We start from the raw sequence: 55,844 nt of genomic DNA, 5'->3' as shown, positions 1-55,844 counted from the left end.
GGCCCCCGGCCACCGCCGCATCAGAGGCCGAAGGGCCGACGCGGCACAGAACCTCTGACTCCAGGGTCGTACCGGCGCCTGAAGTCCGCATCCGCATGTGGCGTCGTCGCGAGCGCGCCGGGCAGGCGGGGGGCACGGATCCCCGGGTGTCCGACTCTCGTCCGGGCTTGCAGACTGGGAAGAGCGGAGCCCGCGGTGACGGGGGCCGGTGAGAGGGGCGGTGGCGATGGATGCGAGGGACGTCCCTCGGGCTTCCGGCGGTCATCCGTTCGATATGGATATCGCTCTTGAACGTATCGCGGACCGGGCCAGGGCTCTCGCCGAGACCGAGGAAAGGCTTCGGGGGCTGCTCGACGCGGTGCTCGCCGTCAGCGGGGAGAAAGAGCTGCCGGGTGTGCTGCGCAGGATCGTCTCCAGTGCGATGGCCCTCGTCGACGCCCGCTACGGAGCCATCGGCATCCTCGACGACCGGCACGAGGGACTTCAGGACTTCATCACGCTGGGACTGACCAAGCAGGAGAAGCGCCGCCTTGCGGGCATCGGGAAGCCGCAGGGCAGGGGCCTGCTGGGCCATGTGATCCGCCACCCCGAACCCCTGCGGGTCGATGACATCGGGGCTCACCCGGCCTCCTCCGGCTTCCCGCCCGGACACCCGCCGATGCGCACACTGCTGGGAACGGCGATCAGGGTCCAGGGCGAGGTGTACGGGGATCTGTACCTCGCCGACCGCCGCGACGGCAGGCCCTTCGACGCCGATGACCAGGCAGTGGTCCTCGCCCTGGCGGGCGCAGCGGGGGTGGCCATCGAAAAGGCACGTCTGCTCACCCAGATCCGGGCCGGCGCCGAACGGTTTCAGCGCCTCCTGCTGCCCACGCTGCCGGACCTGGCTCCCTTCACCGCCGCAGCGCACTACCGCCCGGCCGAGGGAGCCAAACTGGGCGGCGACTGGTACGACGCGGTGCTCGTGCCCGGGGGAGCCTGCGCGGTGGTCATCGGGGACGTCGTCGGGCACGACATGAAGGCGGCGGCGTCGATGGCTCAGATCCGCAACATGCTGCGTGCCCTGCTCTACGAATGCCACACCCCGCCCAGCGCGGTGCTCACCCAGCTGGACCGCACGCTGGAGGCGATCACCGACAACCCGGTCACCACGGTGTGCCTGGCCCTGGTCGAGCCGGCGGGCCGCGCCTGGGAGGCGTACTGGAGCACCGCGGGGCACCTGCCTCCAGCGCTCGTCATCCCGGGAGAGGACGCCCGGTACCTCCACGGCGACCCGGATCTGCCCCTCGGCGTGGAAACGGGCCATCCCCGCCGGGACCACCGCTGTTCCCTGCCTCCGAACGCGTCCTTGGTCTTCTACACAGACGGTCTCGTCGAGCACCGCGACCGGCCGCTCGATGAAGGACTGGCCGCTCTCGCCCGTGTCCTGACGGAGCACGCGGACCTTCCCCCGAAGAGGCTCTGCCAGACCTTGGCCGGCAATCAGCTGGGCGACGGGCACGACGACATCGCCCTGCTCGTCCTCCGTACCCCGCCGGGCCACGATCTTTGATCCGGCCCTCCTTCGCTCACGCCCCTCCCCGTGCGGGTCCGGCGGCCACGCCGCGCACGAGCGGGTTCATCGCCGTCACCGCTCGCGGCGCTTCCACCGGGGTTCGACCAGCTCCCATTCCCGTTCCCACTGCTGGAATCGGCGCCGGTCGAATGTCCAATGCATCCCCTTGCGGGTGCCGCCCACGATGACGCTCGCACCGAACGCGGCCGCCATGCCCGTGGCGATACCCGTGACCGTCACGGACTGTGCGGTGGCCGGCGGAGAGGTGGGCTTTCCATCGGCGTCCAGCCAGACCCGTGCCCGTGTTCCCTGCTGCTGCCCGGCTGCCACCGGGACCACGGCGGTGTGGACCCCAGCCCGGTCGTTCCAGCGGACCGGTGCATGTGCCCCGGCACGTGTTCCGGGGTTCCCGCCGTCCTTGCGGGCATCGGCCAGGAGCTCCGTCGTGACGAGGTGCCGCTCGGCCACCTGCGTCCGGCGCTGGTGCTCGAAGTGGGCGTGAGCCGTGCTTCCGCCCGCCCACGCCACCAGCGGCAGCGAGGCAGCCAGCACGGCCATCAGTACCCGGTCGAGCCGGCGCTCCAGGCGGTCGGAGGGCCTTTCCAGCGGGTTCGCGGCGCCGCCCGGCAGGCTCTCGTAGCGCTGGTGCCGACGCGCAGGCCTGGGCCCGTTTCCTTCGGATTCCGGTGTGTGCATGGCCCGGCCCCCCGGGAACAGGGTGCGACTGCCTCCTCCACCTTCGTGCGTCGGCAGCCGGAGGGCCATGGGCCTCCCGGTCCCCTTGAGGGGCCCGACCGGCACCTGCCCGAGGCTCCGGTCAGGGCCATGCTGGATGTCCGGGACAAGACCTCACGACGCGCCGAGGGGAGTCTGGCATGGGATCGGCGACACAACCACAGGCGCAGCCCCCACCGACCGGGCCGGACACGCCCGTGACGACCTGGACCGTCGGGGAGGTCATGCGAACGGACGTGGTGGCCATCGCCGCCGGCGAGACCGTGCTCATGGCCTGGGAGCTGCTGGAGAGGACCGGTGCCGCGCACCTTCCCGTCCTGCTGCCGGACGGCCGGTGCTCCGGACTCCTCGACCGCTGCGACATCGCGGTCGCGTGCTCCGCGCCCGCCGTCGTGCTCTCGGCACTGGACGTCGGCACATTGGTGTCGGGGCGTCGGCGGGTGGCGGTCCGGGCGCAGGAAAGCGTACGCAAGGCAGCGTTCGCCATGACGGAGAACGGTTGCGACGCCCTGCCGGTGCTCGGCAGCGGCGGCAGGCTGGTCGGTTTGCTGACAGCCTCCGACATCGTCGCCGCCCTCGTACGGAACCCAGCCCCTGGGCCCCGGGCCGCGGAGGGGGGACCGATCGGACCGTTCTCGATGACCCCGGGACTCGGGCCCCGCCGTGACGACCGGGTGAACCCCGTTCCATGAGCGGCATCACAGGATGAGGATGAGATGGCCAGGACGAACGACCGCGCGGCCGCACACAGGACAGGCCCGGAGCGGTGGCGGGAGCCGGGTGCCGACGATGGACCGAGCGGCCCGCTGCCTGCACGTGAGAGGTCCGTCGGTCTGCCGCCGACGCGCCGCAGAGCCACACCACAGGGGCGGTGCGTGGACACCATCCGGGTCCGCGAACTGTTCGGTTGATCACCCGTCGCCGGCACCCGCGGACGGGAGCCCGCTCGCCGGAGAGGCCGCGTCCGGTACCGCCGGGGGTGATGACCCGGGTGCGGAAACCCGGGTGCGGAAACCCGGGCGGGGGATCTCACCTCGCAGGTCCCGTGGGGTGACGTACGTGCCCGCTGAGGGGATACGACGCTGGAGGAGCTGTGAAGCCGACATTCGTGCTGGGCCGGATCGCGGGGGTTCGGATTGGTGTGCACTGGAGCATCCTGCTCATCTTCACGCTCATCGCACTCGGCCTGGCCGAAGGACGGTTGCCGGATGCCTACCCGGGGCGCTCCTTGTGGATCTACTGGCTGGTGGGGTTGGTCACCGCCGCGGTGTTCTTCGCGTCCCTGCTCGCTCACGAACTGGCCCATGCCGTGGTGGCCCGGCGGAACAAGGTGGACGTCGACGACATCGTGCTGTGGCTTCTGGGCGGTGTGGCCAGGCTCAGATCGGAAGCGTCGACGCCCGCCGCCGAGCTACGCATCGCCGGCGTCGGCCCGCTGGTGAGCCTGGGTCTGGGCGGGGGCTTCGCGCTGGTTGCGTGGCTGGTCGACGCTGCCGCGGGGCCTGGGCTGGTGAGTGAGGCGCTGGTATGGCTCGCGGTGATCAATCTTTTGCTGGCCCTGTTCAACTCGGTGCCGGCCGCTCCGCTGGACGGAGGCCGACTGCTGCGCGCCTTCCTGTGGTGGCGGACGGGTGACCGGGTGAGGGCTGCGGCAGGTGCGGCAGCGGCGGGGCGCGGGTTCGGCTGGTTCCTCCTCCTGGTCGGTCTGTTGTTGTTCGCGCGCGGTGACGTGGTCGGCGGGCTGTGGCTCGTCATGATCGCCTGGTTCCTGATCGCCGCCGCGACCGCGGAGGGGCAGCAGGCGCAGTTGCGTGCGGTCCTGGCCGGAGTGCCGGTGCGGCATGCCATGACGCCCTCCCCGGTCACCGTTCCCGCCGGGTTGACCATCGCGGCGCTCCTGGGAGATCCCCGCTACCGCTACCGCCACTCTGTCTTCCCCGTCATCGGTGATGACGGGCACTCCCCGGTGGGGCTGCTGACGCTCGCCGCGGCAGGGCGGGTTGCCGAGCGGCAACGCGGGTCGGTGACGGTCCAGGAGGTAATGGTCCCGCTCTCGGACGTCACCGTCGTCGGCCCGGACGCCCAGCTGGCCGAGTCGCTGCCTCAGATGCAGGCGGGAGGTGGGCAGCGGGCCCTCGTCGTGGACGAGAGCGGCAGCCTCGCCGGCATCGTCGCGTACTCGGACATCAGCCGTACCGTGTCCTGGCTGATGACCGCCAAAGGGCCCCCGCACTTCGGCGGTGTGCCCTGAGAAGCGCAGCCCCCTCCTTGCGGAGCGGCAGGAATCCGGGATCCGGCTCGCTGGGCCGGCCTCCCGGCCGGCCCGGCCGGGAGGCCGGATGTCCTCGCACCGGCTGGGGTGGACCGGGCGGGGGGAACGCGCAGGCCTGCCAACGGCGCTCGCGGTGACGCACAGCAGCAAGGAGAATGGTGCCCGGTATGAGGTGGAAGGGTGGCCGGAGCCTGCCCCCCGACCTCCGAGAGCCCAAGCTGTGCCCTCACAGACGAGGAGGCGGCCATGACGACCGCACGAGAGATCATGCACAAGGGCGCGTCATGCGTGCAGGAAGACGAGACGCTCATGGACGCGGCACGCCGCATGAGTGAGCTGGGGGTGGGAGCACTCCCGATCTGCGGTCCGGACGACCGGCTGCACGGGATCATCACCGACCGCGACATCGTCGTGAAGTGCCTCGCAAGGGGCAAGGACCCCCACCACATGACGGCAGGAATGCTCGCTGAGGGCAAGCCGTTCACGGTCTTGGCGGACGCAGACACCGGACAGGTCCTGCAGATCATGCAAGAACACCGCGTCCGACGACTGCCCGTCATCGAAGACCATCGGCTGGTCGGCATGATCAGCGAAGCCGACCTGGCCCGGCATCTCTCCGAGGAAGAAGTCGGCCACTTCGTCGAAGCCATCTGTGCCACCTCTTGATGCCGACCACGCCGACACCCGTTGTCCAGGGACAGCCATCCGGCTGCACGCCGGACGCGTCGGCAGGCAGCGGAAGTGTCGACGCACCAGGATGAGCGAGGACCTACCGGACGCAGGAAGGAACCCTCCATGCTCCAACGAAAGCAGCGCCAGAACCGCACCGAAGTCACGTTCGTGCTGCCCGTCGACGATCCGCCCGGGCCGGTCAGCGTGGTCGGTGATTTCAACGACTGGCGGCCCGGTGCGCACCCCCTCACCACGCGTGAGGACGGGACCCGGACTGTCACGCTGGCGCTGCCCGGCAACCAGAGCCATTCGTTCCGGTACCTGGCCGCCGGTGACTACTGGTTCGACGAGGAACAGGCCGACGGCCATGACGGCCGGAACAGCCGCCTGCACACCTGAGCGGCTCGTGATGCAGCCGGGGAACCACGCCTGAGCCCGCGCTGCGGGCGCACGGGTGGCGGCAGTGACCTCGCAAACGAGGTGTTCGGCCGGTGGGCCTGCCGGGAGGCGGACTTCGTCCTTGACGAGACAGGCCGTCTCACGCTGAGGCCCGGCGGCATCACCACGGCTCAGGTGGATTCCAGGCGGCACCGCACGTCGACCACGCCTTCGACGGCCTGGGTGAGCCGGGTGGCCACGGGGATGAGGTGGGCGTCGCGGACGTGTCCCGTCAGGGTGACCACGCCGTGAGTGACATCGATCTTGATGTCTGGTCGCGAGAGGGGAAAGAGCCGCTCGACGACCTCCCTGAGGACTTCGGCGGCGAGGTCGTCGTCGGTGCGTAGGAAGATCTTGAGGAGGTCGGCGCGGCTGACGATGCCCTTGAGCGTGCCGTCGGCGTCGACGACAGGCAGGCGCTTGATACGCCGGTCGGCCATGAGACGGGCTGTCTGGGGGAGGGTGGCGTCAGCGCGGATGGTCACGGCGGGGCTGGTCATGAGTCCCTCGGCACGCAGGGACCTGGCCTTCGTGGTGTCGCTGGGGAGACGCATCTGCTCGATCATGCCGGGGCGGTGTCCGTGGAACTCCTCCTTGGGTAGCAGATCGGCCTCGGAGACGACGCCGACGACGTGGCCTTCGCCTTCGATGACGGGGATGGTGGTGACCTTCCACAGCTCCAAGGCGGTGACGATCTCTTTGAAGTCTGCGGCGGGGGTGACGGTGACCACGGTCTTCGTCATGACATCGCTGACGGTGCGCGGGGTGGAGGTCATGGCACCCTCCTCTGTGTGCGTGGGCGGGGTATCCCTGCGGTCCGGGCGAACCGGGCGAGGACCGCTGCGCGGTCCTCACGGCTCTGGTCCCCGAGGCCCCGGTCAGCGGACCAGAACGGTCGCCGGGCTTGGGGACGACGGCCATCCGGCCCAGCTCGCGGTCGATGCGGTCCCGCAGGGTCTCGGAGGCGGCTTCCTCGCCGTGCACGAGGAACGTGGCGTGGGGAGCCGGGGCTCCGCGCAGCCAGTCGATGATCTGGCCTGCGTCGGCGTGCGCCGAGAAGTGGGGTACATCGGCCCACTTCGGCGCGTACGGGGGTGTAATTGCCGAACATCTTGAGGGTACGGGCGCCGTCGACCCCTCCTTTCGAGGCGGGTACCGGTTTTCACCATCCCAGTCGTGGCGCGGGGCCGGGAGGGGCCCGACAGGACCCGGTCGGGGACCGACCGGCCCATGTGCCGAGCCGCCGCGAGGGGGCGGCCCGGCCCTGCCGATGTCGGGCGTGCCGTTCGCCGACGGTCCGTGCACTTGCTGTCGGCCTTCCCCGGACGGCTACGACGCGCTGCTCCGCCGGCGCCGAGGAGGGCGGCGCGGCGCGCGCCGGACGGTCCCGGGCCTGAGAATGGAGGGAGCCCCAGCTGGTTCCGGAGGTGCATGGCGTGGATGCCGTACAGGGACAGCGACAGCACACCTCGGCCGTGGGCCCTGATCTCTCGGGCAAGCCTGCTCGGCTCTTCGACCGGGAGGATGAATGGTCGGCGCTGCTCGCCTTTTCGAAGGATCCGCATGCGAGGACGGGTCTGGGTGCGGTCCTGGGCCGGCCCCGCCAAGGGAAGACGCTGTTGCTGGAATCGGTGGCGCGGGCCACTGGCGGGTTCTATTTCGGTGGACAGGAGGCTACCGAAGCCGAGTCACTGCGCAGACTGGGCGCGGAGTACGCGCGATACCGGCAGGTCTCGGAGCCCAGCCACTGGAGTGACTGGAAGGAGGCAGTGGACGCCTTGCTCGCGCTGGGTGATTCAAGGCCGCTGCCCGTCATCATCGACTCGTTTCCCGACCTCGTCGCGGCGAGCCCGGCTCTGGCATCCGCTGTTCACGGAGCGATCCGCCGCCTGGAGCGCTCGCCCCAGGAGAACCGTGCCCGCCTGATCCTCGCAGGCGATACGGGGCCGGTCATGAACCGGTTGTTCGCGCCCGCCGCCGCGCTGGCGGCCGCAGCCGCTCTCAAGGTCGACCTCCAGCCGTTCGACTTCCGCAAGGCTGCACGGCTGTGGGGCATCGACGACCCGGAGCTGGCCTTCCTCGTGTACGCCGTCGTCGGCGGAACCCCGGCCTACCGGCACGACTACGTGGGCGGCGACGCTCCCGCAGACCGGAACGACTTCGACGCCTGGGTCTGCCGGACCGTCCTGAATCCGTGCACGCCGCTGTTCCGTGAAGCCCGCCACCTCGTGGACGAGGAGACCGGGCATCTGAGTTCCGGGGCTTGCCATTCCGTTCTGTCCGCCCTGGCCGCGGGATGCACGCGGCAGGGGGAGATCGCCTCTTTCCTCGGGCAGCAGCTCACCGATGCCTCTCAGACCCTCACCGTCCTGCGGGAGCACGGACTGCTCCGGTCGGAACCGGACGGACTGCGGCCGGCTGTTGTGCGTCACCGACCCACTGACCAGCTCCTGGCGTTCGAACACGCGGTCGCCCGGCCGCGCCGGACTCTGCTGGAGCAGGGCGCCGCCGAAGCCGTGTGGGAAGACGCGCGCACCGATTTCCACTCCCGCGTAGCCGGACCCCAGTTCGCCCAGACGTGCCGGGACTGGGCGGTCCGCTTTGCCGCCCCGGACACCTTCGGCGCCGACCACGTGGCCGCCGCCTACGGCTCACTCGGCGCCGCTGCCCCGGCGACCGCGTTGCAGGCCGAGGTCGTGGTCCGCGAGCAGGACGGTCACAGGACCGGCGCCCTCCTGTCGGTGGGGCTCGCGCGATGGCAGACCGGCATGGACATCCACCACATGCAACGGTTGCGCAGCATCGTCGACACACTCGCATCCCGGGAAGAGGAGGATGTGAGCCGGGTGCGCCTGGCTCTCTACGGGGCATCGGGGTTCAGCCCCGAACTGCATGCGGCGCAGGCGCGCGACGAGGTCATGCTCATCGATCTTGAACGCCTTTACCGGGGTGCCTAGCGAACGCCGCTCCCAGTCGATGCAGGACGCCGCAATGCCGTGCGGTCGTCGTGCGGCTCGTCTTCGCCACGGGCGTCGTTACGGCCACACGTCGTCACAGGCCGGGGGCGCCCCAGAGCGGGAACCAACGGCCCAGGTCCTCCTCGATGCGCAGGTCGTCCTTCACCGCGGCCTTGACCTGGAGTTCCAGCGGGTTGTCACGTTTCTGGCCGGGCAGCGGGGCGAAGGGGTAGAAGGCGCCCCGCTTGTAGAGGTAGACGAGGGCGAGCGGGCGCAGTTCTGCGTCGTGGAAGGTGACCAGGGAGCACAAGAGCTGCGGGCCGAAGCCGCTCTCCTCCAAGGCGGTGTTGACCGCGTGCAGGTCGTTGACCAGGGCGGGCAGTTCGGCAGGGTCGCGGCGGGACAGCAGCCACGCGTACCCGTACTCATCCGTGCTGAACTCCACCGGCGGGCCCGCTCGTTCGGCGTCCGCGTCGAGGAGTGCGTGTACTTCCTGTCGGATTCGGGCGAAGGCGCCGCCCTCGATGGCGGCGAAGCACACGGAGCCCAGGCCGGTCGGAGTGAAGCCGATGGCGGCCTGGAGGGTGATGGCTGCCGACGGCAGGCCGAAGAGCTGGTCCAGGTCGGGCTTGACCGGCCTGGTGCGGCCGAACAGGGCATCCCAGAAGCCCACGGCGGATCAGCTCCTTCTCAGGGTGTCTGCTCGCCGGGTCCGCTCAGCTCGGCGGCGATCTCTTCCAGCGCGGCCAGGCGGCGTTCCAGGCTGGGGTGGGTGGAGAACAGGTTCGCCACCGCCGTGCCGGGCCCGAGGGCGGGGGTGAAGAAGAACGCGTTGAACGCCTGGGCGGTACGCAGGTCCCGGGTCGGGATCCGGGCGATGTCTCCGCTGACCTTGGTCAGTGCCGAGGCCAGGGCGGAAGGTTTCCCGGTGAGCATGGCGGCGGCCCGGTCGGCGGCCAGCTCGCGGTAGCGGGACAGGGCCCGGATGAGCAGGTAGCTGACCGCGTAGACGAGGGCGGAGACCGCCATCACGGACATGAAGACGACGGCGGTGTTCTGGTCGCGCTGGTCGCGTCCGCCGAACAGCTGGGAGTAGAACGCGAAACGGACGACGAGCCCGGCGATCACGCCCAGGAACGAGGCGATGGTGATCACCGCGACATCGCGGTGCGCGACGTGCGAGAGCTCGTGTGCGAGGACGCCTTCGAGCTCCTCCGTTTCCAGGCGGCGCAGCAGTCCGGTGGTCACGCAGACCACGGCGTTCTCCGCGTTGCGGCCGGTGGCGAAGGCGTTGGGCAGGTCCATGTCGGAGACGGCCACCCGAGGCTTGGGCATGTCCGCGGTGGCGCACAGCCGGTCGATGACACCGTGCAGCAGGGGCTGCTCCTCGGGCGTGACGAGGCGGCCGTGCATGGCGTACAGGGCGATCCGGTCGGAGTACCAGTACTGCGCGGCGAGCAGCCCCGCGGCGATGACGACCACCAGGACGACCGACTTGAGCAGGACGATCAGCGCGGCGATGAACGCCACGTACACCAGCCCGAGCAGGAACATCGTGACCACCATGCGGGCGGTCAGTTGCCGGTCGGGCTCGAAACGGCTGCGCATCGTCATCACCCCGGGATCAGGCCCTCGTCGGACAGAAGCTCCCGTACTTGCCCGAGGCTGGTGCCCTCGTCGGGCAGCACCAGGTCGGACGGTGTGATCGTCTCGTCCGGCAGCGGAGTGCCGAGGGTGCGTACCGCGTCCAGCAGGGCTGACAGGGTGGTGGTGAAGGCCGCGTCGTCGCCCGTGTCGGCCGCCGCCTGGAGAGCGGAGTCCAGTTCGTTCAGCCGGTCCAGGTGCTCTTCGGCGATCTCGTACTGGCCCTCGCCCAGAATCCGCATGATCATGATTTCGCCTCCTGGTCCGACGGGCCCTTCGGGGAATCCGGGCCCTCGACTGCTGCCGGAGCGGGGGACGTCGGGAGCTGGGCCTTCATCCGGGCCAGCTCGATCTCCACGTCCTGGCCCGCGGTCACACGCTCGAGCTCGCTCTGGATGTCGTCCCGCCCGGTCGGCAAGGTGGCGTCCTCCAGGACGCCGGAGGCGAGTAGCTCGTCCAGCGCACCCGCGCGCGCCTGGAGTTGTTCGGTCTTGTCCTGGGCGCGCTGCATGGCCAGGCCCACATCGCCCATTTCCTCGCCGATGCCGGTGACGGCCTCGGTGATGCTGGTCTGGGCCTCGGCGGCGGTGTAGGTGGCCTTGATCGTCTCTTTGCGGGTACGGAACGCGTCAACCTTCGCCGCCAGGCGCTGAGCCGCCAGGGTCAGCTTCTCCTCCTGGTCCTTCAGCGACGCCTGCTGGCCCTCCAGGTCGGTGATCTGCGCAGCCACGGCCGTGCGCCGGGTGAGCGCCTCACGGGCGAGGTCCTCACGTCCTGCGGCGAGCGCCTGCTCTGCCTGGCCCTGCAGCTTCTCCGCGGACTGACGCAACTGGCTGACCTGCAGCTCGACCCGCTTGCGGCTGGTCGCCACATCGGCCACGCCGCGCCGGACCCGCTGCAGCATCTCCCGCTGCTGCTCGTAGGAGTAGTCCAGCACCTCGCGCGGGTCCTCGGCTTTGTCCAGTGCCTTGTTCGCCTTGACCCGGAACAAGCCGGCGATGCGTTGAGTGATGCTGGTCATGGTGACCGCCTTCCTCTCGGCGCCGACGCTGTCCGGGTACGACCCGGCCTGGGTGTGCGGCGCGCCGGGCACGTGGGTCACACGCCCTCGCCTCGGGTTGCAGCGCGGAGCGTGCCCCTTCCATTGTCCCGGTCCTTTCCAGGCACGGCAGCCTGGGTGGCTGTCGTACGAGGCGGCGACGGACTTCGTCTTCCAGCAGGCCGAGCACGCCCGCAAGGGTTCCGGCGCTGTGGATCACGGTGCCTCCTCTCCGGACTTCGCCCCGCCGGCCGGCCGCGCGGACACCGCTTCACGCCGCGCGCGCAGGCCGGCCGCCCAGTGCCGTCGCACCGAGTCCTCGTGCTCCGCTTGTTCCAGGGCCAGATCTGCCGCAGCCAGCTCCCGATGCATCCGGGGGATCCAATGCCGACGCAGCACGCGCACCCGCAGTCGTGTCCGGTGAGTTTCCTCGGCGAGCAGGCGGGCGGCGGTGCGGGCCGCCGCGAACTCCGCGGCGGCCCGCACCGCCTCGCGGTAGGCGCCCTCGGCCACGACGAGGGCGGTGTTGCCCGGGGTGGGCTCGGCCGGGGAGCGCGCGGCGGGTGTCCAGGAGACACCGGACGGGTGGCGTACCCCCATCGATGCGGTCCACTCCACTGTGGCCTCCGCCCGGTCCGCCACCACTGCCGATGCCAGCGCCTGTTCCCCGCCGAGCAGCAGTCCGCGCAGCAGCCACGTCTCCGCTTCCCCCAGGTGCTGCCGCCACGCATGGTCTGCCTCCTCCTCCGCCCGCCGCAGCTCCTCTTCACGGGCCAGCAGGATCTGCAGCTTGCGCTCCAGCAGGTCGGCTCCCCGCAGCGCGGTGTCCAGGCTGCGCCGCAACCGAAGGCGGCCCGCACGCCCTGGCGGTACCCGGTGCCGCCCGGTCATGGGCGCGGCCCCCCGTCGTCGTGATGGGCGTCGTACAGGGCCGCGGGGATCATGGTGAGCTGGCTGCGCGGCAGGGTGTGCAGCACCTCCCAGGCGCGGTCGAGGGCCTGGTCGAGCGGCCTGTGCTCGTCGGGCCGCTGGGCGAGGAACCTCCTCAGCCAGGCCTGTTCGAGGTCCAGGTACCGCAGGTCCGCCGGGCTCAGTGCGGGCCGCCCGATCAGATCGGCCAGTTCCCGCACCTGCCGGGCCCGCGCGAGGGCGGCGACGAGCTGCGCGGCCACGTCCAGATGGTCCTCCCGGGTCCGGCCCGGCCCGGCCCCCTTCCGCATGAGCCGCGACAGCGAGCCGAGGGCGTCCAGGGGCGGATAGACACCGAGGGCGTGGGCCTCGCCGGACAGCACGATCTGGCCCTCCGTGATGTACCCCGTGAGATCCGGCACGGGATGGGTGATGTCCCCGGCCGGCATGGTGAGCAGCGGCAGTACGGTGACCGACCCCGGCCGGCCCCGGATCCTTCCGCAGCGTTCGTACAGCGAGGCGAGATCGCTGTAGAGGTAGCCGGGATACGCGCGCCGCGCCGGGATCTCGCCGCGGGCGGCGGACACCTCGCGCAGCGCCTCCGCGTACGCCGTCATGTCGGTCATCACCACCAGGACGTGCCGGGCTTCGTCGAAGGCGAGGTGTTCCGCGATCGTGAGTGCCAGCCGCGGCGTGAGGAGCCGTTCGATCACCGGGTCGTCGGCGGTGTTGAGCAGCAGGACCAGTTCCCCGGAGGCGGAGCGCTCCGCCAGACCCTCACGGACGAACGAGGCGTCCGGGTGGGTGAGCCCCATCCCGGCGAACACGACACTGAACGCCTCGCCCGCGCAACTGGACTGGGCGGCGATCTGGACCGCCAGTTCGAGGTGCGGCAGCCCCGCGGCCGAGAAGACCGGCAGCTTCTGGCCCCGTACCAGCGTGGTGAGCACATCGATGGCGCCCACCCCGGTCAGCACCGGCTCGGAAGGCGGTTCCCTGCGCACCGGGTTGATCGGCGTCCCGCCGACCGCCGCGTGGGTGGCGCCCAGGACCGGAGGACCACCGTCGGCCGGCTCACCACGGCCGTTGCAGATCCTGCCCAGCCAGCCGGTGCCGACCGGAATGCGCAGCGGTGTTCCCGCGAAGGCGATCCGGGTCCCGGAGGGATCCATGCCGGCCGTGTTCTCCAGGACCTGCACCACGGCGAGGTCACGGTCCACTTCCAGCACCAGCCCGTGCCGCCGCTCGCCGGAGTCGAGGGTGATCCGGACGAACTCGTCCCATCCGACACCGCTGACGCCGCCGACGACCAGGAGCGGGCCGCGCAGCTCGCGGACGTCCGTGTACTCCACCTCGTACCCGTCCGTCACAGCGCCTCCCGAAGCCGTGCCAGAACCGTGTCCCGGGCGGCTTCCACAGCCGTCGTGTCCTCGGGGCCGGCTTCCTCACGGGCGCGCACCAGCGGCGTGAAATCGACGGCTTCGACGGCGTCCGCCCGCGCACCCGAGTCGGCCAGTTCGCCGCAGCGTGCGACCACCGTCAGGACGGCTTCGGCCAGGGCGGCCGTCTTCCCGGGCGAGCAGTAGGAGTCCAGCGGCGACAGCGCACTCTGCTGCAGGACGCCCTCGCGCAGCAGGCGGCCGCCGAGCACACTGACGCGCTCCTGCGGGGGCAGCGCGGCGACCCCGACCAGCTCGACCAGGTCGGCCAGGCGGTCCGCCTCCGCCAGGAGGGCGGCAACCCGGGTACGCCGTTGCGGCCAGTCCCGGTCGCCGGCCCGCTCGCGGGCGGCGGCCAGTGCGGGGACGTCCCGGGAGAATGAGGCCGACGACGAGAGCGCCGGATAGTGGCGGGCGTAGGCGAGGTCCCGGTCGAGGGACCACAGACACCGGACGAAGCGCTCCGTGTGCGCGGTGACCGGTTCGGTGACATCACCGCCGGGCGGGGACACGGCACCGATCACCGTGACCGAGCCCGTGCGGCCGCCGAGGGTGCGTACAGCGGCTGCCCGCTCGTAGAAGGCGGCCAGCTCGGAGGCGAGACGGGCGGGGTAGCCCTCCTCGGCCGGCAACTCGCCCATCCGGGAGGCGAACTCCCGCAGGGCCTCCGCCCACCGGGACGTCGAGTCGGCGATCAGCACCACGTCGAGGCCCATGTCCCGGAAGTACTCGGCGACCGTGGCGGCGGTGTGGATGCTCGCCTCGCGGGCCATCATCGGCATGTTGGAGGTGTTGGCGATGACCACCGTACGGTCGTGCAGCCGCCCGCCGGTGCGCGGATCCTCCAGCTCGGACAGCTCCGCGATCACATCCGCCATCTCGTTGCCGCGCTCCCCGCAGCCGACGTAGACGATCACATCGGCGTCGCACCATTTGGCGATCTGCTGAAGGAGCACGGTCTTTCCCGTACCGAAGCCGCCGGGCACGGCGACGGTGCTGCCCAGCGCCATGGGGAACAGCAGGTCGATCGCCCGCTGCCCGGTGGTCAGCGGTTCCACCGCGCCGAGCCGCTCGCGCACCGGCCGAGGCTTGCGCACCGGCCACTGGGCGGACATCCGGATCTCCGTGCCCGCAACGACTGCCAGGACCGTGTCCTCGTTGTACGAGCCCGCCGGGGCGATCCGCGTCACCGGACCGGAGCAGCCGGGTGGTACCAGCACGCCCAACGGCACCGGCAGGCCGATCTCGCCGAGTGCTTCGCCCTCACCGGCCTGCCCGCCTTCAGGCACGGACGGCGTGAACGACCAGGTGCGCTCCTCCGGCGTGCCCGTCTGCGGCCCCGCCGTCAGCCGGTCGCCGGCGTGCGACAACGGCCTGAGCAGACCGTCGAAGACCCCGCCGAGAAGCCCGGGCCCCAGCCGCACCGAGAGCGGCCCGCCCTGCGGACGTGCCGGGCCGCCCGGGGCCAGACCACCCGTGTACTCGTAGGCCTGGGCGGTGACCACGTCCCCTCTGATGGACACGACCTCCGCGGGGACGGCGGCCTCCCCGAGCAGTACGACGTCGTGCATGGCCGTGCCGCCGGTATAGGTCAGTTCGACGAGCGGCCCGGCGACGCGCAGGATCCTCGGCGCTTCCACGGCGCCGCGCGGCGCCTTCACGGCGCCCACAGGGTCTCCGCCTCCGGGCCCGCGCGCTCCAGCGCACGCTCGGCCAGGGAGGTCAGGGTGAGATCGACCCGGCGGCCGGGGGTCTCGGCCAGGACACCGCCGTCCGCGACGGCCGTGACCGAGGCTCCGGGTCCGAGCACGTCTCGTGCCCGCGCCTCCAGCCGGGCCCGCAGGGCCGCGCGGTCGGTGGGGGCGTGCAGGACGCCGTCGACGACGCGCCGGCGCAATTCCTCGTACACCTCTTTCCGGGCCTGGAGACCGAGTGTGTACGCGCGCCGGCGGGCCCGTACGACTTCGCCTGCCGCGAAGGCCGCACCGTCCGCCCTGCCCTGGCGGCGTGCCCCCTCCAGGATCGCCGCGGCCTTGGCGCTGCCGGACGCCAGGATACGACGGGCGTCCTCGGCCGCCTCGGCCAGCAGGGCGTCGGCCGCCTCGTGTGCCGCACGCAGGAGCTCGGTCCGTGCCGGCTCCAGCGTGTCGGCCCACTCCGTGCCCGTGGCGGTCATGACGGCATCACCGCCACCACCGGATCGGTGCTGTCGATCCCGGGCCCCAGCGCTGCCGCGGCGGCGGGAGTGACGATGACCAGCGCGACGTCCCCGGAGAGCTCCCTCCAGGCCCTGCGGATGTCCTCGGGCCGTTCAGCCGGGTGTACGTCCACCCCGGCGAGGGCGAGGCCGGCCACTCTGACCTGTTCGCCGATGGCGGCCACCGTGCCCATGGTCAGGCCTGTCCGATCAGGAGGATCGCGACCACCAGGCCGTACACCGCGATGCCCTCGGCCAGCCCGACGATGACGATGGCCCGGCCGAAGAGTTCGGGCCGCTCGCCCAGCGCGGCGAGCGCGGCCGCCCCGGTGTAGGCGACGGCGAGGGCCGACCCGATCGACGCACCGGCCACCGCTATGGCGGCCGAGTACAGCGCGGCCGAGTTCGGCCCGGCCGGCTCGCCGCTCTGCTGTACGGGAGCACCCTGCGCGGCGCTGTCGAGCCCGGTCACCAGCAGCGCGACGGCACCTCCCAGGAGCAGCAGGTTCGAGGCGAGCAGCCATCGCACGGCTGATTTCGGCCGCCGCCGGGCCAGCAGACGAACGGCCCAGAGAGCGAAGGCCAGCAGGGGAAGGACGATCAGCCATGTGATCACGAGGTCACCTCCGCGTCGGCGGCCGTGGGAACGTGCCAGGGACGGAACGGCCGCCCCTGGGTCTCGAAAACCCGCGAGAAGATCTCATAGAACTCCAGCCGCAGTGCCTGTACCGCGGCGACCAGGGCCTCCAGCGCGACGGCAGCGGCGGTTCCTGCCACGAACACCACGACCGCGGCGAGCAGGTACCCCGGACCGCGGTCCGCGAGCCCCGTGGTGCCCCGCCACACCAGGTCGGCCAGCGCGGCATGGGTGAGACCGAACGCGGCGAGCCGGGCGAACGACACGGTGTTCGTCCCGGTCCGCACCACGACGTCGAAGAGCCGGACGCCGGTCTCGGCCGCCCCGCCCGCACCGCCGGCCGTGCCCCGGAACAGCCCCACGCCCGCCAATGCCAGCCCGGCAGCCGCGAGCACGGCCCCGGCGACGGCAACCGGGCGGTGGTGCAGATACAGCCCCCAGCAGCCCAGGCCGAGGCCCAGCAGCAGCGTGAGCCCTGCGGAGCCCGAGGCCGCGTACAGGGCGCGGCCCGGTCCGCCCTCCCGCCAGCGGTTGACCGTTCCCGCGGCCAGGGCGAGCGTCAGCAGCACCGCGCCGATGCCGATGGAGGCGGCGAGCAGCCGCTCCGGCTCGTCCAGCGGGTTCAGCCACAGGACGGGCAGCAGCCCGGTGGGTCCGAAGAATTCGCCGTAGGCGAAGCCCGCCAGCATCCCGGCTGCCCCCGCCCCGGCGAGGAAGGGCCACAGCAGCCGCCACCGTGCGAGTTTCCGCGGGAGGCCGAGCCGCAGCGTCAGCGCGGCGAGCAACAGCAGCCCGCCGTGCCCGACATCGCCGAACATCAGGCCGAACATCGCGACGTAGACGATCCCGGCCGGCCAGGAAGGGTCGAAGTCCTTGTACGGCACCGTGCCGAACGTCGTCACGAGCGGAGTGAACCCGACGCCCGGCCGCTGCGCGCCACGCAGGAGGGTGGGTGGATCGACGCCCCTCGGCGCACTCAGGGGCACCAGCGCGCCACCGATGGGAGCCAGCCGCCGTCCGAGCCGCGACACCTGCGCCGCCGGACACCATCCGGCCAGCGCGGCGACCTCCCCGCGTCGCACCGCGCTGTACAGCCGCTCCTCCAGCTGTGCCTCGCCCGCGAGCAGCTCCACCCGGCCTTCGCGTTCCAGCGCATCGAGGTCGGGCGCCGTGGCCGCCAGCACAGGCCCCCTCCCGGGCGTCCGTATCCGCTGAAGCCGTCTGGCCGCCGGGCCGGGCCCCACTTCTTCGAGGCGTTCCAGCTCGACGCAGCCCGCGTCGGCGACCCGTACCAGGGTCTCCCGCAGAGTGGCGTACGGCGCGACGACCGCCACCCGTCGCATACGCACCGGTGTGAGGGCCTCAGACGTTGGCATCGAGCACCTCCAGCGACCCTCCGCCGCGTGCTGCCAGCTCCAGCCCGGCCCGTACGCGCCAGGCATCCGCGGACAGTACGGCCACTGCCCCCACCACGGGGGCGGGCCCGTGACGCGGGCTGCGCAGCAGGCCGGCACCGTCGTCCGCCAGCGCCTGCCACCAGCGTGCTTCCGCCCGCCACAGCTCGTGCGGGTCGGCGACGCCGTCCGCGGCCCAGTGTGCGGTCGCCGGCAGATGACGCCGGAAGTCACCGAAGTCAGTCGCGTCCACGGCCCGGGAGCCCAGCAGCCGTACCGCATGCTTGCGCGCGGGGCCGGGGAGCGGGCGCCCGCACACGAAATGCTCGCGCGCCGTCAGCAGGGCCGCCCGGCCGACGGCCCAGTGCCGCGCGGGCCCCACCGTCACGCAGACCCGGTCGGCGGCCGCCATCCGCAGGGTGGTGAGCACTGCCCAGGGGGTGTCCGCGCCAGGGTCGCCCCAGAGTGAGGAGGCGAGGGCAGAGCGCAGTTCCGCCGGGGTCCCGGCGTGTTGGAGACGGCGCCATGCCGTGCCCAGCGTGCCGAGCCGGTAGGGCGCCGGCTCAGGCGCCCCGGAGAACGAGCGCAGGCGGGCCTCGACGTTCGCGATCTCGAACCCGGCTGACAGCGGCCGGAGCATATCCGCTCCCGCGCGCGGCAGCCAGCCGGCCAGCACTCTCAGCTGCCACAGCAGGGTCGCGGACACCGCCCGCTGAACATCGGCGAGCTCCGACTCGGCATGGAGGCCCCTGCCGTACGGCGTGGTGGCCAGGGATCGCAGCGCCTCGCCCAGCGTGGCGCACGCCGCCAGCTCCCGGCCGGCGGAGGCGCCGGCGCACCGGGAGACCAGAGCCCTCGCCCTGATCACTCCCGCGACCCACCCGGCGCCCACCGGGCCCTCCCCACATCGGACGGCTCACTGAAGGCGTCGTCGACCACGCGGTCGGCCAGAACGGGCAGCCGGGCATCCGCCCTGCGGCGCAACGATTCGGCGGCGCGTACCCCGGAGGCCACGATCTGCGCCGCTTCCGCCCGCGCTGCCCGGCGAGCGGGCGCCGCGGCCAGCTCCCGAGCCTGCCGTGCGCCGGTCTCGGCCGCAGCCACGATCTCCGCCGCCCGGACCGCGGCCCGGTGACGGATGCCCTCGGCCTCACGGGCCGCCTCGGCACGGATCTCCGCCGCCTCCGCCTGAACTCCTGCGAGCCCGGCCAGCAGCGGATCCAGCTCGGCGGCGAGTTCCGCCTCACGGTCGGCGGGAACGCCCGTAACGGCCGGTCCCGGGGTGCCCCTGGGGCGGAATCGTGCCAGGAAGTCCCGGAACCTCACCACGAGAGCCCTCCTGCCGTCGGGTGCCCTCCTCCAGTTTCGCCACCCGTCGGCGACCTGTCTCTTCGGGACGGGCCGCCCGCTCAGTCCCTTCGCATTGCCGGGGAGGCGTGCGCGGCGCGTGCGGGGCCTCGATCGGCATGGCGAGGACGGGCCGGGCATGGGAGTCGGGGCTCCACGCCTCCCATGAAGACGGTGCGCTGCTCGCCGTGCCTCCGGCCTGGATCCTGCGCGGGCCCCGAGCCCGGCGTCCTCCGTAACGCCCGGGGCTGCTGGGGCAGGGAGGAGAGCCGGATGCGGGCCGTCTTGGACGGACGTCCCGCTGGTGTGCCGGGTCGACGCCCGGCGGCGAGGGCCCGGCGGCCATCGGATCATGTCGCTCGGTGTTCGGCGGACCTGTTGGGAAGGGTGCCGAGGTGGGGTAGGTGACGGGTGGACCCCCCTCCCGCGCCGACCTGGTCTTCGCAGCGCAGTCGAGCGGCGGCTCGGCGGTTGAGATCCAGTACCTGATCGTCGGCTCCGCGGACGATCCAGCAGGGTCGGAGCGCGTACGGCTGCGAGGCGGGAGACCGCCAGGTCGGGGCGTCCGGCCCCGGGAGACGAGTGCGGTGATGTCGGAGCGGGGTTCGGCGGCGGCCGTGAGCGCGGCCGCGGCGCCCGTGCAGGCGCCGAAATGGGTGGCGCCGCGGTCGCCGCTCGCCGATTCGGCCTTCGGCGTCGGTGGGCTGCGTCGGTGCTTCCCGGTGTGTCGCGATCTCGCTGTCGAATCGCCGTACGGCGGGCAGGGTCAGAGGCCTCGGCGTCGTGCATCGGTGTGGAACCTGGTCCTCACCTGGGAGCGGAGGGACCGGGCCACGTCCGTGTCGAAGGGTTCGGTGCTGGGGGTGAGCATCGCTGCTGCGGCGGTGGCCACCCCCAGCGCGCAGGCGCTGACGGGATCGTCTCCGGCGGCCAGCTGCGTGGTGAGGGCTGCGACCATGCCGTCTCCTGCGCCGGCATCGCTCAGAGGCTCGCCGGGCAGCGGCGGCGCGTAGAGCTCGGTGTGGCCGTGGCCGGTCGAGCACAGTGCGCCCAGCTCTCCGAGGGTGGTGACGGCGATCTCGGCGGCCCCTGTGGTGAGCAGGCGTTCGTTGAGGGCTCGGGCGTCGTCGAAGCTGCGGATGGGCCGACCGGTCAGGCTCTCGGCCTCTGTCCGGTTGCACCTGAAGAGGAACACGCCCTCCGCGAGTGCTCCGCGAAGCGCCGGCCCGGAGGTGTCCAGGATCAGCCGGGATCCGGCTTCCTTGACACGGCGGGCGACGGCCGCGTAGAAGTCGTCGGGCAAGCCGCCGGGCAGGCTGCCGCTGGCCACGACGTACGGGCAACCGCCAACGGCCCGCTCCAGCACATCCAGGCACCGCTGCCCCTCGTGGTCGTGCAGTTGCGGGCCGGGTGGCACGATGTGGTAGCTGTGGCGCGATTCGGACTCGAACAGCACGAGTGCTTCGCGGGTTTCGTCGTGGATGTCGACGGCGACGTGGTCGATGCCCTCTTCGTCCAGCAGCCGGCTCAGGCGCTGGCCGACCTCGCCTCCGGCGGTGTGGACGGCGGTGGCTCGTCCTCCGAGCCGCACGACGTGACGGGCGACGTTGATCCCTCCGCCCCCGGCGGCCACCGACCTGACCCGGGCACGGTTCTTGCCGATGCCCTCCAGGTGTCCGACCTCCCAGCAGAGATCGACCGTGGGATTCATCGTCAAGGTGAGGATCGACGGCCTGGCCGCACTTCCGGATCCTCCTGCACCGTTGGTGGTCCTGGTTGTGGTGGGGTCCGGCGTCGCGGACGTGCTCATCGCGGTGCCCGGGTGGTCGCGCCGGCCCCTGCCCGGTGTACCGCCTGCCGGGCACGGCCCCGCTCGTGGCAGCCTGAGGAGATCGGGGCCTGTTCCCACGTGCTGCGGTCGATCCCGATCCCGGCCGCTGCCGGGGACAGCTTCGGCTCCTGACCACCGCGCCGGGCGTTGAGCGCGTGGGGCCCGGCCACGCACGCTGTCCTCTCGTGCGGGCTCACGGAGCCCGTTCCCCGCCCCGTGCCGTGGCTGCTCGGGCCTCGGGAACGGTGACCGGCAGCACGCCGTCGGCCAAGGTGGCAGCGGCATCCTCGGTCTTCACTCCTGAGGGGAGCACGGACCGGTACCCGAATCGGCCGGAACGGCGTGTGCCGTGCCCGTGGCACCCCAGGGAACTGGTGCGTGCGGCCGAAGAACTCGTCCGGCTCCACCGGGCCACCGGTCCGGCGCCGCGCGGGAAGCGTCATCGCACTCACCTCCGTGGGCAGCGACACGTCCGATCCGATTTCCATACTGAAACAGTCTGATGTCACCCGCATTCCGGCTCACGGCTGGGCCTGTTCCTCGGCATGTGGATCCACCAAGAGCATCTTCTGTCGGGGGCTGCCGGTGGCCGATTGGTGGACGGACGTGGCCTCGTCCACTGTGAGCGCTTCGATTCGTGCGGCAACGGCAACGGCCTGACCCATGAGAGCGTGCCGGAGGACCTCCTGGCCCCAGTGCTCGGGTGCCCCTGTGGGATGGGCGGGCAGGTCGAAGAACCTGTGGACACCTGGAGAGTGGGATCTTGAGGTTCCAGAGGAAGTAGCAGGTGGGAAACAAGTACCCGAAGCGGTACTCCGAGGAGTTCCACTTCATCGAGACCATCTACAACCGCGTTATGCCGCGAGGGCGTGCTGATGCCGCTGCCTGGTCTCGGCCGGAGTGCGATAGCCGAAGGTCTTGTGCCTGCGCAGGGGGCACGGCCAACTGCGACGGCCGTATGCGGCATCACGTCGCTGACGGTGTAGCGGGTTGCCGGCATGACCGGCTCCTTGGATGCCCTCCGTCCGGTGCGGCTCACAGCCTGCTGCCGCTCCCGTGGGGGGCGTAGAGGTCGAGCAAACGGATCCGGGCGGCGACTGGCCGGTGAGCGAGCACCTGGCCCACCCAGTGGCCGATCGCGGACCCGAAGGCCGGGTCGGCGTCCGTCATCATCCGCACGGCCGCGGCGTCGAACTCGTGGGTGCGTACCGGGGTCATCGCCTCGGCGCCGAAGTGCCAGATGTAGGGGCGGAACAGCCAGGACCAGCCGACCGGCTCGCCGGGACCGAGGCTCTCGATCACCGCCGGCTTCGGGGCGCCCGCGTCACGCACGGGAACCGAGCCGAATGGCCCGGTCGGCCCCTCGACGAGGACCATTGGACTCCAGCACCGGGCCGGGCAACTCGCCCAGTCTGGAGACATCCGGCCCGAGGAGGCCATGATGAGTACGCATCGCCGCCCGATGTCCACGCCGCAGTGATGCGTATCGCCGATCTCGCGCGCTCGTCGCACACCCCTGGGGCGCAGCGTTGCTCTGCGAAGCGCGCACCGCCTGCGGGGTCGTCCACCGCCCGAAGCGGGCGCTATCGGAGACTTGTCCTCGCGGGCGTAGGCATCGTCCTTCAGGCAGAGTTGCGAACGAGGGGAGTGTCCGCGGACGGCGGGGGTGCGGTGATCCGGGACGCAGAGGCGCCAAGCCCTCAAGGAGATGAGATGCGATGCACGTCGTGATCGTGTACGAGAGCCTGTTCGGGAACACGCGCCAGGTAGCCGAGGCGATCGGTGCCGGAGTACGGGAGGCCCGCCCGGATGCCGAGGTCGACTGCGTGCGAGTGGACAAGGCCGACCGGGAACGCGTCGGCTCGGCCGACCTGCTCATCGTGGGTGGCCCGACCCACATGCGTGGCATGCCATCGGGCCTGTCGCGGAAGATCGGACTGCAGTCGGAGAAGAAGCAGGCAGAGGACGAATCGGAGAGGCCCCGGCACGAGGCGGAGGAAGACGCGGAGGGGCCTGGGCTTCGTGACTGGTTCCACGAGCTGCTCCAGACGCGGGGCGACGTGCGCGCTGCCGCGTTCGACACGAGAGGGGACTTCCGGTTCGCCGGCGGCGCGGCACCCGCCATTGCTCGCCGGCTGCGAGTTCACGGCTACCGACTCGTCGCGGAACCGGAGGGGTTCATCACCGAGGACGCCGAGGGACCCCTCCGTGAAGGGGAGCTCGACCGCGCCAAGGCCTGGGGCACGGCTCTGGGCTGATGGGCGATCCACTTCGTCACGGGGAGGAGCCTGTGGGCGAGGTGTGGGGGCAAGCGATTCCTGTGCTGCTTTGGGTCGGCGCGGTGCTCCGGGAGGTGCAACGCCGAATCGAGGGGATGGGCCATGGTGATACTCAGCTCCGGTGGTTCATTTCTCCGACGTGGGCGTGCCGGAAATCGGCGGGGAGGTGTCAGCGTTCATCGGGGGAACCCGCTCCGTCGCTGGGAACTCGCCCCTCGCAGTTCATCCCGCAGACGGAGGCGGGCCATCACGATGTACTGCGCGTACGCGTAGTCAGTGGCAGGTGTTTCCTTGAAAGCCTTGGGCTCGGAACGGAGAACGGTGGTGGGCGGCTGACGGCCGTGCACCGCGCGATCAGGGCCCTTGAGAGTCGGCCGGGCCGATACCGTCGACTGGTGCGCGCGGGCCGATTTCGTCCCGGGGACCAGGAGGCTCCTCAAGGACGCTCCAGGCGACCGGGCCGAGCAGGTCCGCCACCCTCCGGAAGACGTCCATCAGCAGATCGTCCACCGTCAGCATGCCCACGACACGTTGTCCGTCGAGGACGGGAAGGCGCCGGACGCTGCTGTTGCGGAACGTCTCGTACGCGGTGTGGATCTCGTCGGCAAGGGCGACGGTCACAACCGGGGTGGTCATGATCTCCCTTACCGGTTCGTCGAGGTCGAGCCCCGCGGCCACCGCGCGCACCGCGATGTCACGGTCGGTGACGATGCCGCGAAGTCCTTCGCCCTCCGTCACAACCAGGCAGCCGACGCCATAGACGTCCATGCGGCGGGCCGCCTCGCCGATGGTCGTCGTGGCGCTGACGGACACTGCGGGCGCGGACATGGATGCGGACACGTTCATTGTCCGGCTCCTTTCTGCCTGGCTCCGTGTCGTTCATCCTAGGTCGGGGTACTGGACCCTGCGAGGGCCGAGCGGGCCTCCCCGTGGGACTGCATGGCCCTGTGCTCCTCACCTCCGAGGCTTTCATGAGGGGAACTCGGCGGCGCAGGGCTCTCGGGGTGGTGGAGGCGGCGTGCCGCATACGGCCGTTCCGCGACGTGCCATGTGCCCGAGGGGCCGTCTCTACGGGACTGCTTGGGTCGATGTGGAAACCCGTAGACCTGTGGATCTGCTGTCCGACTGTGAGGCGGCCACGGGTCGCCGCATGGCTTGCCGAACGCCCCGCCGAGCTAGTGGATGTCTTCGTCGCCCCCGAGGTGCCGGGGACGCGCCGTGCCCCGACGGGTCGCAGTGTGGCCGCACGCCCACTTTGGGTGAGGTGGCTGTAGATGTACGCGGGCCTACTGGTAGGGACATCCACCGCTGTTTGGGGATGCCTCGTTCGGGCAGGCGCGGTGGTGAGCGGTGGACGGCTTCCGCGCGGGATGGCCGGGACGTCGCCACCCCGTCGTGGGGAGAAGCTGCCTGTGGACCGGCCGCGGATTTTGATCACCGGGGGCGGGTTCGCAGGCTTCCGCGGCCCGCGCCGCCGTCACGTTGCTCAAGCCCACCGACGACTTCCCGTACGTGCCGCTGCCGGCCGAGGTGGCCACGGGCGTACTGGAACCCCGCCGGGTCTCCGCCCCCCTGGCCACTGCGCTGCCGGACGTTCGGGTGCTGCTGGGGGAAGCCCGTACGACCGGCTGCTCCTCACGGTGGGCAGCGTGAACAAGCGCTGCGAAGCCCTTCGGGCCGGTGCTGCCCGGTCCGGCGGCGCGAAAGCCCTGACGTGCGGCCATCACCTGCTCGTGATGCCAGGCAACCGCGTGCGCGTGGCACCCGACTGGCTCCTCGGCGCCGTCCTTCCGGGCCCCGCCATCCAGCTCGGATCGTCTGCGGCCCGGCCGTACCCCTGGAGAACACCGCACCCGAACTCCCCGTACCCCCGACCGGACCGGTCGAGGCGAGGGCCTCTCATCCAGCCGAGACCCGCCCCCATATCAAGGAGGAAGCCGTGAGCAAGAAGGTACGAGAGATCATGACCGGGACACCGGTCAAGGTCGGCAAACTCAGCTCCCTGCACGAGGCCGCTCGCCGGATGCGGGAGGACGACATCGGCGACGTCCTGGTCATGGACGACGGTCATCTCGCCGGCCTGCTCACCGACCGCGACCTGGTCGTGCGGGCCATCGCGGACGGAATGGACCCGGAACAGACGACGGTGAGCGAGATCTGTAGCAAGCAGATGGTCACCATGGGGCCCGACGAGGACGCCGAGCGGGCCGTGGAACTGATGCGTGAGCACGCCTTGCGCCGACTCCCCGTCGTCGAGGACGACCGCCCGATCGGCATCGTGTCCCTGGGGGACCTCGCCATCGACCGCGACCGGCACTCCGCACTCGCCGACATCAGCGCGGCACAGCCCAACACCTGAAGGAGGAGGGACGACGGCCATGGACATCAGCGGCCCGACTTCCCGCGTTGTGGTGGGCGTTGACGGCTCGCCGGCCTCTTACGAGGCATTGCGGTGGGCGGTACGGCACGCCCGCCTGATCGGGGCGACGGTCGACGCTGTCGCCGCCTATGACCTGCCCGGCGCCGCGGGCTGGTCCGCTCCGGCGGTTGACGCCGACTTCGATGAGGGCCTGGCCAGACAGGACCTGGACGATGAGATCCGGAAGGTGATCCTCCAGGTCGGCGACGTACCCCTGGAACAGCATCTGGTTCGGGGCGGCGCCGCGGACGCGTTGATCGAAGCGTCGGCCGGCGCCGAGCTGCTGGTGGTGGGCAGCAGGGGCCGGGGAGGCTTCGCCAGCCTGCTGCTGGGCTCGGTCAGTCAGCAGTGCGCGACGCACGCGCCCTGCCCGGTCGTCATCGTCCGCCGGGACACGACCGGCGATGACGACGACACCGACCGTGCCTGACCGGCAGTGCTGCCGGTTCGCCATCAACCGGACGAACACCATGACGAAGACGAACACCGGTCCGCCTACCCATCCCTTCCCGCGGGACCCGGGGGATCCGCATCCGGCGCCTCCGACTCACCCGTGGCCGGAAGATCCCCAGGCGCCTCGACCGGCACCGAAGCCCGCGCCGGGCCCGGAGCCGGCGCCCGAACCGCCGCGGCCGCCGCCCGTCCAGGCTGCACCCACGCCCCATGACGAGAGGAGGGCCACCATGGGTACTCCGCCGAACGACCCGGTACCGCCGACGCCGACGCCGGCGCCAGGCCCGGGTCCTGGTCCGCAGCCCGGGCCGCTGCCCGGTTCGGTACCCGCGCCGGGCGGGCCGGATCCGGTGCCCCCGGCGCCGCCGCAGCCGACCTGATCCCCAGCCGCCGCCGGCACCGCGGCCCGAGCCGCACCCTCAGCCGGGGCCCCTTCCCGGGCCCGTGCCGGCGCCGGAACCGGTCAACCTCCTTCCACCGCGTCCACTCCTGGGCGGATGAAGGCGGGCGGCGCCCGGCCGCCCGCTCCGTTGCCGGCGACGAGGAACGCCGTCAGGCGGACTTTCCCTCGCCTTCCACTTCAAGGATGCCGATCCTGCGGGGCTTGGACTCGCCCGACTTGGGGATGCGTACGGTGAGGACGCCATGGTCGAGGCTCGCCTCGATGCGCTCACTGTCGATACGGCTGGGCATGCTGCTGCGGTAGGAGAAACGTCCCTTGCGGTGGGTGAGGACCTTACCGTGGGACTTCTCGTCCATCTCGCCGGTGATGCACAGGTCGTTGCCGTCCATCTCGACGCTGATGTTGTCGCGCGGAACACCAGGCAGCTCGGCCTTGATCACGTACGCCTCGTCGGTTTCCTCTTCCTCGGCCATGGGCATCCACCCGTGGCCCGCTCCGGCAGGGCCGGAGGCCTGTTCGAGGAAGCGGCCCATTTGGCTCCACATGTTCTCGAAGTCGTGCCAGGGGTCCACCATGCCCCAGCTGGGGCGGGCCCACATGGTGTCGCCGGAACCTCGTCGTACCGGGAAGTTCATGACACTCTCCACGTCCCTCGTCACGCTCAGCACACAACCGCACCGCGCTGCGACGGGACGGCCCGCGTGCTGCTTGCACTGCGCGCCTTCCCCCGCCCGCGCCAGCCATGCACAGCACCGGGGAAAGGTACGCCCATCCGGGCGGGGTCGGCGTGTACAGCCGGTCGGGGCCGGCCCCGTGGACGTAGGTTTCGCAGCGGAATATGCCTGGCCGGGCACGGAGCGTGCCGAAGGAATCAGGAAAGTGGGTGCCGGCGATGACCGAGCAGCGAACCGTCACCGTCTTCGGCGCGACGGGGCACCAGGGAGGCTCACTCGTGCGGGCGATCCTCGCGGACCGGGACAGCGGCTTCGTGGTCCGCGCGGTGACCCGCCGGCCGGACTCGGACCGGGCCAAGGAGCTGGAACGGCTCGGGGCCGAGGTGGTCCAGGCCGATCTGGATGACGAGGAGAGCCTGGTAGCGGCCCTCGAGGGCACGTACGGGGCTTACCTGGTGACCAATTTCTGGGAGGACATGGACGCGGCACACGAGAAGGCACAGGCTGCCGCCCTGTCCCGGGCGGCGTCGCAGGCGGGTGTGCAACACGCCATCTGGTCCACCCTGGAGGACACCCGGGAATGCATTCCGCTGGACGACGACCGGATGCCCACGCTCCAGGGTTCCTACAAGGTCCCGCACTTCGACGGCAAGGCCGAAGCCGACCACTACTTCACCGACGACGGCGTACCGACCACCTTCCTGCGCACCACCTTCTACTGGGAGAATCTGTTCGGGGCGTTCGCCCCGCAGCGCGGCGAGGACGGCACCTTCGAACTGAACTTCCCGATGGGCGACAGCAGACTTTCCGGCATCGCAGTCGACGACATCGGCAAGACCGCGCTCGCCATCCTCAAGCGCGGCACCGACTTCATCCCCGCCACCGTCAGCATCGCGGGCGAACACCTGACCGTCGCCGACATGGCCGCCGCCCTCACCGAGTCACTCGGACAGCCCGTCCGCTACCGTCCCCTGACACCGGACGCCTTCCGCGCCCTGGGCTTCCCGGGCGCCGACGAGGCCGGCAACATGTTCCAGTTCTACGCCGACTGTGGGGCCCGCTTCACCGCGGCCCGCGACCTCGACGCCGTCCGCGCCCTCAACCCGGACCTCCAGGACTTCTCCACCTGGCTGGCCGCGCACCGGGACAAGTTCCCCTGGAGCTGAGGCCTGCGAGCACCGTCAGGTGTGCAGGCGGCTGTTGGGGCCGTCCTGTCCGTCGGCGGACTCGTCGTTGAACCAGTAGTCGCCGGCAGCCAGGGTGGGGTGCCGCAGGGTCTTGGAGACGACAGTGAGGGGGACGCCGGCGGTGATGGTGACGGTGACGGCCAGGTGCCGCAGGTCGTGAACGGTCACCCGCGGTACACCGGCTCAGTTGGGCCCTTGGCCGCCCAGAGCGTGCCGCTGCATCAGCCGGGACATGTCCTTCGCGGTGACGATCCCCACCAGATGGCCCGAGTCCACCACGAGGATGGGCATGCCGGTCCCTGGGCCGAGTCTGTCGAGAACCTCGCTCAGAAGCTCGTTCGGAGCGGCAGTCGCACACTGCGCGAGCGCCGTCGCCACCTCGCGTACGCGTAGCGCCTCCCGGTTCGCTCCCGGGATTGAGGCCAGCCTGCGCATGTGCACGATTCCGCTGGGGCGGCCTTCGAAGTCGAGCAGAGGCAGGGCGGAATGCCGTGATTTCATTGCTACCTCGTCGATGAAACGCCGGACGGTCAGCCAGTCGGGACCGGTGGCCACCGGGCTGGACATGGCATCGGCCACTCCGACACCCTGTACGGCGGTGTGCAGAACGGCCTGCTGCCGCTCCGCGCCGGCGACGACCGTGATGAAGAAGCCGACGAGGACGAGCCACAGCCCGCCCGGCGACCCGCGCAGGAAGGAAATCCATCCGACGGCCGCCAGCAGCACTCCCATGACCTGACCGCTGCGGGATGCGGCCCGCTCCGCACGCTGCCGGTCTCCGGTGCGCCACCACAGCAGAGCCTGCAGCACCCTTCCGCCGTCGAGCGGCGCAGCGGGCAGCAGGTTGAACACGCCCAGGAACAGGTTCGCCCAGCCGAGCCACACCAGGACGGCCGCGGGCACCGCCCAGCCGAGCAGCGCATCCAGCCCCAGTCCGGCTCCGAGTGCCACGCCTCCGACGGCCAGGCTGGTGAGCGGCCCGCTGACCGCCACCGCCAAGGCCGCCGCGGCGGTCTGCGGGCGCCCCATCCTGGTCATCCCGCCCAGCGCCCACAGCGTGACGTCCTGTACCGAGATCTTCCTCCTGCGGGCCGTCGCGGCGTGTGCCGCCTCGTGGAGCAGCAGGCTGGCCACGAGCAGCGCGGCTCCTACGACGCTGGCGAAGGCGTACACGGCATCCGAGCGTCCCGGAGCCAACGCGGGGAGGGCCTGGCGGCCGAGACCGTACGCGAGCAGCACCGCCAGCAGCGGCACGCTCCAGTGCATCCGCAGCGGTACCCCGACAACACGTCCGACACGTATGGAGCCGTTCATCGTCGTCTCCTGCCGGCTCGGCAGCCGCTCCATCCGAGCGGGACCTGCGACCTGCGCTCCGTGAACCGACCGGCACGGCACTCACCCACAAGTGTCACTCTCGGAATCTCCGGCATCGCCTCCAGGAGGCGGCGGAAACGCCGACCGGCTCTTTCCCCTTCCGCGCGCCAACGGCGCGCGCCACGCCTGCGAACGGCCGTGCGTCCGGTGGTAGGTCCTGTCAGCCCGTGACTTGCGCGCCGACGACGTCCAGCGGGGTGACCCGCCGTGCTCTCAGAAATGTGAAGGCGGCGGTTCGGGCGTCCGAGGCTCCTGCAGCCGGGCCGCGAGCTCCTCGGGCAGGCCGTCTCGGTTGGCGGGGGTGAGGTGGACGACCTCGATGTCGGCGCGCCGCTTGAGGGCGTCGGTGAACGGATCGCGGTGCGCGTGAACCGTGGCGACGACGTCGACGTCCGCGGTGAACAGCGTGATGACCGCGTCCCGGAACGCCGTGCACGCCAGTTCCATCCGACCCAGTTCGTCGATGAGCACCAGCTGCCCTTTCTCCTCCTCGCCTGCTTCCGGCCGTAGCGACGGCAGCGCCACTCGTTCCATGACGCCAAGGTCTACGCCGTATTTCCCCACCTGCGGCGGACCAGGGAGGTCGACATGGGCGAGCACCTCCCGCCGGCCCGCCAGGGTCTCCAGGGCGAAACCGACCCGGCTGCCGGATTGCCGGATCTCCTCCGTGGTGAAGCCGGTGGCCGCGTGGGCGGGCAGCAGCGCGGCCAACCGGCGGAGGGCGGTCGTCTTGCCCGCGCCAGGGCGGCCCTCGAGCAGGATCCTCGTCGGCACACTGCCATGCTCACCCCCGCGCCTGGAGGCGGGCCCGGTGGGCTCGGCCGAACGGGGGTTTCGGCGTTCGCGACCGTTGCCGGCGTCTCTGTTGCGGGTATGGCGGCGCGCATGAGCGGAATTGAACTCAGCAGCACCGCGTTCGACGACAAAAGGGTGATCCCCCGCCGGTACAGCGGGGAGGGGGAGAACATCTCACCACCCCTGACCTGGTCGGGGGTGCCCAACGAGGCCACGGAGCTGGTGCTCCTGTGCGAGGACCCGGACGCGCCGGGGACGACCTTTCTGCACTGGCTGGTGACCGGCATCGATCCGGGGATGACCGGGGTGGCGGAGGGCCAGAAGCCCCAGGGTGGCCTGCCCTGGCCCAACGGCTTCGGGCGGGTGGGCTGGGGAGGGCCGATGCCTCCAGCAGGGCACGGGCCGCACCGGTACTTCTTCCACCTGTACGCCCTGTCCGAGCCGCTGCCGTTGCACGACCGCCCGGGCGTCGAGGACGTGCACCGAGCCCTGAAGGGCAGGGAGCTGGCCTCCGGCACCCTGGTCGGGACCTATCAGCGCTGAGTGCGTCACCGCTGGCCGTAGCCGTGGGCGCCGTACGGCCGGACGAACCGGGCCGCGCCGACCGTCCTGAGGTGTACCAGGCCGCGGGCCCGGCGCTCGTAGCGCTCGACGCACTTCCGTCCGGCATCCCGAGGGTCTCGTCGTCGAGTACGGCCTCGGCAGCCGACGCCGTGCCCGGCCAGCCGCATGCGGCCCTCGCCGACCAGGTACGGCCTCGGCAGCCGACGCCGTGCCCGGCCAGCCGCATGCGGCCCTCGCCGACCAGGTCGGGCCGACGCTCGGAGTCCGGATGCCGCACCGAGTGGCGGCAGCCCAGAGTCGCTCCATGCTGCCTCGCTTCGCGGCGCAGATCAGGGGCCGTTTCAGAGCGATCCGAAACGGCCCCTGATCGTTTTCGGGGACCTTTCGGATGGGCGGATGACGAAGCCCTCGGCTGTCAAGCCCCGAGATCCAGCGGCATGACGCGGTGCGCCCGCCCGGGGCTCAATGGACACGGCCCCGGCAGGTCAGGCGGCCCACCCGAACCCCTCGCAAGGAGCGGTCCCCATGGCACGCACCTGGACCCGGCGCCTGGTCCTGCTGTCCGCTTCGACCGCCCTGGCAGCGGGCGGCGCCGCGCTCCCCTCCAGTGCCTTCGCCGCCCCGGCGCCGCACCCCGGCAGCGTCACCACGACCGCGGTGTCCGCGGACGGCGGCTCGACCGTCAGCCGCGGGTACGGCCGGGTCGTCCGCCCCCGGGACCGCTCCGACTGGCGCATGACGTACCGGCGGGGTGCCGTCCGTTACTGGTGGTGAGAGGCCTCCGGTATCCGGCGACACCGTGCCCGCCCCTCCCGGGACGGGCACGGTGTCCTCGCGCACGGCCTAGTGCGGACGGGCCATCGCCGGGTGCCGGACCTGCGCGCCGGGCGTGGGCGCGGGGGTGGGCAGCCTGGTCAGGTTGGCGCTGATCATCGCCGCCGCGCGGCCCACGGCCTCGCCCAGCGGGGCGATCTGTTTGCCTTCCAGGGCGGTCGCCGCCACGGCGGCCACCACCTGGCCCGATCCGGAGAACACCGGCGCCGCCACGCACGACAGCGTGCTCACGCACTGTCCGTACTCGAAGGCGAGACCCCGCTCCTGGGCCCGTGTGACCTCGCGGGTCCACGTCGGCTTCGTCCACCCCTTGGGCAGCTCGGCCGACGGGCTGGAAGCCGCGAGGATCAGCTCCGCCGCGCTCCCGGGCGGCAGGACGGTGCCGGAGTGCAGCGGGAAGACCTCGTCCACCTCGCCCCGCATGCCCCCGACGATGATCGTGTGTCCCGCCTCGGGCACCGACAGGCTGAGGCTCAGCCGGCCGCTCACGGCCCCGAGTTCGCGCAGCGGCCGGGCCGAGGCCGCGCGCAGCAGGCGCGCGGGGTGCCAGGCCTGTCCCAGACGGAACGTGCGCGGCCCGAGCCGGTAGCGGCCCGAACGGCTCTGCACCGCGCCGAGTGCGACCAGCTGCCCCAGTAAGCGGTGGGCCGTGGCTTTCGGCAGTTCGGCGTCGGTCGCCAGGCGGGTCAGGCCGACTTCCTCGCCGTGTGCGAGCACCTCCATGAGGGCGAACGCACCTTCCAGTACACCCCGCCCCTCTGTGCCGGATCTGGCCATGAGAGGTTCCCCCTTTCGTACGGAGCCCATCGGTCGGATGGGTCCGCAACTCCCCGTTCGTCCCGGCTCAGCAGGGAAAACGGTGTGGCCGTCCTCCGCTTTCGCCGGTCCGTTGAACGGACCCGATCATTGCCCGTGTGTTGCGAACGCGCCAGTGTGTTGTCGCCCAGGGACGAAACGTTTCGGTACCGCACAGGTCACCGGGCGTTCGTCCGACAGCAACGAAACAAGGAGGATCCGATGAGCGCGATCAAGACCAGCGCCAAGCAGTTCAAGTACGTCATGGGTGCCATGACGGCCGTCTTCTTCGGTTCTTGCTCTGCCAGCTGACGCTGTTTCGGGGGGTGGGGGGCGGCATGCCGCCCCCACCCCTTTTCTTTACGCCTTAGGGAGGCACGAGTGCTGGAGACCGGTGTCCGGCAGGTCCGGGTGGCGATGGCCATGGTGTTCGGCCGGCGGCTGAACGTCCGGGCCGTGGAGCGGCTGGTCGCCGACGCCCTCGCCACGCTGGAGGAGTTCGGCTCGCTCGGCGACGACGTCGACGAACTGGCCGACGGACCGTTCGCCGACCCGGACGAGCGCCGCGACCTGCAGAACCGCGCACTCCAGCGGACCGTCAACCGACTCGCCAAGCGCTCCCCCTTCTACCGCGAACGCCTCGCCGGCATCGACCTCGACGGGCTGACCACCGAGACGCTCACCCGGATCCCGGTGACCCGCAAGGCCGACCTGATCGAGCGCCCCGCAGACTTCCTGTGCAGCACCCCCTACCTGGCGACCCAGACGACCGGCACCACCGGCCGCCCGGTGCAGATGTGGCTCTCCCGCTACGAGATGGAGCTCTGGCCCGCTCTGATCGCCCTGTCCGTCGTGCTGCGCGGCGACATCCGCCCCGGCGACCGGATGCAGATCAACCTCAGCTCCCGGGCAACGGCCGCCGTCCAGGAGGACGTCGAGGTGTGCCGGATGGTCAACGCCTCGTGCCACGTGGTGGGCCAGGTCCCGCCGGAGGAATCCGTCGAGCACCTGCTCGGCCGCAACGGCACCCGGCCCACCCTGCTCACCGGCAACCCCAGCTACCTGGCCCGGATGCTCACCGCCGCACGGGAACGCGGCTACGGGCCGGACGACTTCGGCCTGCGGTCGATCTACGCCGGCGGAGAGATCGTGTCACCGGCCTTCGCCCGGGCCCTGCGCGAGACCTTCGGGGCCGAGACCATCGGCGACAACTTCGGCATGACCGAACTGCTGCCCGTCGGCGGTCGCACCTGCAGCAGGCGCCACCTCCACATCGACCCCAACATGGGGTACACGGAGGTGCTCGACCTGGAGACGGGCGAGCCCGCCGGGCCCGGACAGCTCGGGGAGCTGACCGTGACGCCGTACTACCCCTACCGGGAGTGCATGCCGGTCCTGCGGTACAACACCGGCGACGTGGTCCGCACCCTGGACGGCGAACCGGACTGCGAACTCGCGGCCGTGCCGGCCGTCTCCCAGATCCTCGGCAAGGCGGGCACGCTGCTGCGCACCACCGATTCCGTCGTGACGCCGCGCGAGATCGTGGAGGCCCTGGACGGGACCCCCGGAATGCCCTGGCCCCTGCGTCACCGGGCCGTGGTCGCCGACGGCAGGCTCCACGTGGAGGTGGCCTCCCGGAACGCCACCGCGGCGGAGGTGGCCGAGCGGCTGCTGGCCCGGGGCATCGACGCGCGCGTCACGGTCCTGCCGCTGGACGACGAGGAGGCCGCGCGCCGCTTCCCCCTCCGCTGTGACCTGTTGGAGCACACCTTCACCCGGAGCCACGCATGACGGTCTTCTTCCAGATCGCGGCCACCGCCGCCCTGGCACTCGCGGTCGTCGTCGGCACGATCGCCTACTTCCGCGCCGTACGCGCCGCGAGACCGCCGGTCGGCGTCTTCAACGGCAGGGACATCTTCATGATGATGGGCTTCGTCCTGGCCCTGCCGTACGTCTACCTCGCCCTCCCCGGAGCCGTCCTCCCGGTCGTGCTCGCCCTGGTCTTCGCGGGCGGACTGTCCGTCGGCTACCAGCCCCTCATCGGCAACGGCCGGCTGCGCTGGGCGCTGATCGCCGTACTGATCGCGAGCGTGCTCGTCACCCACCTGGCCTTCGGCGAGACCGCGCCGCCCTACTGGGTGGCGAACAGCTGCGTCGTCGGACTGGTCGTGGTGTCCGCCACCAACCTCAACGTCCAGGGCGGCATGCGCCTGAAGAACGTGGCGTGGTTCCTGCTCGCCCTCGCCGCCTACGACGCCTTCTTCGCCTGGGTCGTACCGCTGACCCAGGAGCTCGCCGAAGCCGTCCAGGGCTATCCGTACGCCCCGGCCGCCGGCCTGCGCATCGGGGAGGACCTCGGCGCCGTCGTCGGCATGGGCGACCTGCTGGCCTACGCCCTCTTCACCACCACCGCCTACAAGGCGTACGCGAAGCCGGGCCTGCGGACCGGGATCGCCCTGGTGGTGCTCTTCGGAGCCGTGGCCCCCGTCGCAGCGCTGCACCTGATCGCCGCGGCCACCGGTGATGCCCCCGGCCTCATCCCCGCCCAGGTGTTCTTCGGCCCGGCCGCCTTCATCGGCTACCTGCTCCTGAGCCGGCGCGGCCCGGAGCGGCGGATGGTCGACGTGCCGTTCCGCGGGAACCGCGCAGCGCCCGTGCGGCAGGCGCCGGTGCGCAGTGCCGAAGCACACCCCGTGGGCTGAGCCGGCCCGACGACCGCCCGGGCCCGCGGGAGCACGACCTCGCGCGGGCCCGGGTCACCACCGGGCGGCCGCCCGCGCCGGCGGCGGCTAGCCTGGGATTGCGGCACGCACGCACGCACGATCGGAGCAGTGCGGTGGATCCTGGGACGGGCCGGTCGTGAGGCCGGCGGACGCCGTCGGCCCCAGCGGCGCCGACTGGCTGCTGGCCTCCGGCGAACGGGGCAACCCGGCGACGCGCCTGGACCGGCGCCGCCCGGACGGTGCGGCCTGGTCGCGGGGCAACCACGTACGGCCCCTGGTCCACGGGGCCACGTACTTCGCGGAGCTGCTGGCGGAGATCCGCGCCCTGCGCGCGGGCGACCTGCTGCTGTTCACCGACTGGCGCGGTGACCCCGACGAGCGCCTCGACGGGCCCGGCACGGAGATCGGCACGGTCCTGGGCCGGGCGGCCGCGCGCGGAGTCGTCGTCAAGGGGCTGCTCTGGCGCTCCCACCTCGACAGCCTGCAGTTCAGCGAGGAGGAGAACCGCCACCTCGGCGAGGAGATCGAGGAGGCCGGCGGCGAGTGCCTGCTCGACATGCGGGTGCGGCCCGGCGGCTCCCACCACCAGAAGATGGTGGTGCTGCGCCACCCCGGCCGCCCCGGGCTGGACATCGCCTACGTCGGAGGCGTCGACCTCTGCCACAACCGCAACGACGACGCCGCGCACCACGGCGACCGCCAGTCGATGCCGCTCGCCCCCGCCTACGGCCCGCACCCGCCGTGGCACGACGTCCAGCTCGCCCTGCGCGGACCGGTCGTGGGCGACGTCGAGGCCGTCTTCCGCGAGCGGTGGGAGGACCCGGCACCGCTCAGCCGCAGCCCGCTCACCCGGCTGCGGGCGCTGGCGCACCGCGAGGACACCAGCGCGGACAGCCTGCCCGCGCAGGCCGCCGACCCGGCGCCCTGCGGCACGCAGACCGTGCAGGTGCTGCGGACCTACCCCAACCGGCTGCTGAGCGGCTACCCCTTCGCCCCCGACGGCGAGCGCAGCATCGCGCGCGCGTACGACAAGGCGCTGCGGCGGGCCCGGACGCTGATCTACCTGGAGGACCAGTACCTGTGGTCCCCGCGCGTAGTGGCCTTCTTCGCCCGGGCGCTGCGCCGGCATCCGGGGCTGAGGCTGATCGGCGTCATCCCCACGGTCCCGGAGCAGGACGGCCGCCTCACGGGGCCCATGAACCTGATCGGGCGGATCCACGCCCTGGAGGAACTGCGCCGCGCCGGCGGCGGGCGCGTCGCGCTGTACGGACTGGAGAACCACGCCGGAACCCCGGTCTACGTCCACGCCAAGGTGTGCGTGATCGACGACGTGTGGGCCTCCGTCGGCTCCGACAACATCAACCTCCGCTCGTGGACCCACGACTCCGAACTCGGCTGCGCGGTGTACGACGAGACCCCGGACCTGCGGCTTCCGCGTGACCCGGGCGGCCTCGGCGACGGCGCGCGCGCCTTCGCCCGGGAGCTGCGCCTGGAGCTCATGCGCGAGCACCTGGACGCGCTGGGCCCGCGGGGCGACCCGGGTGTTCCGGGCTCGGCGGGCCGGGAGGCGGCGGGCGTGCTGTGCGATCCGGTGGCCGCGTTCGAGGCCTTCGCGGCGTCGGCCGCCGCGCTGGACGCCTGGCACGCCGTCGGCCGCCGCGGCCCACGGCCGCCGGGCCGGCTGCGCCGCTACGTTCCGCCGGACCTGCCCGCCGCGCAGCGGCTGCTCGCGGCTCCGCTGAACCGCCTGCTGGTCGACCCGGACGGCCGCCCGATGGGGATGCGGCGCCGGAATGCCTTCTGAGGTCAAAGCACCGCAACCAGGGACACCTTTACGTCGCATAGCGCACGTTCCCGGCCCGGGCAGGTACCGCCTGAGGGGTCGGAGCGGCGTCGGGTTAGCATATGAGCACCGCCTAGCTCGAAAGATAATCCTGTGACTGTCAATGAGGACTCGTTCACCAGCTGGAAGAACCGCGAGGAGATCGCGGAGTCGATGATCCCGATCATCGGGAAGCTGCACCGGGAGCGGGACGTCACGGTCCTGGTCCACAGCCGATCCTTGGTGAACAAGTCGGTGGTCAGCATTCTCAAGACCCACCGGTTCGCCCGCCAGATCGCCGGCCAGGAGCTCTCGGTCACCGAGACCCTGCCGTTCCTGCAGGCACTCACCACCCTCGACCTCGGCCCGTCGCAGATCGACATCGCCCTGCTCGCCGAGGCGTACAAGACCGACGACCGCGGCCTGTCGGTGGAGGAGTTCACCGCCTCGGCCGTCGTCGGCGCCACCGGTGAGAACAAGATCGAGCGCGGCGACGGCCGCGACGTCGTCCTCTACGGCTTCGGCCGCATCGGCCGCCTCGTCGCCCGCCTGCTCATCGAGAAGGCCGGCTCCGGCAACGGCCTGCGCCTGCGTGCCATCGTCGTCCGCGGCGGCGGCGAGCAGGACCTGGTCAAGCGCGCTTCCCTGCTGCGCCGCGACTCCATCCACGGCCAGTTCCAGGGCACCATCACCGTGGACGAGGCGACGAGCACGATCGTCGCCAACGGCAACAGCATCAAGGTGATCTACGCCAACGACCCCTCCGAGGTCGACTACACGGCGCACGGCATCAAGGACGCCATCCTCATCGACAACACGGGCAAGTGGCGGGACCGCGAGGGCCTGTCGAACCACCTGCGCCCCGGTATCGACAAGGTCGTCCTGACCGCCCCGGGCAAGGGCGACGTCCCGAACATCGTCCACGGCGTCAACCACGACACCATCAAGCCGGACGAGCGGATCCTGTCCTGCGCGTCCTGCACCACCAACGCGATCGTCCCGCCGCTGAAGGCCATGGACGACGAGTACGGTGTCCTGCGCGGTCACGTGGAGACCGTCCACTCGTTCACGAACGACCAGAACCTGCTGGACAACTACCACAAGGCCGACCGCCGCGGCCGTTCGGCGCCGCTGAACATGGTGATCACCGAGACCGGTGCCGCCTCCGCCGTCGCCAAGGCGCTGCCCAACCTCAAGGCGCCGATCACCGGCAGCTCGATCCGCGTCCCCGTCCCGGACGTCTCGATCGCCATCCTCAGCCTGCGCCTGGGCCGCGAGACCACCCGCGAGGAAGTCCTCGACCACCTCCGCGACGTCTCCCTGCACTCGCCGCTCAAGCGCCAGATCGACTTCACCACGGCCCCCGACGCGGTCTCCATGGACTTCGTCGGCTCGCGCCACGCGTCGATCGTGGACGCCGGAGCCACCAAGGTCGACGGCGACAACGCCATCCTCTACCTCTGGTACGACAACGAGTTCGGCTACTCCTGCCAGGTCATCCGCGTGGTCCAGCACGTGTCCGGGGTGGAGTACCCGACCTACCCGGTCCCGGCGGTCTGATCCCGGCACACCGTTCCACCCGCAGTTTCCGTCAGGCCCGGCCGTCAGGCCGGGCCTGACGTGCTCCCCACCCGTACCGGCCGGCGCAGGAGGTAGGCGGCCGCGCCCGAGACGAGGACGGCCATGCAGGCGATGAAGACCAGCCCGGCGCCCTCCAGGCCGAGCGGGGCCGCCAGCAGCCCCACGCCGATCACCGGCACCGAGATGCCCGCGTACGCCACCACGAACAGCGCCGAGATCACCGCCGCGCGCCGGTCCGGCGGCGAGGCCGCGGCCACCGCGGACAGCGCCCCGCGGAACGACAGCCCCTGCCCGGCGCCGCCGACGAGCGCGCTCGCCACCACCAGCGCCAGCTGGTCCCAGACCAGCGCGCCCGCGAGCAGGGCCAGTCCGGCGAGGAGCCCGGCGCAGCCCAGCGGGAGCGAGCGCCCCACCCCGACCCGGCCGACCGCCAGCTGTCCGGCGGTCGAGGCGAAGAAGGCCAGCGCGACGACCGCCCCGCTCGCGGCGCGGTTGTGCACGTCGAGGGACTGGGCGAGGAACGCCGGGCTGACCGAGGTGAACACCCCGAACAGCGCGAAGCCCACGAACGCGGCGATCGCCGCGGGCGCGAACACCGCCCGCACCTGTGGGGGCAGGCCGGGCCGCTGCGGGCGTACGGTGCTCAGCGGCCGCCGCTCCGTCACGGTCTCCGGAAGCCCCAGCAGGACGCCGGCCGAGGCCGCCACCAGAACGAGGTGCACGGCGAAGGTCAGGTAGAGGGGCCAGGGTGCGTACTGCGAGAGCACCCCGGCGAGCAGCGGACCGCAGCCCAGCCCGCCCATGTTGGCGGCCGTCGCCACGAGCGTGGCCCGCGAGGCGCCGCTGCGGGGTGCCAGCTCCATCACGTACGCCGTCGCCGCGCTGGTGAACAGCCCGGCGGACAGTCCCGACAGCAGCCGCCCCGCATACAGCCACCCCATGCCGGTGGCGCACAGGAAGCAGACGGCGCTCGCCGCCGCGAAGCCCAGGCCGGCGAGCAGCACCGGCCGCCGTCCCACGGCGTCCGAGGCGTTGCCCACCAGCAGCAGGACGCCGATCACCCCGAAGGCGTACACGGCGTACACCACGGTCACCATCAGCTCGGAGAACCCGAACTTCTCCTGGTAGAGGCCGTAGAGGGGGGTCGGCAGCGTGGTGCCGGCCATGCACACGGCGAAGACCGCCCCGCCGAGCAGGCACTGGCGCCACCTTCGGCGATCACCGTCCATGCCGCCGACGGTAACTCCGCGGCCGCGGCCCGGCGCGCCGGGCGGGGCCCGGCCGTCAGGGGCGGCCGGCGTGGAGTTCCAGCGGGCCGGTGCCGGTGGCGCGGGCGGTCAGGCAGGCGGTGATCTGGCGCCGCAGGGCCGGTTTGACCAGGCCCGGGAGCTCCGCGGGCGTGACGGTGCGCCACTGGAGGAGCTCGGTGTGGTCGAGGCGGATCCGGTCGAGGGTGGCGGCGTCGAGGACGCCGCCGTCGTAGAGGAAGCGGATGCGCGCCGGACGGCCGGGCTTGTGCGACCAGTTCACGGCGAGCAGCCGGCCCGGGGCGAGGTCGAGGCCCAGTTCCTCGTGGACCTCCCGCCGGGCGGCGGCGCGCGGGGTCTCGCCGAGGTCGCTGTCGATGCCGCCGCCGGGCAGGTTCCAGCGGTCGCTCCGGCCGTACGCGGGCTGCACCAGCAGGACCCGGCCGTCGGCGGCGGTGAACAGCACGCTCGCGGCGGTCACGGCCTTGGGCCGGCTGGCCCGGTGGCTGGCCGCGTCGAGGGCGCGGGAATGTTCCAGGGCGAGGCGCCGGGCCGGGTCCAGGCCGGCCGGGGAGCCCGGCTGCGGCACGCCGTCGACGAGGTGGGCGAAGGAGCCGGTGTGCAGGGCGGCCAGGCCGGCGCGCAGCCGGGGCGCGATGCGGGCCGGCAGCGCCTCGCAGGCCTCGTCCGGCCGGAGCCAGCGCGCCTCGGTGATCCCGCCGTCCCGGAGGGAGAGCGCCGCGGTCTCCTCCGGGGTCAGCGGGCCGACCAGGTGGACGTGCACGACCAGGGCGCGGCCGAGGGCCCCCGGCGGCCGGGAGTCCACCGCCAGCAGCCGGCCGACGGGCACGTGGAGGTCGAGCTCCTCCCGCAGCTCGCGGGCCAGCCCGGCCTCGGGTGTCTCGGCGGCCTCGACCGTGCCGCCCGGGAGTTCCGGATCCGCCTCGTACGAGGTGGCCAGTACGAGGACACGCCCGCGGGTGTCCAGGACGATCCCGGTGGCGGCCACGAGGGGGGCCGGCCGGGCGGCGTGGTACGCGCGCACCGCGTCGGGGGAGGGGCGGTCGGGCACGGCGGGCTCCTGGGGCTGTCTCGTCGGTCGGGTCGTCGGCAGGAGCACTATGCCGGGCACCGGCTGGTGCCCGCCGCCGACATGCGGCTCAGGCCCGGGCCAGCAGCAGGCCGCCCATGGTGACCATCGTCGCCGCGACGAGCCCGTCCAGCACCCGCCAGGCCGACGGGCGGGCGAGCAGGCCGCTCAGCAGCCGGGCCCCGTACCCCAGGCTGACGAACCAGGTCAGGCTGGCCAGGCCGGCCCCGATGCCGAAGGCCCATCGCAGGTCCCCGCGGTCGGCGGCGAGGGAGCCGACGAGCAGGACGGTGTCCAGGTACACGTGCGGGTTGAGCCAGGTCATGGCCAGACAGGTCAGCACGGCCCGGCGGCCCGATCCGGCGGCGGCCCCCTCCGCGGTGAGGGCGGCGCCGGGGACGGGGCGCAGCACCCGGCGGGCGGCCAGGACTCCGTAGCCGACCAGGAAGACGCCCCCGGCCAGGCCGACCGCGGTCAGGGCGGCCGGCCAGGCGGTGACGAAGGCACCGACGCCGGCGACGCCGAGGGCGATGAGGAGCGCGTCCGACACGGCGCAGATGGCGACCACGGCGAGGACCGCGTGGCGGCGCGCGCCCTGGCGCAGGACGAGGGCGTTCTGCGCGCCGATGGCGACGAGGAGGGAGAAGCCGGTGCCGAAGCCGGCGAGGGCCGCGGTCAGGGTGCCGTGTGTCATGTCGTCGACCGTAGGCAGCGGCGGCTGTTCAGTACAGCTAATGGTTTTTACGTACCATTAGCGCTCGTGATGGAGGAGCAGGGACCGAATGACCGGCGAGTGAGGCACGCGTGATGGAAGAGCTTCCTCTGGACCAGGTGCGCACCCTGCTCGCGGTGGTGGACGAGGGCACCTTCGACGCGGCGGCCGCCGCCCTGCACGTGACCCCCTCCGCGGTCAGCCAGCGGGTCAAGGCGCTGGAGCAGCGGACCGGGCGGGTGCTGCTGATGCGGACGAAACCGGTGCGGGCGACGGAATCGGGGGAGGTGGTGGTCCGCTTCGCCCGGCAGCTGGCCCGGCTGGAGCGGGACGCGCGGGCCGAGCTGGGCATGGCCGACGGGACCGGCCCGGTGAGGCTGCCGATCGCGGTGAACGCGGACTCCCTCGCCACCTGGTTCCTGCCGGTTCTGGCCCGTGTGCCGCAGGATCCGCCGGTCTGCATCGAACTGCACCGCGAGGACGAGTCGCACACGACGGCGCTGCTGCGGGAGGGGCAGGTCATGGCGGCGGTGACCTCCTCGCCGGACCCGGTCGCGGGGTGCAGCGTACGGCTGCTGGGCCTGGCACGGTACCTGCCGACGGCGAGCCCCCGGTTCGCGGCCCGGTACCTGACGGGGGCGCCGGAGCGCGATCTGCGGGAGGCGCCGACGATCGTGTTCGACCGCAAGGACGACCTCCAGGACGCCTTCGTCCGGTCCCTGACGGGGGACGCGGCGGCCGGGGCGGGAACGGTGCGGCACCACATTCCGACCTCGGAGGGGTTCCGCGACGCGGTGGTCGCGGGACTGGGGTGGGGGCTGGTGCCGGAGCAGCAGGCGCGGCCGCTGGTGCGGACGGGGGAACTGGTGCTCCTGGAGCCCCTGCGGCCGATGGACGTGCCGCTGTACTGGCAGCAGTGGAAGCTCGACTCGCCGGCCCTGTCGACGGTGGCGGAGGTGGTCGCGGCGGCGGCCGGGGAGGCCCTGCGCAGCCCCTCGCACCGGGGGCTCTAAGCTGCGGACCATGGAGTCCTACACGATCGGACAGGCTGCCCGGCTGCTCGGCGTCAGTGTCGACACGGCCCGTCGCTGGGCGGACGCGGAACGGTTCCCCACCCGCCGGGAGGGCACACGGCGGATGGTGGACGGTCCGGACCTGGCCGCCTTCTGCGTCGAGGCCGCGCAGGAGGCCGGCGACGGCGAGGAGGCCCCGTACACCTCGGCCCGCAACGCCTTCCCGGGGATCGTCACAGGCGTGAAGCTGGGCACGGTCGACGCGCAGGTGGAGATCCAGGCCGGGCCGCACCGCATCGTCTCGCTGCTGACGCGGGAGGCGGTGGAGGAGCTAGGGCTGGAGGTGGGGGCTCGGGCCACGGCGCGGGTGAAGGCGACGAGCGTGTTCATCGACCGGACCTGAGGCCCGGCGGGGACGCCCCGGCGGCGATGGCAGACTGGCCGGTGAACCGCCGAAGGGGAGTACGTCCTTGTCCATGTTCAGCAACCTGCGCCGGGCCGTGCGCCGCGGCTACCGGCGGGCCGTCGACCTCAGCCACCCGGCCCGCTCCCCGCTCGGCAGCGCGGTGGTCAACTGCATCGTCTACCGGGACGGCGTACGGCAGGAGGACTGCGCGGAGGTCGAGGAGGCGCTGCGCCGGGTCCGCAAGGCGGGCGACGGCTTCGTCTGGATCGGCCTGCACGAGCCGTCCCAGTCCGAGCTCGCCGGGCTCGCCGAACTGTTCGGCCTCCACCCGCTCGCGGTCGAGGACGCCGTGAACGCGCACCAGCGTCCCAAGGTGGAGCGCTACGACGACACGCTGTTCTCCGTCTTCAAGACCGTGCGGTACGTGGAGCACGAGGAGCTGACCGCGACCAGCGAGGTGGTGGACACCGGCGAGCTGATGGCCTTCACCGGCGAGGACTTCGTCATCACCATCCGGCACGGCGGCAGCGGCACCCTCGGCCCGGTCCGCGAGGAGCTGGAGGCCTCCCCGGACCAGCTGGCCAAGGGGCCTGCGGCGGTCCTGCACGCCATGGCCGACCATGTGGTCGACGACTACGTGGCCGTGACGGACGCCGTGCAGAACGACATCGACTCCGTCGAGACGGCGGTGTTCAGCGAGAACGGCGGTCGCGGCGACGCCGGCCGGATCTACCAGCTCAAGCGCGAACTCCTGGAGCTGAGGCGGGCGGTGGGGCCGCTGAGCCGCCCGCTCCAGCAGCTGGCCACGCAGCCGATACCGGTCATCCCGCCGGAGATCCGGGCGTACTTCCGTGACGTGGCCGACCACCTGACCCGGGCGACCGAGCAGATCGGCGCCTACGACAACCTGCTCGACTCCATCCTCCAGGCGCACCTCGCGCAGGTGACCGTCGCCCAGAACGAGGACATGCGCAAGATCACGGCGTGGGCGGCCATCGTCGCCGTCCCGACCATGGTCTGCGGGGTCTACGGCATGAACTTCGACCACATGCCCGAACTGCACTGGACCTACGGCTATCCGCTCGTCCTCGGCGTCATGGCGCTCGCCTGCTTCGTGATCCACCGCGGCTTCCGGCGCAACGGCTGGCTCTGACCTGCGAAATCCCTGATGAGGCAGGCGAGGACGCCGGATAGGGTCCGCCTGTCACCGATCATCGACAGGGAACGGGCGGGTCGCACATGGAGCGGACGACGGCGCAGCGGGACGGGGGTACGGTAAAGGGAGAGGCGGCCGACGGGCTCGCGGGTGACCGGGTCCGGCTGGAGCCGCTGGCGCACCGGCACCACGACGGCCTGTGCGAGGCGGTCCGGGACGGGCGGTTGTGGGAGCTCCCGGTGACGACCGTCCCGCACCCCGACGAGGTGCGCGGCTTCATCGACGAAGCGCTGGCGGCGCGGGCGCAGGGCACGCAGATCGCGTACGCGACGGTGGACGTCGCGACGGGCCGGATCGCCGGCTCGACCCGGCTCATGGCCATCAACACGGCGTACCGGCGGCTGGAGATCGGCTTCACCTTCCTCGGCGGGACCTGGCAGGGGACGGGCGTGAACACCGAGGCCAAGCTGCTCATGCTCACGCACGCCTTCGAGGGCATGGGGATGAACCGCGTCGAGTTCCTCACCGACGTGCGCAACAGCAGGTCGCGGGCGGCGATAGCCGGGCTCGGCGCGACGCATGAAGGAGTCCTGCGCCACCACATGGTGATGCGCGACGGCTGGATCCGCGACAGCGCGGTCTACAGCATCACGCGCCCCGAATGGCCGGACGCCAAGCGGGAACTGACGGCCCGTCTCGCGCGCCGGGTCTGACGCGGAGCGGGCCGTTCACCGCGATCGCGGTGTGACGCAAGGGTCTTGAGCTGCCGTCAGCTCTGGTAGTAAAGTTTCCTAATGAAGTAGGGACGCCTCAACTACCCCACGGAGGCCTTGTGTTCACCCCCCGCCGCAAGATGCTCGCGATCGGCGCACTGCTCGGCAGTGCGCTCATCGCCGTCGCCGCCCACGCCACCGCAGCCCCCGCCCCCACGGCGGAGACCGCGGCGGCAGCGGCCGCAGGACTCGACGATCCGGCGAAGAAGGAGATCGCCATGAAGATCGTCTCCAGTGCGGAGAACTCCTCGCTGGACTGGAAGGCGCAGTACAAGTACATCGAAGACATAGACGACGGCCGCGGCTACACGGCCGGCATCATCGGTTTCTGTTCCGGCACCGGCGACATGCTCGACCTCGTCGAGTACTACACCCAGGTCAAGCCGGGCAACGTGCTCGCCAAGTACCTGCCCGCCCTGCGCAGGGTCGACGGCAGCGACTCCCACGCGGGCCTCGACCCGAACTTCACCAAGGACTGGGCGAAGGCGGCCCAGGACGCCGAGTTCAGGAAGGCCCAGGACCGCGAGCGCGACCGGGTCTACTTCAACCCGTCCGTGCGGCAGGGCAAGTCCGACGGGATCGGCGTGCTCGGCCAGTTCATCTACTACGACGCCATCGTGATGCACGGTGACGGCACCGACTCCACCAGCTTCCGCAACATCCGCAAGCGCGCCCTGTCCAAGGCCAAGCCCCCGTCCCAGGGCGGCAACGAGACCGCGTACCTCAACGCCTTCCTCGACGCCAGGGTCTGGGCGATGAAGCAGGAGGAGGCGCACAGCGACACCAGCCGGGTCGACACCGCGCAGCGGGTCTTCCTCAAGAAGGGCAACCTGAACCTCAACACCCCGCTCGACTGGAAGGTCTACGGGGACCCCTTCCACATCGGCTGACGCCCGCCGCGGCCCGGCGCCGGAGCCTCCTCCCGGCGACCCGGGCCGCGGTGTCGCGGTGCGGTAACGATGTGGGTAACGATCGAGGTGGCTGCCGGGGTGTCAAGTAGGCGCGCGGGATGGACTTTTCGGACTTCCGGGGACACGGCGGCACTCCTGTGCTCCCCAGTCGCACATGTGGTGCCGGAAATCTTCCCGTCCAGCCGATTTGGCTTCGCATCAACTGGCTTGACCGCGACGTAAGGGGGGCATAAGTTCTGCCCCGGCTTGCTCCAGCAGGACGGGCCGACCAACCGTCCTCTGGGGGGACCCATGAACTACTACGTCGACGTTCTCAAGAAGTACACCGTCTTCTCCGGCCGCGCCCGCCGCCAGGAGTACTGGATGTTCTTCCTCTTCAACGTGGCCGCGCTGATCGTCGTCTCGATCCTGGACGCCGTCATCGGCACCTCCCCGTGGCTGTACGCGCTCTACGCGCTGGGCACCTTCCTCCCGAACCTCGCCGTGACCGTGCGCCGCCTGCACGACACCGGCAAGTCCGGCTGGTGGTTCCTCATCAGCTTCGTGCCGCTCGTCGGCTTCATCTGGCTCATCGTCCTGCTGGCCACCGCCGGCAACGACCAGCCGAACGAGTACGGCGTGAACCCGAAGGCCGTCCAGGCCTGATCCGGCTCACAGGCCTTCACGGCTGAGCGCCGCCCCGGCTGGGAACAGCCGGGGCGGCGCTTTTCGCCGTTCGGGGGGTCCGCGTGACACGCGTCTCCCGGACTGGCGGCAGGGGGCTGTCCAGACCGGCCCGATCACGAGATATCTTGATGTCGAGCAATGTTGCAGACGAGAGACGCAGACTGTGGAGCGGAGCATCCGGTGACTGACTCGACCATCATCTACACGCACACTGACGAGGCCCCGGCCCTCGCGACGTATTCCTTCCTGCCTGTGGTCCAGGCATACGCGTCGACGGCCGGTGTGAATGTCGAGACCCGTGACATCTCCCTGGCCGGTCGGATCATCGCCAGCTTCCCCGAGCACCTGGAGGAGAGCCAGCGGATCGCCGACGCCCTCCACGAGCTCGGTGAGCTGGCGAAGACCCCCGGGGCCAACATCATCAAGCTGCCCAACGTCTCGGCCTCCATCCCGCAGCTGAAGGCCGCGGTCGCCGAGCTCCAGGGCCAGGGCTACGCGCTCCCGGACTACCCGGACGAGCCGAAGACCGACGAGGAGCGCGAGGTCCGCGCCCGCTACGACAAGATCAAGGGCAGCGCCGTCAACCCGGTCCTGCGCGAGGGCAACTCCGACCGCCGCGCCCCCGCCTCGGTGAAGAACTACGCCAAGGCGCACCCGCACCGCATGGGCGCCTGGACCCCCGAGTCGAAGACGAACGTCGCCACCATGGGCGCGAACGACTTCTGCTCCACCGAGAAGTCCGCTGTGATCGCCGAGGCCGGCGCGCTCCGCATCGAGCACGTCGCCGCCGACGGCGCCACCACCGTCCTGCGCGACTCCGTACCGGTCCTCGCCGGTGAGGTCGTGGACGCGTCCGTCCTGCACGTCGACGCGCTGCGCACCTTCCTGAACGACCAGATCGAGCGTGCCAAGGCCGAGGGCGTGCTGTTCTCCGTGCACCTCAAGGCCACGATGATGAAGGTCTCCGACCCGATCATCTTCGGCCACGTGGTCCGCGCCTTCCTCCCGAAGACGTTCGCCCGCTACGGCGAGACCCTGGCCGCCGCCGGCCTGTCGCCCAACGACGGCCTCGGCGCCATCCTGAACGGCCTGGGCGCGCTGCCCGACGGCGACGCGATCAAGGCGTCCATCGACGCCGAGATCGCCGAGGGCCCGGCCCTGGCGATGGTCGACTCCGACAAGGGCATCACCAACCTGCACGTGCCGTCCGACGTCATCGTCGACGCCTCCATGCCGGCCATGATCCGCACCTCCGGCCACATGTGGGGCCCGGACGGCGCCGAGGCCGACACCCTCGCCGTCCTCCCGGACAGCAGCTACGCCGGTGTCTACCAGGTCGTCATCGACGACTGCCGCGCCCACGGCGCGTTCGACCCCGCCACCATGGGCTCGGTGCCGAACGTCGGCCTCATGGCCCAGAAGGCCGAGGAGTACGGCAGCCACGACAAGACCTTCGAGATCGCCGCCGCGGGCACCGTCCGCGTCGTCGACGCCGCGGGCAACACGGTCCTGGAGCAGGAGGTCGCCCAGGGCGACATCTTCCGCGCCTGCCAGGCCAAGGACCTGCCGATCCAGGACTGGGTCAAGCTCGCCGTCACCCGCGCCCGCGCCAGCGGCGTCCCGGCCGTCTTCTGGCTGGACGAGGACCGCGCGCACGACGCGCAGCTGATCGCCAAGGTCAAGACGTACCTCGCCGAGCACGACACCGAGGGCCTGACCATCGAGATCCTCTCCCCGGTCAAGGCCACCGCGTACTCCCTGGAGCGCATCCGCCGCGGCGAGGACACCATCTCGGTGACCGGCAACGTGCTGCGCGACTACCTGACCGACCTGTTCCCGATCCTGGAGCTGGGCACCAGCGCCAAGATGCTGTCGGTCGTCCCGCTGATGAACGGCGGCGGCCTCTTCGAGACCGGCGCCGGCGGCTCCGCCCCGAAGCACGTCCAGCAGCTGGTCAAGGAGAACTACCTGCGCTGGGACTCCCTCGGTGAGTTCCTCGCGCTGGCCGTCTCCTTCGAGCACCTCGCCACCACCACCGGCAACGCCCGCGCCCAGGTGCTGGCCGACACCCTGGACCGCGCGACCGGCTCCTTCCTCAACGAGGACAAGTCGCCGAGCCGCAAGCTGGGCGGCATCGACAACCGCGGCAGCCACTTCTACCTCGCCCTGTACTGGGCGCAGGAGCTGGCCAAGCAGACCGACGACGCCGAGCTGGCCGCGGCCTTCGACGCGCTCGCCAAGACGCTGGGCGAGCAGGAGCAGGCCATCGTCGCCGAGCTGATCGCGGTGCAGGGCTCCCCGGCCGACATCGGCGGGTACTACCAGCCCGACGCCACCAAGGCCGCGGCGATCATGCGCCCGTCCGCGACCTTCAACCAGGCGATCGCCACCCTGGGCTGACCCGCGGCCCAGCGGCAGGCAGCCGTACGTGTTCCGCCCCGGCCGGCATCGCGCCCGGCCGGGGCGGACCCGTATCCCGGACCCGTATCCCGGACCCGGTGGCCGGGGAGGGGGCCCTGCGCCAGCGTTCGCCGTCCGTGACCTCGAGGGGGATCTGTGGGACGTCGCTCCGACACGTCGTGCGCCGGCATCGGATGCGTGGGGCTCCTGCTCGTGGTGTTCGTACTGCCCACGGTCGGATATCTGCTGGCCGTGCCGCTCGCACTGCCCGATCTGCTGGCGGAGCAGACGCCGCCGCAGCAGATGCACGGCTTCACGCAGTACCTCGTCGCCTATGCCGTTCCGGTCGTCGTGGCCCTGGTCCTCGCGCTCTTCGCGAGCCGCCGCCGGGCCTTCGTGTGGTGGCTGGTCCCGGCCCGGGCGGCGGGCCTGCTCGCCCTGGTGGCCGCGGCCTTGTGGTGGACGGAGAGCAAGGTCGGCGACCACCCGGTGTGGAACGTCCGCGCCACGGCGGAGAGCATGGCCGCCGGGCTGGTGGCACTCGCCTTCGTCGTCGCGGTCCGCCGGTGGGACGCCTCCCGGGGCGCCCGGCCCGTCGCCGAGTCCACCCGCCGGCCCGCCCCGGGGGAGATCTGGCTGGCCATGGTGCCGCTGCGCGAGGACCCGGCGCGGCAGCTGCGCCACTACTGCGTGGTCCTGGCGGCCCACGCCGATCACGCCGAGGTCGCCCAGATCACCAGCAAGGACAAGGACGGGCGCTCCGACCACATCCGGATGCCGAACGACGGATGGGACCAGCACTCCGGCCGCGACCACTGGGTGGAGAGCGGCCTGCCGCCGCGCCGTGTCGACTACCGGATGTTCCTCACCTCACGGCCCCAGGGCCGCTGCCCGGCCCGCGTGTGGCGCGAGCTCGGCCGACAGCTCGACTGACGCCCGGAGCCCGCGGCTCAGAGACGGTGGATCCGTTCCTGCTCGAACGCCAGCGGGGACCGCCCGGCGGCCAGGATCCGCAGCCCGGGGGCCACGGACAGCAGGTTCCGCAGCCAGGCCAGGGCGTCCGGGCCGAGCTGCTCCGCGCCGTCCAGGACGAGCAGCATGTCCCGTTCGGCCAGCCACGAGGCGGCGTTCGCCGTCCCGCGGGGCGGCACGGGCACGTCGGGTACGCAGCGCAGCTCGGCCGTCAGCTCGCGGATGCCGTAGCCGCCGTGGAGCGGGTCCATGGCGACGACGGCCACCCCGTCGTAGAAGTTGGACGCGAGGCGCCGCGCGATCTCCCGCACCAGCAGGCTCCGCGGCTCGCGCAGGCCCCCCGCCACGGTCAGCACCCGACCCCGCCGGACGGCGGTCAGCAGGCGGGACATTTCGCTGGACGTCGTTGGAAGCGTTGTGGTCATCCGGGATTCCCTCATCGGCACGATGGCCCCCCATCGCATGCGTGACCAAGTGCGGCAGGAGGGTTTATTCGAGCCGCGTGACGATGATTATGCGCCACTTGCGCCGTAAGACCAGGGGAATGTCGCATTCCGGCGAGTGGGTCGGGAGCCCCGCAGGTCAGGCCCATGCGGGGCGGTGTGGAGCCGGGGGCAGCAGACGGCCCCGGCCCGGCGGATTCGGCGTCACGGCGCCCCCCGCCACGGCCGGGCGGTGCGCGTGGTGGCGCTTCAGGTCCTCCGCCCGGTACCGCCGCGTCTCCGCGTGCCAGACGGCGATCGCGGCCATCCACTGCTTCAGCTCCTCCACGTGGCGGTCCAGGGCCGCTCGGGCCGCCGCGTCCAGCCCGTGGTCCGCGTACATGACGGGGAGTTCGTTGGCCACCACGTGCTCGAACTGCTTCATCCGCGAGGTCATCAGGTCGTTCACGACCCGCAGCGCCGTCGGGTAGTCGCAGTCGAAGAAGTTCTCCACGACGATCAGCAGGTTGTGCAGCTCGCCCTCGTCTCCGCCTCCTTCTGGTACGAGAACACGTCGTTCATGACGGCCGAGTGGTCGAAGGCCGCCGCCTGCAGGGACTGCATGGCCGAACTCCCGTAGACCTGCTCCGGAACGACGTCCATGTGCGCCATCCGCGCGAGCGAGATCGTCATCGGCGACCCGAAGGTCACCCGGCGCATCTCCAGGTAGTCCACCGGGTCCGGCACCCGGTTGGCCGCCTGCTTGTCCAGCTCCCACAGCCGGCTGTCCAGCACCTGGTCCATGGCCGAGCGGAACATCTCCCGGCCGCGCGTCCCCATCGGCGCGGCCGTGCGCCGCCACAGGTCGGCCAGCCCCCGCTCCATCGCGTTGACCGCAGGCGGCGGCGCGGACAGGTCGAGCGGCATGCAGGCGCGCAGCCGCTGCGTCTGCGCCCTGGCCGCCGCCAGGGCCCGGGGGGTGCCGAAGACCAGGGGGTAGAGGTCGTCGGCGTACGTGCCCCAGCTCAGCCAGCCCGCGCTGATGTCCAGCGCCTGCGCCGAGCACCTCGGGTCGATGCCCGCCGAGCAGAGGGCGAAGTCGTACCCCCGCGCCTTCTCCTCCCACCAGATGCCCTCGTCCAGGATGCCCATCTCCCGGTTCCACTCGATGAGCCGCTCCCGGGCGCCCGCCAGGTGCGGGTTGAGCACGTTCCGGTACGGCAGGTAGAACTCCGGGATCACCGAAGAGCCCACCGGATGCGGGACGTTGGCGTGCCGGCGCCGCCGCCGCGCGCCGCCGGTCACGTCCAGCAGCGCCTTGACGCTGGCGCCGGTGGTGCCCAGCCCGGAGGGGCCGTGCAGCCATCCGGGCGGGCCCGCCTCCGTGCGGTTCGGCCGGGCCTTCGTGTACCGGCTGGAGCGCATGTGCCACTCGTGGCCGCCGGACTGCCAGTCCTGGAGCCCGCGCGCGTAGGTGAGGACCGCGAGGACCCCGTCCGGGCCGAGGCCCTTCTCCGCGAACAGCGCGGGCAGTTCGGAGAAGAAGGTGCTCTCGAACTGCTGGAGTCGCGAGGTGATCATGTTGTTCAGCCGGTCGGCGGCCTCCTGGGTGGTGCAGCCGAAGAACCGCGCCCCCCGCCTGCTCCGGTCCGGTCGACCGCGACCGTTTTCGGATCAGTAGGCTCGACCGGACCGAGCGAAGGGGGAGGGCGCGTGGGGCCCTATCGGCAGACCGTGGTGGACATGGACGCCTCGGCGCAGGAGGCGGCCGCGTGGGGCGAGCGCGGCAAGGGGTGGCTGGAGGCGGAGGGGTTCATCCGCCCGGTGCCGTGGCGGGGCGATGTGGCATACCTGGCCGGTCCACGCTGGCGCGAGGCCGTCGACCTGGTCTCCTGGGACTGGCGGGCCCGGCTCAAAGGACTGGAGGAGGAGCCCTGCGACGAACTGCGCGTCGTCGTGGGCCGTACCGTCTTCTACGCCGGCCAGGGCGATCCCACTTCCGCGCTCTGCCCCCACTGCCGAAGTGTCGACCCCGACTGGCCCGGCGAGGCCCTCGACGCCTGGTACGCGACGGGCGCGGCCGAGCTCGACTGCCCGGCGTGCGCACACCGCGCTCCGCTTCCGGAGTGGAACTGGACCGGCGACTACCTCGCCTTCGCCCACCTCGGCTTCGAGTTCGACGACTGGCCGCCTCTGCACCCGCGCTTCACCGAAGCCTTCGGCCGGGCACTGGGGCACCGGATCCGGGTGGTCGAGGGGAAGATCTGAGAACGGAGCCGGGGACAGGGGGCGAGCCGGCTCCTCTGCAGTGCACGGCTCCTATGCGGTGCCGCCCTCCGCGGGCCCGTGGTAGCGGGGGCTCGTGGCGTGCCACTCCTTCGCCCCGCCCATCCAGTCCCAGGTCCCCTCCAGGAAGCGGCCCAGCGCGGGCGAGCCGACGGCTGCCAGGGCGGCCGACTCCGCCTCGACGGTGTACATGATCTCGTCGTGGACCTCGGCCGTCAGGTTCACCGCCTCCTGGAGCGAGCAGTGCTCCTCGGCCGCGATCAGGCGGGGGAGGCCGGTGTCGCCGGGATCCTCCCGGGCCATCGAGTACAGGTCGTTGAGCAGGCAGGCGGCGACCCCCGTGTACATGTACGTGCGCCGCACCCGGGCGTCCGCGAACTCGTGCGCGGGGACCTCGTACCTGCCGACCGGATCGGTGAGGCCCATGCAGGGGAAGAAGCCGTTCTCGTACCGGTGCAGCGGGTACTCCCAGACCGGCGGCCGGCGGGCGGACGTCCGCCACTCGGCCTCGTGGTTGTACCCGACGGACATCACCGCCAACTGGTAGCGCAGACGGGTCACCTGGGTGGGAGAGGCGAACTCGGCGAGGTGCTCCAGCGCGGAGCGGAAGGCGCGCAGCACGGGTTCGGCCGTCACCCGCTCCTCGAAATGCCGCTCGCACCCGCGCTGGGCGTACACCGTCCGGGCCGCCACCGCGGGCACCGTCATGGTGCTGCGGTGGAGCGCCTTCCAGGAGGTGCTGGGCCGCTCGGAGAGCCTGCGCACCCACCTGGAGCAGTACGTCGAGAACGGCCGGCGGCCCGTCAACCGGCGGGGCGAGGCCGACATCGAACTCGCCTCCGGCCACGCGGGCGAGGCCCGGCTGCCCGCCACCTTCGCCGACTACGAGCTGAGCCCGCGCGAGTACGAGCTGAGCCTCGCCCAGACCGTCCTGCAGATCCACACCCGGGTCGCCGACCTCTACAACGACCCGATGAACCAGTTCGAGCAGCAGCTTCGGCTGACCGTCGAGGCGATGCGCGAGCGCGAGGAGTCCGAACTGCTCAACAACCGCGAGTTCGGCCTCCTGCACAACGCCGACCACGGGCAGCGCATCAGCACCTGGTCCGGCCCGCCCACCCCCGACGACATGGACGACCTGCTCAGCATGGGCCGGGGAACCGCCTTCTTCCTCGCGCACCCCAAGGCGGTCGCCGCCTTCCTGCGCGAGTGCAACAAGCGCGGCCTCACCCTCGACACCGTGGACGTGCACGGCGAGCAGGTGCCCGCCTGGCGCGGCGTCCCGCTGCTGCCCTGCGGCAAGATCCCCGTCGTGGGCGGGCACACCAGCTCGATCCTGGCCCTGCGCACCGGGGAGGACAACGGAGGGGTGATCGGCCTGCGCCCGGCCGCGATCCCCGAACAGGTCGAACCGGGCCTCAACGTCCGCTGCATGGGCATCGACCAGAAATCGGTCATGTCCCATCTGGTCAGCTCCTACTACTCGGTGGCGATCCTGGTACCGGACGCCATCGGGATCCTGGAGAACGCCGACATCGCCGCCGCCCGCTCCGACTGAACCCCTCCCGTGCGGCCCGTCGCGTCGCCGTCGCCCGCCACCTGCCGCCCGTGGCACGTGCGTCGGCGCGGCGGCGTAGTTCCGGTGGTGCGGGTGACGTACGTGTCCGGGCCCGGGCGCCTGGGAACGGTTGTCCGCACGCCGGTAATGGGCTCTACTGCTGTGCAGCCCCCGCTCGGGGCATATGCGCGGGAGGGACCAGGATGACAGCGGACCGTCGAACGGAGCACGGGACGGGGCACGGGAGGGGCCGCGGGAGGCGGCGCCCGACGCGTGCGTCCGGCGCGGCCGGCGTGCCCCGGCCCGTGTCGCACCGTCGTCGGCCGGGCTTCCGGGGCCGAAGACCGCTGCTCGCCCTGGTGCTGTCCGCCTTCTTCCTGGTCGGTGTCTGCGCGGCCACCGGCATCGCCTGGGACCCCTACAACGGGGCCTCCGTACAGAGCGGTTCGGCCCTGGCCGTCGGCCTCCCGCAGGCCACCGGGCCCGTGGGCGGAGCCACGGCCGGAGCCACCGGCCCGGCCACCCCGCCGCCGGCCGGGACCCCGGCGCCCACCAAGGGCGCGGCCGCCGAGGGCAACCCCGAGGGCGCCGTGGACACCGGGGCCGAGCGCCCCTCCGGCGCCCTGCCCTTCGACATGCCGCAGCCGGCCGCCCTGCGCTCCGGCGAAGCGGGCAAGAAGCTGGTGTTCGCCCACTACTTCACCCCGTACCCGCTCTCCCTCGACAACGCGAGCGCGGACAACGACTACTACACCCGCAACTACCTCGACCCCGACGGCGAGAGCGGGAAGCACGGCAGGTACGGCGGCCTGTTGCGCGACCGGCCGCTGCCCGTGGCGCCGAAGAGCGGTGACTGGGAGTACGCCAACCTCCAGCAGGAGGTGCGCACGGCCCGGGCGGCGGGCATCGACGGCTTCACCCTCGACCTGCTCTCGCTCTCCGGCAAGAACTGGGACCGCTCCAACCTGCTGATGGCCGCGGCCCGTTCGGTGGACCCGGCGTTCAAGATCATGCTGATGCCGGACATGACCTCGCTGAAGACCGACGACCCCCGCGAGCTCGCGAAGGCGATCGCCACGCTCGCCGACGCCTCCGCCGCGCACCGGCTCCCCGACGGCCGCCTCGTCGTCTCCCCGTTCAAGGCGGAGGCGAAGGGCGTGGCCTGGTGGACCGAGGTGATCGGCGCCCTCAAGTCCGAACACGGCATCCGCACCGCCTTCGTTCCGCTCTTCCTCGACTTCGGCGCCCACAGCGGGGAGTTCG

The 55,844-nt window shown here is 71.8% G+C and carries 57 protein-coding genes and 3 pseudogenes (1 of these 60 running past the window's edge); 28 read left to right on the top strand and 32 right to left on the bottom strand.

The genetic code is table 11. The annotated features are described in order from the left end of the window. Positions 1–274: 274 nt before the first annotated feature. Complete coding sequence (locus tag OG332_RS05810) at positions 275–1,552, top strand: PP2C family protein-serine/threonine phosphatase (RefSeq protein ID WP_327412419.1); 1,278 nt, start codon at positions 275–277, stop codon at positions 1,550–1,552. Between the two features lie 75 nt (positions 1,553–1,627). Here OG332_RS05810 and OG332_RS05805 read toward each other — a convergent pair whose 3' ends face one another. Beyond that, positions 1,628–2,251 (bottom strand): Rv1733c family protein, encoded by a 624-nt coding sequence (locus OG332_RS05805; RefSeq protein WP_327412418.1) that lies wholly within the window; start codon positions 2,249–2,251, stop codon positions 1,628–1,630. Between the two features lie 236 nt (positions 2,252–2,487). Between OG332_RS05805 and OG332_RS05800 the strand changes: the two genes are divergently transcribed. The 4 genes from OG332_RS05800 (at position 2,488) to OG332_RS05785 (ending at position 5,633) form a co-directional block, all read left to right on the top strand. After that, positions 2,488–2,982 carry a CBS domain-containing protein gene (locus OG332_RS05800; protein ID WP_327412417.1) on the top strand — a complete coding sequence of 165 codons (495 nt, stop codon included), beginning with the start codon at positions 2,488–2,490 and terminating at the stop codon, positions 2,980–2,982. Between the two features lie 401 nt (positions 2,983–3,383). Then, on the top strand, positions 3,384–4,541 hold the full coding sequence (locus tag OG332_RS05795; RefSeq protein ID WP_327412416.1) for a site-2 protease family protein: 1,158 nt from the start codon (positions 3,384–3,386) through the stop codon (positions 4,539–4,541). Positions 4,542–4,808: 267 nt separating this feature from the next. Next, positions 4,809–5,228 (top strand): CBS domain-containing protein, encoded by a 420-nt coding sequence (locus tag OG332_RS05790; RefSeq protein ID WP_327412415.1) that lies wholly within the window; start codon positions 4,809–4,811, stop codon positions 5,226–5,228. A gap of 129 nt (positions 5,229–5,357) precedes the next feature. Then, entirely contained in the window at positions 5,358–5,633 is a 276-nt protein-coding gene (locus OG332_RS05785; RefSeq protein ID WP_327412414.1) for an isoamylase early set domain-containing protein, read from the top strand. 170 nt (positions 5,634–5,803) lie between these two features. Here the strand turns inward: OG332_RS05785 and OG332_RS05780 are convergent, their stop codons facing one another. Together OG332_RS05780 and OG332_RS05775 are read right to left on the bottom strand one after the other, a co-directional pair. Further along, the gene (locus OG332_RS05780; RefSeq protein ID WP_327412413.1) at positions 5,804–6,448 is read right to left on the bottom strand and encodes a CBS domain-containing protein; all 645 of its coding nucleotides are present in this window, start codon (positions 6,446–6,448) and stop codon (positions 5,804–5,806) included. Between the two features lie 190 nt (positions 6,449–6,638). After that, positions 6,639–6,977, bottom strand: a pseudogene (locus OG332_RS05775) (MBL fold metallo-hydrolase RNA specificity domain-containing protein); the annotation flags it as partial. Positions 6,978–7,108: 131 nt separating this feature from the next. On the opposite strand from OG332_RS05775, the gene OG332_RS05770 reads away from it, so the two are divergent. Next, the gene (locus tag OG332_RS05770; RefSeq protein ID WP_327412412.1) at positions 7,109–8,629 is read left to right on the top strand and encodes an AAA family ATPase; all 1,521 of its coding nucleotides are present in this window, start codon (positions 7,109–7,111) and stop codon (positions 8,627–8,629) included. Positions 8,630–8,723: 94 nt separating this feature from the next. Here the strand turns inward: OG332_RS05770 and pspAB are convergent, their stop codons facing one another. From pspAB to OG332_RS05690, 16 genes and pseudogenes are all read right to left on the bottom strand, one after another. After that, entirely contained in the window at positions 8,724–9,302 is a 579-nt protein-coding gene (gene pspAB, locus OG332_RS05765) for a PspA-associated protein PspAB (protein ID WP_327412411.1), read from the bottom strand. 17 nt (positions 9,303–9,319) lie between these two features. Continuing rightward, the gene (gene htpX, locus OG332_RS05760) at positions 9,320–10,237 is read right to left on the bottom strand and encodes a zinc metalloprotease HtpX (RefSeq protein ID WP_327412410.1); all 918 of its coding nucleotides are present in this window, start codon (positions 10,235–10,237) and stop codon (positions 9,320–9,322) included. A 5-nt stretch (positions 10,238–10,242) separates the two neighbouring features. After that, a complete protein-coding gene (gene pspAA, locus OG332_RS05755; RefSeq protein WP_327412409.1) occupies positions 10,243–10,521 on the bottom strand; it encodes a PspA-associated protein PspAA in 279 nt (92 codons plus the stop codon). Continuing rightward, positions 10,518–11,294 carry a PspA/IM30 family protein gene (locus tag OG332_RS05750; protein WP_327419127.1) on the bottom strand — a complete coding sequence of 259 codons (777 nt, stop codon included), beginning with the start codon at positions 11,292–11,294 and terminating at the stop codon, positions 10,518–10,520. The genes pspAA and OG332_RS05750 overlap by 4 nt, the downstream gene beginning before the upstream one ends. Before the next feature lie 234 nt (positions 11,295–11,528). Next, positions 11,529–12,203 (bottom strand): V-type ATP synthase subunit D, encoded by a 675-nt coding sequence (locus OG332_RS05745; protein ID WP_327412408.1) that lies wholly within the window; start codon positions 12,201–12,203, stop codon positions 11,529–11,531. Continuing rightward, on the bottom strand, positions 12,200–13,591 hold the full coding sequence (locus OG332_RS05740; protein WP_327412407.1) for a V-type ATP synthase subunit B: 1,392 nt from the start codon (positions 13,589–13,591) through the stop codon (positions 12,200–12,202). Before OG332_RS05740 ends, OG332_RS05745 begins: the two co-directional genes overlap by 4 nt. Next, positions 13,588–15,330, bottom strand: coding sequence for a V-type ATP synthase subunit A (locus tag OG332_RS05735; RefSeq protein WP_327412406.1), 1,743 nt, complete (start codon positions 15,328–15,330; stop codon positions 13,588–13,590). The genes OG332_RS05740 and OG332_RS05735 overlap by 4 nt, the downstream gene beginning before the upstream one ends. Next, complete coding sequence (locus OG332_RS05730; RefSeq protein WP_327412405.1) at positions 15,318–15,836, bottom strand: hypothetical protein; 519 nt, start codon at positions 15,834–15,836, stop codon at positions 15,318–15,320. Before OG332_RS05730 ends, OG332_RS05735 begins: the two co-directional genes overlap by 13 nt. After that, positions 15,833–16,051 carry a V-type ATP synthase subunit F gene (locus tag OG332_RS05725; protein ID WP_327412404.1) on the bottom strand — a complete coding sequence of 73 codons (219 nt, stop codon included), beginning with the start codon at positions 16,049–16,051 and terminating at the stop codon, positions 15,833–15,835. The genes OG332_RS05730 and OG332_RS05725 overlap by 4 nt, the downstream gene beginning before the upstream one ends. A gap of 2 nt (positions 16,052–16,053) precedes the next feature. Beyond that, positions 16,054–16,473, bottom strand: coding sequence for an ATP synthase subunit C (locus OG332_RS05720; RefSeq protein ID WP_327412403.1), 420 nt, complete (start codon positions 16,471–16,473; stop codon positions 16,054–16,056). After that, positions 16,470–17,870 (bottom strand): V-type ATPase 116kDa subunit family protein, encoded by a 1,401-nt coding sequence (locus OG332_RS05715; RefSeq protein WP_327412402.1) that lies wholly within the window; start codon positions 17,868–17,870, stop codon positions 16,470–16,472. Before OG332_RS05715 ends, OG332_RS05720 begins: the two co-directional genes overlap by 4 nt. After that, a complete protein-coding gene (locus OG332_RS05710) occupies positions 17,857–18,780 on the bottom strand; it encodes a hypothetical protein (protein WP_327412401.1) in 924 nt (307 codons plus the stop codon). Before OG332_RS05710 ends, OG332_RS05715 begins: the two co-directional genes overlap by 14 nt. Then, positions 18,753–19,214: a hypothetical protein gene (locus OG332_RS05705; RefSeq protein WP_327412400.1), complete on the bottom strand. Its 462-nt coding sequence runs from the start codon at positions 19,212–19,214 to the stop codon at positions 18,753–18,755. Before OG332_RS05705 ends, OG332_RS05710 begins: the two co-directional genes overlap by 28 nt. Before the next feature lie 787 nt (positions 19,215–20,001). Beyond that, entirely contained in the window at positions 20,002–21,045 is a 1,044-nt protein-coding gene (locus OG332_RS05700; RefSeq protein WP_327412399.1) for a 1-phosphofructokinase family hexose kinase, read from the bottom strand. A gap of 214 nt (positions 21,046–21,259) precedes the next feature. After that, on the bottom strand, positions 21,260–21,481 hold the full coding sequence (locus OG332_RS05695) for an Hsp20/alpha crystallin family protein (protein ID WP_327412398.1): 222 nt from the start codon (positions 21,479–21,481) through the stop codon (positions 21,260–21,262). A gap of 620 nt (positions 21,482–22,101) precedes the next feature. After that, a pseudogene (locus OG332_RS05690) lies at positions 22,102–22,377 on the bottom strand (regulator); the annotation flags it as partial. A 407-nt stretch (positions 22,378–22,784) separates the two neighbouring features. Here OG332_RS05690 and OG332_RS05685 point away from each other — a divergent pair. After that, entirely contained in the window at positions 22,785–23,324 is a 540-nt protein-coding gene (locus tag OG332_RS05685) for a flavodoxin family protein (protein WP_327412397.1), read from the top strand. Positions 23,325–23,699: 375 nt separating this feature from the next. On the opposite strand, the gene OG332_RS05680 is transcribed toward OG332_RS05685, so the two are convergent. Further along, positions 23,700–24,191 (bottom strand): CBS domain-containing protein, encoded by a 492-nt coding sequence (locus OG332_RS05680; RefSeq protein WP_327412396.1) that lies wholly within the window; start codon positions 24,189–24,191, stop codon positions 23,700–23,702. A 636-nt stretch (positions 24,192–24,827) separates the two neighbouring features. Between OG332_RS05680 and OG332_RS05675 the strand changes: the two genes are divergently transcribed. The 3 genes from OG332_RS05675 to OG332_RS05665 all read left to right on the top strand — a co-directional run bounded on the left by OG332_RS05675 (position 24,828) and on the right by OG332_RS05665 (position 26,194). Continuing rightward, positions 24,828–24,998 carry a hypothetical protein gene (locus OG332_RS05675; protein ID WP_327412395.1) on the top strand — a complete coding sequence of 57 codons (171 nt, stop codon included), beginning with the start codon at positions 24,828–24,830 and terminating at the stop codon, positions 24,996–24,998. A 286-nt stretch (positions 24,999–25,284) separates the two neighbouring features. Continuing rightward, positions 25,285–25,704: a CBS domain-containing protein gene (locus tag OG332_RS05670; protein ID WP_327412394.1), complete on the top strand. Its 420-nt coding sequence runs from the start codon at positions 25,285–25,287 to the stop codon at positions 25,702–25,704. A gap of 19 nt (positions 25,705–25,723) precedes the next feature. Next, positions 25,724–26,194: a universal stress protein gene (locus tag OG332_RS05665; protein ID WP_327412393.1), complete on the top strand. Its 471-nt coding sequence runs from the start codon at positions 25,724–25,726 to the stop codon at positions 26,192–26,194. Positions 26,195–26,769: 575 nt separating this feature from the next. Here the strand turns inward: OG332_RS05665 and OG332_RS05660 are convergent. After that, positions 26,770–27,255, bottom strand: a complete 486-nt coding sequence (locus OG332_RS05660) for an Hsp20/alpha crystallin family protein (protein ID WP_327412392.1) — start codon at positions 27,253–27,255, stop codon at positions 26,770–26,772. Between the two features lie 257 nt (positions 27,256–27,512). Between OG332_RS05660 and OG332_RS05655 the strand changes: the two genes are divergently transcribed. Then, positions 27,513–28,460 (top strand): NmrA/HSCARG family protein, encoded by a 948-nt coding sequence (locus tag OG332_RS05655; protein WP_327412391.1) that lies wholly within the window; start codon positions 27,513–27,515, stop codon positions 28,458–28,460. A 15-nt stretch (positions 28,461–28,475) separates the two neighbouring features. Here OG332_RS05655 and OG332_RS05650 read toward each other — a convergent pair whose 3' ends face one another. From OG332_RS05650 to OG332_RS05640, 3 genes are all read right to left on the bottom strand, one after another. Beyond that, positions 28,476–28,649: a hypothetical protein gene (locus OG332_RS05650; RefSeq protein ID WP_327412390.1), complete on the bottom strand. Its 174-nt coding sequence runs from the start codon at positions 28,647–28,649 to the stop codon at positions 28,476–28,478. Positions 28,650–28,664: 15 nt separating this feature from the next. After that, positions 28,665–29,795, bottom strand: coding sequence for a site-2 protease family protein (locus OG332_RS05645; protein WP_327412389.1), 1,131 nt, complete (start codon positions 29,793–29,795; stop codon positions 28,665–28,667). Positions 29,796–30,068: 273 nt separating this feature from the next. Continuing rightward, positions 30,069–30,629 (bottom strand): nucleoside-triphosphatase, encoded by a 561-nt coding sequence (locus OG332_RS05640; RefSeq protein WP_327412388.1) that lies wholly within the window; start codon positions 30,627–30,629, stop codon positions 30,069–30,071. A 111-nt stretch (positions 30,630–30,740) separates the two neighbouring features. Between OG332_RS05640 and OG332_RS05635 the strand changes: the two genes are divergently transcribed. Together OG332_RS05635 and OG332_RS05630 are read left to right on the top strand one after the other, a co-directional pair. Beyond that, positions 30,741–31,193, top strand: coding sequence for a YbhB/YbcL family Raf kinase inhibitor-like protein (locus OG332_RS05635; protein ID WP_327412387.1), 453 nt, complete (start codon positions 30,741–30,743; stop codon positions 31,191–31,193). Positions 31,194–31,739: 546 nt separating this feature from the next. After that, positions 31,740–31,988, top strand: a complete 249-nt coding sequence (locus OG332_RS05630; protein WP_327412386.1) for a hypothetical protein — start codon at positions 31,740–31,742, stop codon at positions 31,986–31,988. A gap of 69 nt (positions 31,989–32,057) precedes the next feature. On the opposite strand, the gene OG332_RS05625 is transcribed toward OG332_RS05630, so the two are convergent. Then, positions 32,058–32,771, bottom strand: a complete 714-nt coding sequence (locus tag OG332_RS05625) for a helix-turn-helix domain-containing protein (protein ID WP_327412385.1) — start codon at positions 32,769–32,771, stop codon at positions 32,058–32,060. Positions 32,772–33,224: 453 nt separating this feature from the next. On the opposite strand from OG332_RS05625, the gene OG332_RS05620 reads away from it, so the two are divergent. The 4 genes from OG332_RS05620 to OG332_RS05605 all read left to right on the top strand — a co-directional run bounded on the left by OG332_RS05620 (position 33,225) and on the right by OG332_RS05605 (position 38,948). Next, positions 33,225–34,634, top strand: a complete 1,410-nt coding sequence (locus OG332_RS05620; RefSeq protein WP_327412384.1) for a phenylacetate--CoA ligase family protein — start codon at positions 33,225–33,227, stop codon at positions 34,632–34,634. Then, positions 34,631–35,545, top strand: coding sequence for a hypothetical protein (locus OG332_RS05615; protein ID WP_327412383.1), 915 nt, complete (start codon positions 34,631–34,633; stop codon positions 35,543–35,545). The genes OG332_RS05620 and OG332_RS05615 overlap by 4 nt, the downstream gene beginning before the upstream one ends. A 157-nt stretch (positions 35,546–35,702) precedes the next feature. Next, positions 35,703–37,370, top strand: coding sequence for a phospholipase D family protein (locus OG332_RS05610; RefSeq protein ID WP_327412382.1), 1,668 nt, complete (start codon positions 35,703–35,705; stop codon positions 37,368–37,370). Positions 37,371–37,502: 132 nt separating this feature from the next. Then, positions 37,503–38,948 (top strand): glyceraldehyde-3-phosphate dehydrogenase, encoded by a 1,446-nt coding sequence (locus OG332_RS05605; RefSeq protein ID WP_327412381.1) that lies wholly within the window; start codon positions 37,503–37,505, stop codon positions 38,946–38,948. Positions 38,949–38,992: 44 nt separating this feature from the next. On the opposite strand, the gene OG332_RS05600 is transcribed toward OG332_RS05605, so the two are convergent. The 3 genes from OG332_RS05600 to OG332_RS05590 form a co-directional block, all read right to left on the bottom strand. Next, positions 38,993–40,198 (bottom strand): MFS transporter, encoded by a 1,206-nt coding sequence (locus tag OG332_RS05600; protein ID WP_327412380.1) that lies wholly within the window; start codon positions 40,196–40,198, stop codon positions 38,993–38,995. A gap of 55 nt (positions 40,199–40,253) precedes the next feature. Next, positions 40,254–41,288 carry an NUDIX hydrolase gene (locus tag OG332_RS05595; RefSeq protein WP_327412379.1) on the bottom strand — a complete coding sequence of 345 codons (1,035 nt, stop codon included), beginning with the start codon at positions 41,286–41,288 and terminating at the stop codon, positions 40,254–40,256. An 88-nt stretch (positions 41,289–41,376) separates the two neighbouring features. Next, positions 41,377–42,000 (bottom strand): LysE/ArgO family amino acid transporter, encoded by a 624-nt coding sequence (locus OG332_RS05590; protein ID WP_327412378.1) that lies wholly within the window; start codon positions 41,998–42,000, stop codon positions 41,377–41,379. A gap of 113 nt (positions 42,001–42,113) precedes the next feature. Between OG332_RS05590 and OG332_RS05585 the strand changes: the two genes are divergently transcribed. From OG332_RS05585 to OG332_RS05550, 8 genes are all read left to right on the top strand, one after another. Further along, complete coding sequence (locus OG332_RS05585; protein WP_327412377.1) at positions 42,114–43,031, top strand: LysR family transcriptional regulator ArgP; 918 nt, start codon at positions 42,114–42,116, stop codon at positions 43,029–43,031. A 10-nt stretch (positions 43,032–43,041) separates the two neighbouring features. After that, complete coding sequence (locus OG332_RS05580; RefSeq protein WP_327412376.1) at positions 43,042–43,434, top strand: TOBE domain-containing protein; 393 nt, start codon at positions 43,042–43,044, stop codon at positions 43,432–43,434. Between the two features lie 73 nt (positions 43,435–43,507). Continuing rightward, positions 43,508–44,590: a magnesium/cobalt transporter CorA gene (gene corA / locus OG332_RS05575; RefSeq protein WP_327419126.1), complete on the top strand. Its 1,083-nt coding sequence runs from the start codon at positions 43,508–43,510 to the stop codon at positions 44,588–44,590. A gap of 86 nt (positions 44,591–44,676) precedes the next feature. Beyond that, positions 44,677–45,306 (top strand): GNAT family N-acetyltransferase, encoded by a 630-nt coding sequence (locus OG332_RS05570; RefSeq protein ID WP_327412375.1) that lies wholly within the window; start codon positions 44,677–44,679, stop codon positions 45,304–45,306. Between the two features lie 140 nt (positions 45,307–45,446). Then, entirely contained in the window at positions 45,447–46,256 is an 810-nt protein-coding gene (locus tag OG332_RS05565) for a chitosanase (RefSeq protein ID WP_327419125.1), read from the top strand. A 312-nt stretch (positions 46,257–46,568) separates the two neighbouring features. Further along, positions 46,569–46,922: a DUF805 domain-containing protein gene (locus OG332_RS05560; protein ID WP_327412374.1), complete on the top strand. Its 354-nt coding sequence runs from the start codon at positions 46,569–46,571 to the stop codon at positions 46,920–46,922. A 201-nt stretch (positions 46,923–47,123) separates the two neighbouring features. After that, positions 47,124–49,343, top strand: coding sequence for an NADP-dependent isocitrate dehydrogenase (locus OG332_RS05555; protein ID WP_327412373.1), 2,220 nt, complete (start codon positions 47,124–47,126; stop codon positions 49,341–49,343). A 198-nt stretch (positions 49,344–49,541) separates the two neighbouring features. Beyond that, positions 49,542–50,276, top strand: coding sequence for a hypothetical protein (locus tag OG332_RS05550; RefSeq protein ID WP_327412372.1), 735 nt, complete (start codon positions 49,542–49,544; stop codon positions 50,274–50,276). A 17-nt stretch (positions 50,277–50,293) separates the two neighbouring features. On the opposite strand, the gene OG332_RS05545 is transcribed toward OG332_RS05550, so the two are convergent. The 3 genes from OG332_RS05545 to OG332_RS05535 all read right to left on the bottom strand — a co-directional run bounded on the left by OG332_RS05545 (position 50,294) and on the right by OG332_RS05535 (position 52,318). After that, entirely contained in the window at positions 50,294–50,740 is a 447-nt protein-coding gene (locus tag OG332_RS05545; protein WP_327412371.1) for a hypothetical protein, read from the bottom strand. Positions 50,741–50,897: 157 nt separating this feature from the next. Beyond that, positions 50,898–51,251, bottom strand: coding sequence for a hypothetical protein (locus OG332_RS05540; protein WP_327412370.1), 354 nt, complete (start codon positions 51,249–51,251; stop codon positions 50,898–50,900). A gap of 5 nt (positions 51,252–51,256) precedes the next feature. After that, positions 51,257–52,318, bottom strand: a complete 1,062-nt coding sequence (locus OG332_RS05535) for a terpene synthase family protein (protein ID WP_327412369.1) — start codon at positions 52,316–52,318, stop codon at positions 51,257–51,259. 132 nt (positions 52,319–52,450) lie between these two features. Between OG332_RS05535 and OG332_RS05530 the strand changes: the two genes are divergently transcribed. Next, positions 52,451–53,005 carry a hypothetical protein gene (locus tag OG332_RS05530; RefSeq protein WP_327412368.1) on the top strand — a complete coding sequence of 185 codons (555 nt, stop codon included), beginning with the start codon at positions 52,451–52,453 and terminating at the stop codon, positions 53,003–53,005. Positions 53,006–53,056: 51 nt separating this feature from the next. Here the strand turns inward: OG332_RS05530 and OG332_RS05525 are convergent, their stop codons facing one another. After that, positions 53,057–53,731 (bottom strand): terpene synthase family protein, encoded by a 675-nt coding sequence (locus tag OG332_RS05525; protein WP_442816112.1) that lies wholly within the window; start codon positions 53,729–53,731, stop codon positions 53,057–53,059. Here OG332_RS05525 and OG332_RS05520 point away from each other — a divergent pair. Beyond that, a pseudogene (locus OG332_RS05520) lies at positions 53,685–54,581 on the top strand (family 2B encapsulin nanocompartment shell protein); the annotation flags it as partial. The gene OG332_RS05525 and the pseudogene OG332_RS05520 sit on opposite strands and share 47 nt — an antisense overlap. A 305-nt stretch (positions 54,582–54,886) precedes the next feature. Further along, positions 54,887–55,844: the 5' portion of a glycoside hydrolase family 71 protein gene (locus OG332_RS05515; RefSeq protein WP_327412366.1), read on the top strand. It continues 716 nt past the right edge of the window; only the first 958 of its 1,674 coding nucleotides appear in the window; it begins with the start codon at positions 54,887–54,889; the stop codon falls past the right edge of the window.

Source organism: Streptomyces sp. NBC_01233 (genome assembly GCF_035989305.1).
In the GTDB taxonomy this organism is placed as follows: domain Bacteria; phylum Actinomycetota; class Actinomycetes; order Streptomycetales; family Streptomycetaceae; genus Streptomyces.
Note: the sequence above shows the minus strand (reverse complement) of the source record. Positions and strands in the feature narration are given on the sequence as shown.

Excerpts from the sequence above, each read along its gene's own strand:
- OG332_RS05715 (WP_327412402.1), bottom strand. The coding sequence starts at position 17,870 with ATGCCAACGTCTGAGGCCCTCACACCGGTGCGTATGCGACGGGTGGCG.
- OG332_RS05645 (WP_327412389.1), bottom strand. The coding sequence starts at position 29,795 with ATGAACGGCTCCATACGTGTCGGACGTGTTGTCGGGGTACCGCTGCGG.
- OG332_RS05725 (WP_327412404.1), bottom strand. The coding sequence starts at position 16,051 with ATGGGCACGGTGGCCGCCATCGGCGAACAGGTCAGAGTGGCCGGCCTC.
- corA (WP_327419126.1), top strand. The coding sequence starts at position 43,508 with ATGTTCAGCAACCTGCGCCGGGCCGTGCGCCGCGGCTACCGGCGGGCC.
- OG332_RS05655 (WP_327412391.1), top strand. The coding sequence starts at position 27,513 with ATGACCGAGCAGCGAACCGTCACCGTCTTCGGCGCGACGGGGCACCAG.
- OG332_RS05680 (WP_327412396.1), bottom strand. The coding sequence starts at position 24,191 with ATGAACGTGTCCGCATCCATGTCCGCGCCCGCAGTGTCCGTCAGCGCC.
- OG332_RS05630 (WP_327412386.1), top strand. The coding sequence starts at position 31,740 with ATGGCACGCACCTGGACCCGGCGCCTGGTCCTGCTGTCCGCTTCGACC.
- OG332_RS05810 (WP_327412419.1), top strand. The coding sequence starts at position 275 with ATGGATATCGCTCTTGAACGTATCGCGGACCGGGCCAGGGCTCTCGCC.
- OG332_RS05785 (WP_327412414.1), top strand. The coding sequence starts at position 5,358 with ATGCTCCAACGAAAGCAGCGCCAGAACCGCACCGAAGTCACGTTCGTG.
- OG332_RS05590 (WP_327412378.1), bottom strand. The coding sequence starts at position 42,000 with ATGACACACGGCACCCTGACCGCGGCCCTCGCCGGCTTCGGCACCGGC.
- OG332_RS05805 (WP_327412418.1), bottom strand. The coding sequence starts at position 2,251 with ATGCACACACCGGAATCCGAAGGAAACGGGCCCAGGCCTGCGCGTCGG.
- OG332_RS05790 (WP_327412415.1), top strand. The coding sequence starts at position 4,809 with ATGACGACCGCACGAGAGATCATGCACAAGGGCGCGTCATGCGTGCAG.
- OG332_RS05780 (WP_327412413.1), bottom strand. The coding sequence starts at position 6,448 with ATGACCTCCACCCCGCGCACCGTCAGCGATGTCATGACGAAGACCGTG.
- OG332_RS05525 (WP_442816112.1), bottom strand. The coding sequence starts at position 53,731 with ATGACGGTGCCCGCGGTGGCGGCCCGGACGGTGTACGCCCAGCGCGGG.
- OG332_RS05600 (WP_327412380.1), bottom strand. The coding sequence starts at position 40,198 with ATGGACGGTGATCGCCGAAGGTGGCGCCAGTGCCTGCTCGGCGGGGCG.
- OG332_RS05565 (WP_327419125.1), top strand. The coding sequence starts at position 45,447 with ATGCTCGCGATCGGCGCACTGCTCGGCAGTGCGCTCATCGCCGTCGCC.
- OG332_RS05560 (WP_327412374.1), top strand. The coding sequence starts at position 46,569 with ATGAACTACTACGTCGACGTTCTCAAGAAGTACACCGTCTTCTCCGGC.
- OG332_RS05730 (WP_327412405.1), bottom strand. The coding sequence starts at position 15,836 with ATGACCGCCACGGGCACGGAGTGGGCCGACACGCTGGAGCCGGCACGG.
- pspAA (WP_327412409.1), bottom strand. The coding sequence starts at position 10,521 with ATGATCATGCGGATTCTGGGCGAGGGCCAGTACGAGATCGCCGAAGAG.
- htpX (WP_327412410.1), bottom strand. The coding sequence starts at position 10,237 with ATGCGCAGCCGTTTCGAGCCCGACCGGCAACTGACCGCCCGCATGGTG.
- OG332_RS05635 (WP_327412387.1), top strand. The coding sequence starts at position 30,741 with ATGAGCGGAATTGAACTCAGCAGCACCGCGTTCGACGACAAAAGGGTG.
- OG332_RS05685 (WP_327412397.1), top strand. The coding sequence starts at position 22,785 with ATGCACGTCGTGATCGTGTACGAGAGCCTGTTCGGGAACACGCGCCAG.
- OG332_RS05660 (WP_327412392.1), bottom strand. The coding sequence starts at position 27,255 with ATGAACTTCCCGGTACGACGAGGTTCCGGCGACACCATGTGGGCCCGC.
- OG332_RS05750 (WP_327419127.1), bottom strand. The coding sequence starts at position 11,294 with ATGACCAGCATCACTCAACGCATCGCCGGCTTGTTCCGGGTCAAGGCG.
- OG332_RS05580 (WP_327412376.1), top strand. The coding sequence starts at position 43,042 with ATGGAGTCCTACACGATCGGACAGGCTGCCCGGCTGCTCGGCGTCAGT.
- OG332_RS05570 (WP_327412375.1), top strand. The coding sequence starts at position 44,677 with ATGGAGCGGACGACGGCGCAGCGGGACGGGGGTACGGTAAAGGGAGAG.
- OG332_RS05535 (WP_327412369.1), bottom strand. The coding sequence starts at position 52,318 with ATGATCACCTCGCGACTCCAGCAGTTCGAGAGCACCTTCTTCTCCGAA.
- OG332_RS05700 (WP_327412399.1), bottom strand. The coding sequence starts at position 21,045 with ATGAGCACGTCCGCGACGCCGGACCCCACCACAACCAGGACCACCAAC.
- OG332_RS05545 (WP_327412371.1), bottom strand. The coding sequence starts at position 50,740 with ATGACCACAACGCTTCCAACGACGTCCAGCGAAATGTCCCGCCTGCTG.
- OG332_RS05615 (WP_327412383.1), top strand. The coding sequence starts at position 34,631 with ATGACGGTCTTCTTCCAGATCGCGGCCACCGCCGCCCTGGCACTCGCG.
- OG332_RS05745 (WP_327412408.1), bottom strand. The coding sequence starts at position 12,203 with ATGACCGGGCGGCACCGGGTACCGCCAGGGCGTGCGGGCCGCCTTCGG.
- OG332_RS05625 (WP_327412385.1), bottom strand. The coding sequence starts at position 32,771 with ATGGAGGTGCTCGCACACGGCGAGGAAGTCGGCCTGACCCGCCTGGCG.
- OG332_RS05585 (WP_327412377.1), top strand. The coding sequence starts at position 42,114 with ATGGAAGAGCTTCCTCTGGACCAGGTGCGCACCCTGCTCGCGGTGGTG.
- OG332_RS05665 (WP_327412393.1), top strand. The coding sequence starts at position 25,724 with ATGGACATCAGCGGCCCGACTTCCCGCGTTGTGGTGGGCGTTGACGGC.